Origin of the sequence: Aliidiomarina celeris, from assembly GCF_003316875.1 — a bacterium.
Taxonomy (GTDB): Bacteria; Pseudomonadota; Gammaproteobacteria; order Enterobacterales; family Alteromonadaceae; genus Aliidiomarina; species Aliidiomarina celeris.
The window spans coordinates 115,344-173,014 of record NZ_QMIL01000002.1 but is presented as its reverse complement, the minus strand read 5'-3'; the positions used below and the strand labels follow the sequence as shown (position 1 = coordinate 173,014).

At 50.1% G+C, this 57,671-nt stretch carries 52 protein-coding genes (2 of these 52 cut by a window edge); 16 read left to right on the top strand and 36 right to left on the bottom strand.

Annotation, left to right across the window (positions count from 1 at the left end):
• On the top strand, positions 1-259 hold the end of the coding sequence (locus DQW12_RS05025; RefSeq protein ID WP_113906767.1) for a DUF2058 domain-containing protein. The gene continues 299 nt to the left of window position 1, outside the view; only the last 259 of its 558 coding nucleotides appear in the window; its start codon lies beyond the left edge, outside the window; its stop codon occupies positions 257-259.
• A gap of 16 nt (positions 260-275) precedes the next feature.
• Here DQW12_RS05025 and DQW12_RS05020 read toward each other — a convergent pair whose 3' ends face one another.
• A complete protein-coding gene (locus DQW12_RS05020) occupies positions 276-1,241 on the bottom strand; it encodes a sensor domain-containing diguanylate cyclase (protein ID WP_113906766.1) in 966 nt (321 codons plus the stop codon).
• A complete protein-coding gene (locus DQW12_RS05015) occupies positions 1,242-2,096 on the bottom strand; it encodes an alpha/beta fold hydrolase (RefSeq protein ID WP_113906765.1) in 855 nt (284 codons plus the stop codon).
• 132 nt (positions 2,097-2,228) lie between these two features.
• Here DQW12_RS05015 and DQW12_RS05010 point away from each other — a divergent pair, with 132 nt between their 5' ends.
• A complete protein-coding gene (locus DQW12_RS05010) occupies positions 2,229-4,463 on the top strand; it encodes a patatin-like phospholipase family protein (RefSeq protein ID WP_113906764.1) in 2,235 nt (744 codons plus the stop codon).
• Here the strand turns inward: DQW12_RS05010 and DQW12_RS05005 are convergent.
• Positions 4,460-5,404 (bottom strand): YeiH family protein, encoded by a 945-nt coding sequence (locus DQW12_RS05005; RefSeq protein WP_113906763.1) that lies wholly within the window; start codon positions 5,402-5,404, stop codon positions 4,460-4,462. The genes DQW12_RS05010 and DQW12_RS05005 overlap by 4 nt on opposite strands.
• A gap of 136 nt (positions 5,405-5,540) precedes the next feature.
• Between DQW12_RS05005 and DQW12_RS05000 the strand changes: the two genes are divergently transcribed.
• Positions 5,541-6,332 (top strand): SDR family oxidoreductase, encoded by a 792-nt coding sequence (locus tag DQW12_RS05000; protein ID WP_113906762.1) that lies wholly within the window; start codon positions 5,541-5,543, stop codon positions 6,330-6,332.
• 26 nt (positions 6,333-6,358) lie between these two features.
• Here the strand turns inward: DQW12_RS05000 and DQW12_RS04995 are convergent, their stop codons facing one another.
• A complete protein-coding gene (locus DQW12_RS04995) occupies positions 6,359-6,730 on the bottom strand; it encodes a putative zinc-binding protein (protein ID WP_113906761.1) in 372 nt (123 codons plus the stop codon).
• Between the two features lie 193 nt (positions 6,731-6,923).
• Between DQW12_RS04995 and DQW12_RS04990 the strand changes: the two genes are divergently transcribed.
• Positions 6,924-7,547, top strand: coding sequence for a LuxR C-terminal-related transcriptional regulator (locus tag DQW12_RS04990; RefSeq protein WP_157957852.1), 624 nt, complete (start codon positions 6,924-6,926; stop codon positions 7,545-7,547).
• Here the strand turns inward: DQW12_RS04990 and DQW12_RS04985 are convergent.
• The 8 genes from DQW12_RS04985 to rlmJ all read right to left on the bottom strand — a co-directional run bounded on the left by DQW12_RS04985 (position 7,523) and on the right by rlmJ (position 17,994).
• A complete protein-coding gene (locus tag DQW12_RS04985) occupies positions 7,523-8,578 on the bottom strand; it encodes a malonyl CoA-ACP transacylase (protein WP_113906759.1) in 1,056 nt (351 codons plus the stop codon). The two genes, DQW12_RS04990 and DQW12_RS04985, sit on opposite strands and share 25 nt — an antisense overlap.
• Entirely contained in the window at positions 8,565-10,799 is a 2,235-nt protein-coding gene (locus tag DQW12_RS04980; RefSeq protein ID WP_113906758.1) for a dehydrogenase E1 component subunit alpha/beta, read from the bottom strand. Before DQW12_RS04980 ends, DQW12_RS04985 begins: the two co-directional genes overlap by 14 nt.
• A 5-nt stretch (positions 10,800-10,804) precedes the next feature.
• Entirely contained in the window at positions 10,805-11,986 is a 1,182-nt protein-coding gene (locus tag DQW12_RS04975) for an acyl-CoA dehydrogenase (protein WP_113906757.1), read from the bottom strand.
• A gap of 156 nt (positions 11,987-12,142) precedes the next feature.
• Positions 12,143-12,868: a hypothetical protein gene (locus DQW12_RS04970; RefSeq protein ID WP_113906756.1), complete on the bottom strand. Its 726-nt coding sequence runs from the start codon at positions 12,866-12,868 to the stop codon at positions 12,143-12,145.
• Positions 12,869-13,027: 159 nt separating this feature from the next.
• The gene (locus DQW12_RS04965; RefSeq protein ID WP_113906755.1) at positions 13,028-14,248 is read right to left on the bottom strand and encodes an OmpA family protein; all 1,221 of its coding nucleotides are present in this window, start codon (positions 14,246-14,248) and stop codon (positions 13,028-13,030) included.
• A gap of 312 nt (positions 14,249-14,560) precedes the next feature.
• Positions 14,561-15,091 carry an Mpo1 family 2-hydroxy fatty acid dioxygenase gene (locus DQW12_RS04960; protein WP_113906754.1) on the bottom strand — a complete coding sequence of 177 codons (531 nt, stop codon included), beginning with the start codon at positions 15,089-15,091 and terminating at the stop codon, positions 14,561-14,563.
• A gap of 60 nt (positions 15,092-15,151) precedes the next feature.
• On the bottom strand, positions 15,152-17,110 hold the full coding sequence (locus DQW12_RS04955) for a bifunctional 2',3'-cyclic-nucleotide 2'-phosphodiesterase/3'-nucleotidase (protein WP_113906753.1): 1,959 nt from the start codon (positions 17,108-17,110) through the stop codon (positions 15,152-15,154).
• A gap of 35 nt (positions 17,111-17,145) precedes the next feature.
• The gene (gene rlmJ, locus DQW12_RS04950) at positions 17,146-17,994 is read right to left on the bottom strand and encodes a 23S rRNA (adenine(2030)-N(6))-methyltransferase RlmJ (protein WP_113906752.1); all 849 of its coding nucleotides are present in this window, start codon (positions 17,992-17,994) and stop codon (positions 17,146-17,148) included.
• 128 nt (positions 17,995-18,122) lie between these two features.
• Between rlmJ and DQW12_RS04945 the strand changes: the two genes are divergently transcribed.
• The 3 genes from DQW12_RS04945 to DQW12_RS04935 all read left to right on the top strand — a co-directional run bounded on the left by DQW12_RS04945 (position 18,123) and on the right by DQW12_RS04935 (position 23,410).
• Positions 18,123-20,054, top strand: a complete 1,932-nt coding sequence (locus tag DQW12_RS04945; RefSeq protein ID WP_157957851.1) for a DUF389 domain-containing protein — start codon at positions 18,123-18,125, stop codon at positions 20,052-20,054.
• Between the two features lie 108 nt (positions 20,055-20,162).
• Positions 20,163-22,739 carry an acylase gene (locus DQW12_RS04940; protein ID WP_113907214.1) on the top strand — a complete coding sequence of 859 codons (2,577 nt, stop codon included), beginning with the start codon at positions 20,163-20,165 and terminating at the stop codon, positions 22,737-22,739.
• 122 nt (positions 22,740-22,861) lie between these two features.
• Positions 22,862-23,410 (top strand): hydrolase, encoded by a 549-nt coding sequence (locus DQW12_RS04935; RefSeq protein WP_113906750.1) that lies wholly within the window; start codon positions 22,862-22,864, stop codon positions 23,408-23,410.
• A gap of 17 nt (positions 23,411-23,427) precedes the next feature.
• Here DQW12_RS04935 and DQW12_RS04930 read toward each other — a convergent pair whose 3' ends face one another.
• From DQW12_RS04930 to cysE, 10 genes are all read right to left on the bottom strand, one after another.
• Positions 23,428-24,798, bottom strand: coding sequence for an amidohydrolase family protein (locus DQW12_RS04930; protein WP_113906749.1), 1,371 nt, complete (start codon positions 24,796-24,798; stop codon positions 23,428-23,430).
• 85 nt (positions 24,799-24,883) lie between these two features.
• Complete coding sequence (locus DQW12_RS04925) at positions 24,884-25,726, bottom strand: ion transporter (protein ID WP_113906748.1); 843 nt, start codon at positions 25,724-25,726, stop codon at positions 24,884-24,886.
• A 32-nt stretch (positions 25,727-25,758) separates the two neighbouring features.
• The gene (locus DQW12_RS04920) at positions 25,759-26,160 is read right to left on the bottom strand and encodes a Na+/H+ antiporter subunit G (RefSeq protein ID WP_113906747.1); all 402 of its coding nucleotides are present in this window, start codon (positions 26,158-26,160) and stop codon (positions 25,759-25,761) included.
• Positions 26,161-26,168: 8 nt separating this feature from the next.
• Positions 26,169-26,438, bottom strand: coding sequence for a K+/H+ antiporter subunit F (locus tag DQW12_RS04915; protein WP_113906746.1), 270 nt, complete (start codon positions 26,436-26,438; stop codon positions 26,169-26,171).
• Positions 26,423-26,926 (bottom strand): Na+/H+ antiporter subunit E, encoded by a 504-nt coding sequence (locus tag DQW12_RS04910; RefSeq protein WP_113906745.1) that lies wholly within the window; start codon positions 26,924-26,926, stop codon positions 26,423-26,425. Before DQW12_RS04910 ends, DQW12_RS04915 begins: the two co-directional genes overlap by 16 nt.
• The gene (locus DQW12_RS04905; protein ID WP_113906744.1) at positions 26,916-28,427 is read right to left on the bottom strand and encodes a monovalent cation/H+ antiporter subunit D; all 1,512 of its coding nucleotides are present in this window, start codon (positions 28,425-28,427) and stop codon (positions 26,916-26,918) included. The genes DQW12_RS04910 and DQW12_RS04905 overlap by 11 nt, the downstream gene beginning before the upstream one ends.
• On the bottom strand, positions 28,424-28,774 hold the full coding sequence (locus DQW12_RS04900; protein ID WP_113906743.1) for a Na+/H+ antiporter subunit C: 351 nt from the start codon (positions 28,772-28,774) through the stop codon (positions 28,424-28,426). Before DQW12_RS04900 ends, DQW12_RS04905 begins: the two co-directional genes overlap by 4 nt.
• Positions 28,775-28,783: 9 nt before the next feature.
• Positions 28,784-31,570, bottom strand: coding sequence for a monovalent cation/H+ antiporter subunit A (locus DQW12_RS04895; RefSeq protein WP_113906742.1), 2,787 nt, complete (start codon positions 31,568-31,570; stop codon positions 28,784-28,786).
• 107 nt (positions 31,571-31,677) lie between these two features.
• Positions 31,678-32,646 (bottom strand): cysteine synthase A, encoded by a 969-nt coding sequence (gene cysK / locus DQW12_RS04890; protein WP_113906741.1) that lies wholly within the window; start codon positions 32,644-32,646, stop codon positions 31,678-31,680.
• Between the two features lie 11 nt (positions 32,647-32,657).
• On the bottom strand, positions 32,658-33,470 hold the full coding sequence (gene cysE / locus DQW12_RS04885; protein WP_113906740.1) for a serine O-acetyltransferase: 813 nt from the start codon (positions 33,468-33,470) through the stop codon (positions 32,658-32,660).
• 168 nt (positions 33,471-33,638) lie between these two features.
• Here cysE and DQW12_RS04880 point away from each other — a divergent pair, with 168 nt between their 5' ends.
• On the top strand, positions 33,639-34,910 hold the full coding sequence (locus DQW12_RS04880; RefSeq protein WP_113907213.1) for a metal-dependent hydrolase family protein: 1,272 nt from the start codon (positions 33,639-33,641) through the stop codon (positions 34,908-34,910).
• A 33-nt stretch (positions 34,911-34,943) separates the two neighbouring features.
• On the opposite strand, the gene DQW12_RS04875 is transcribed toward DQW12_RS04880, so the two are convergent.
• Together DQW12_RS04875 and yihI are read right to left on the bottom strand one after the other, a co-directional pair.
• A complete protein-coding gene (locus tag DQW12_RS04875) occupies positions 34,944-35,396 on the bottom strand; it encodes a DUF2489 domain-containing protein (protein ID WP_113906739.1) in 453 nt (150 codons plus the stop codon).
• 5 nt (positions 35,397-35,401) lie between these two features.
• Positions 35,402-35,923, bottom strand: a complete 522-nt coding sequence (gene yihI, locus DQW12_RS04870; protein WP_113906738.1) for a Der GTPase-activating protein YihI — start codon at positions 35,921-35,923, stop codon at positions 35,402-35,404.
• Between the two features lie 793 nt (positions 35,924-36,716).
• Between yihI and DQW12_RS04860 the strand changes: the two genes are divergently transcribed.
• Entirely contained in the window at positions 36,717-38,501 is a 1,785-nt protein-coding gene (locus DQW12_RS04860; protein ID WP_113907212.1) for a DUF885 domain-containing protein, read from the top strand.
• A gap of 76 nt (positions 38,502-38,577) precedes the next feature.
• Here the strand turns inward: DQW12_RS04860 and DQW12_RS04855 are convergent, their stop codons facing one another.
• Positions 38,578-39,225: a c-type cytochrome gene (locus tag DQW12_RS04855; RefSeq protein ID WP_113906736.1), complete on the bottom strand. Its 648-nt coding sequence runs from the start codon at positions 39,223-39,225 to the stop codon at positions 38,578-38,580.
• Between the two features lie 184 nt (positions 39,226-39,409).
• Here DQW12_RS04855 and yihA point away from each other — a divergent pair, with 184 nt between their 5' ends.
• The gene (yihA, locus tag DQW12_RS04850) at positions 39,410-40,048 is read left to right on the top strand and encodes a ribosome biogenesis GTP-binding protein YihA/YsxC (RefSeq protein ID WP_113906735.1); all 639 of its coding nucleotides are present in this window, start codon (positions 39,410-39,412) and stop codon (positions 40,046-40,048) included.
• Positions 40,041-40,931 (top strand): DMT family transporter, encoded by an 891-nt coding sequence (locus tag DQW12_RS04845; RefSeq protein ID WP_113906734.1) that lies wholly within the window; start codon positions 40,041-40,043, stop codon positions 40,929-40,931. The genes yihA and DQW12_RS04845 overlap by 8 nt, the downstream gene beginning before the upstream one ends.
• A gap of 16 nt (positions 40,932-40,947) precedes the next feature.
• Here the strand turns inward: DQW12_RS04845 and polA are convergent, their stop codons facing one another.
• The 5 genes from polA to aroE all read right to left on the bottom strand — a co-directional run bounded on the left by polA (position 40,948) and on the right by aroE (position 49,099).
• Positions 40,948-43,731, bottom strand: coding sequence for a DNA polymerase I (gene polA, locus DQW12_RS04840; protein ID WP_113906733.1), 2,784 nt, complete (start codon positions 43,729-43,731; stop codon positions 40,948-40,950).
• 467 nt (positions 43,732-44,198) lie between these two features.
• Positions 44,199-45,437, bottom strand: a complete 1,239-nt coding sequence (locus DQW12_RS04835) for a DUF945 family protein (RefSeq protein ID WP_113906732.1) — start codon at positions 45,435-45,437, stop codon at positions 44,199-44,201.
• A gap of 47 nt (positions 45,438-45,484) precedes the next feature.
• Complete coding sequence (locus DQW12_RS04830) at positions 45,485-46,225, bottom strand: TetR/AcrR family transcriptional regulator (RefSeq protein WP_157957850.1); 741 nt, start codon at positions 46,223-46,225, stop codon at positions 45,485-45,487.
• A 31-nt stretch (positions 46,226-46,256) separates the two neighbouring features.
• On the bottom strand, positions 46,257-48,272 hold the full coding sequence (locus tag DQW12_RS04825; RefSeq protein WP_113906730.1) for an SLC13 family permease: 2,016 nt from the start codon (positions 48,270-48,272) through the stop codon (positions 46,257-46,259).
• Positions 48,269-49,099 carry a shikimate dehydrogenase gene (aroE, locus tag DQW12_RS04820; RefSeq protein WP_113906729.1) on the bottom strand — a complete coding sequence of 277 codons (831 nt, stop codon included), beginning with the start codon at positions 49,097-49,099 and terminating at the stop codon, positions 48,269-48,271. The genes DQW12_RS04825 and aroE overlap by 4 nt, the downstream gene beginning before the upstream one ends.
• Here aroE and DQW12_RS04815 point away from each other — a divergent pair.
• On the top strand, positions 49,098-49,508 hold the full coding sequence (locus tag DQW12_RS04815; protein WP_113906728.1) for a group II truncated hemoglobin: 411 nt from the start codon (positions 49,098-49,100) through the stop codon (positions 49,506-49,508). The two genes, aroE and DQW12_RS04815, sit on opposite strands and share 2 nt — an antisense overlap.
• Here DQW12_RS04815 and DQW12_RS04810 read toward each other — a convergent pair.
• The 6 genes from DQW12_RS04810 to dprA form a co-directional block, all read right to left on the bottom strand.
• On the bottom strand, positions 49,505-50,146 hold the full coding sequence (locus tag DQW12_RS04810; protein WP_113906727.1) for a hypothetical protein: 642 nt from the start codon (positions 50,144-50,146) through the stop codon (positions 49,505-49,507). The two genes, DQW12_RS04815 and DQW12_RS04810, sit on opposite strands and share 4 nt — an antisense overlap.
• Positions 50,147-50,220: 74 nt before the next feature.
• Positions 50,221-51,144 (bottom strand): oxygen-dependent coproporphyrinogen oxidase, encoded by a 924-nt coding sequence (gene hemF, locus DQW12_RS04805; protein ID WP_113906726.1) that lies wholly within the window; start codon positions 51,142-51,144, stop codon positions 50,221-50,223.
• Positions 51,141-51,734 (bottom strand): L-threonylcarbamoyladenylate synthase type 1 TsaC, encoded by a 594-nt coding sequence (tsaC, locus tag DQW12_RS04800; protein WP_370444349.1) that lies wholly within the window; start codon positions 51,732-51,734, stop codon positions 51,141-51,143. Before tsaC ends, hemF begins: the two co-directional genes overlap by 4 nt.
• 38 nt (positions 51,735-51,772) lie before the next feature.
• The gene (locus DQW12_RS04795; protein ID WP_113906725.1) at positions 51,773-52,294 is read right to left on the bottom strand and encodes a DNA topoisomerase family protein; all 522 of its coding nucleotides are present in this window, start codon (positions 52,292-52,294) and stop codon (positions 51,773-51,775) included.
• 19 nt (positions 52,295-52,313) lie between these two features.
• Entirely contained in the window at positions 52,314-52,790 is a 477-nt protein-coding gene (locus DQW12_RS04790; RefSeq protein WP_113906724.1) for a DUF494 family protein, read from the bottom strand.
• Between the two features lie 5 nt (positions 52,791-52,795).
• On the bottom strand, positions 52,796-53,923 hold the full coding sequence (dprA, locus tag DQW12_RS04785) for a DNA-processing protein DprA (RefSeq protein WP_113906723.1): 1,128 nt from the start codon (positions 53,921-53,923) through the stop codon (positions 52,796-52,798).
• 178 nt (positions 53,924-54,101) lie between these two features.
• Here dprA and def point away from each other — a divergent pair, with 178 nt between their 5' ends.
• The 4 genes in view from def to trkA are tightly spaced (at most 9 nt apart) and all read left to right on the top strand, a layout consistent with a single transcriptional unit that may run on beyond the window.
• Positions 54,102-54,623, top strand: a complete 522-nt coding sequence (gene def, locus DQW12_RS04780; RefSeq protein WP_113906722.1) for a peptide deformylase — start codon at positions 54,102-54,104, stop codon at positions 54,621-54,623.
• Positions 54,623-55,576, top strand: coding sequence for a methionyl-tRNA formyltransferase (gene fmt, locus DQW12_RS04775; protein ID WP_113906721.1), 954 nt, complete (start codon positions 54,623-54,625; stop codon positions 55,574-55,576). The genes def and fmt overlap by 1 nt, the downstream gene beginning before the upstream one ends.
• On the top strand, positions 55,569-56,876 hold the full coding sequence (gene rsmB, locus DQW12_RS04770; RefSeq protein WP_113906720.1) for a 16S rRNA (cytosine(967)-C(5))-methyltransferase RsmB: 1,308 nt from the start codon (positions 55,569-55,571) through the stop codon (positions 56,874-56,876). The genes fmt and rsmB overlap by 8 nt, the downstream gene beginning before the upstream one ends.
• Before the next feature lie 9 nt (positions 56,877-56,885).
• Positions 56,886-57,671 carry the 5' portion of a Trk system potassium transporter TrkA gene (gene trkA, locus DQW12_RS04765; RefSeq protein ID WP_113906719.1) on the top strand. The gene runs 591 nt beyond the window's last position, so only the first 786 of its 1,377 coding nucleotides appear in the window; the start codon lies at positions 56,886-56,888; its stop codon lies beyond the right edge, outside the window.

The window sequence follows — 57,671 nt, the reverse complement described above, 5'->3', positions numbered from 1 at the left end:
CTTTAACTTTGTTGATCCACGCAGCAATAAAGTAAAACAACTATGGGTCAACAAAAAAGGGCAAACTGCACTTGCTGCTGGCCAACTTGCTATTTGCGCCGACGCCGACAGCTACAAGGTTGTTCCCACTCACGTTGCCGAAAAAGTAATGGAGCGATATCCCGAAGCCCTTATGTTCTTGGCCCAGCCCGAAGCGCAAGAAGTAGCCGAAGACGACCCTTACAAAGACTATCAAATTCCAGACGATTTAATGTGGTAAACGGCCTGCCGTGCAGCTAAGCGGCAACAAATTCTATTCGGTTGCGCCCTAATTGCTTTGCGCGGTAAAGGGCGCGGTCTGCGCGCTCATAGAGCGAGGCTTTCGTGTCTTTTTCGGTGGCCTCCGCCACGCCAACACTTAAGGTTAAAGTGCCGGTTACAAACGCATGTTGTGCGACCCGTGCTCGAATACGCTCAGCAACATCAAGCGCGTGCGTTTGTGGGGTATTTGGCAGAACAACAACGAACTCTTCGCCTCCCATGCGAACCAGCACATCAATTTCTCTGAGCTCTTCGGTTAATAGCCGCGCCAGCTCCTGCAGCACAAGGTCACCTTTATCGTGACCAAATTTGTCGTTCACATTCTTAAAAAAGTCGAGGTCTAACACCAATACCGAAAAGGGCATTCTGTCGCGCTTAATAGCCAATAAGCGGGTTTCCAGCTCGCGCTCGTATACACGCCGGTTGTTCAAGCCGGTAAGCGGGTCTTTGGTGGATAAAGCCTCCAACCTGGCATTAATTTGGGTAAGTAACTGCTGTTTTTCCTCGAGCTCCTGTTTTGTTTCTTCGAGCGCTTCGTAGGCTTTTTCACGCTCGTTCATTGCTTCTTCTGCCCGCTGTTTGGCCAGTAGCAATTGCTCTTCCACAATATGCCGCCGCTGCATGGTCACCACCGCCATCACAAAAATATCCTGACCATTTTGGGTGGCTTTACAGGCATTCACTAACACCGGAATATCGCCCGTTTTAGCATGCTTGAAGCTTAAATAATTCTCTTCCGTATGGCCGGTTTGTTGCAGTAAGGGGAGAATATGGCCAAGGTAGAAAATGCGTGACGGCGTAGTGAGTAGGTTTACAAAAGGCTGACCTGCCATTTGGTCGTCACTCAGCCCCAACCAGCGGCTCAAGGTTGCGTTCATAAACATCACATTGCCGCTGGTGTTTAAACTCAGCAAACCGCAAGGCGCTAAATTACTGTCCATTTAGTGCTCCGCAACTAACTGTTGAACAATAGCAGCAACGGCAGCGGGAGCGCTCATATGCGGGTAATGCCCCGACGCACCTTCAACATGATGCACATGCGCATGAGGTAATTTCTCAGCAATGTAGTAAATGGCACTCGTGGGTACAATAATGTCATTGTCGCAATACAAAAGCTCTACGGGAGTGGCCACCTGGGGCAGCTTGTCACGGATGTCGATAAAAAAAGTCACCTCGGCAAAGCGCCTCGCATGTGTTGGATTCGTGGCTAAAAACTTGCTTCGGAGCGCCTCGGAATATTCTGGCCGGTCAGAATTCGCCATCACTTGCGGCGCTAAATATCCCGCCCAATCGAAGTAGTTTCGTTCCATCATATCCAGCAGTCCTTCTATATCTTGCCGTTCAAAACCACCAACATAACCGGTTTCAGGGTGGTTTAAATAACAGGCACTAGGGCCTATCGCTATTATTTTTCTAGCAAATGACGGGCTCTCTAGGCTCGCAAGAAATGCAATAGCACCGCTAATTGAGTGCGCAAGCACTATCGCCTCATTGGGTGCAAAGGCTTGGCAGACTTGCTGTAAATCGTGTGCGTAGTGTTGCAGGTCTCGATAAGACCGCTCGCCCAAAAGTTCCGGAGCCGCACGGCCACAGCCTGCGTAGTCAAAGGTTACCACTCGGTATTTAGCCATGAGGGGATCAGCCACCAAAAACGGCAGCAGTGCCTGCCAGATTTGTTGATCGCAGCCAAATCCATGGGCTAACACCAAAGTTTGGTTTGCCTCAGCAGCGGAAGCACCGTGACATTGAACGTGATAACGGGCACGCACCTTTTCTTGCAACGCTAAAGAACTCAATGGCCATCCTTCTTCGTTTTTAACTTAATCATCATAATACATTATGGCGGCTTTTTCCTAGGCGGGGCGAACTGATTACGCTAAGGTAAAACGTTACTCCTTTACAAATGCCTTCATATCACCGAGTTGTTTATGACCAAGTTGATGAAAAAACCGTTTCCTTCTATGCCCATTTTACTCGCAACAGTGTTACTCATCGGGTGTTTTCCATGGCCAACCCAGAGTAACGAATCCGCGCCTGAACGAAAAGTTGGCCTTGTGCTCGGTGGCGGCGGTGCAAAAGGTTTGGCTCATATTGGCGTATTACAGTTTTTGGAAGAAAACCGTATTCCGGTGGATTTTGTAGTGGGTACCAGTATGGGAGCAATTGCCGGAGGGCTCTATGCGCAAGGGCACAGCCCTGACTACTTAGAAAACTTAGTTCGCACAGTTGATTGGCAGGATATTTTTTCCGACGAAACCCCAAGACCGTCTTTGTCTATTCACCGAAAAGAGGATGATCGGCTCTTTCCGGTTCAAGCCACTTTGGGATTTTCTGAAGGAAAGTTCAAGTTGCCGCAGGGCGTAGTGCAAGGGCAAAAGCTAATGCCACTGCTGCGCAGGCACTCTATTTATCACGCCAACATTTCCCATTTTGATCACTACCCGCTACCCTTCCGTGCCACCGGAGCCGACATTGAAACCGGCGAGCTGGTCATTCTAGACCAAGGCGACATTGCCCTTGCCATGCGCGCTAGCATGGCTATTCCCGGTGTTTTTTCACCGGTGCAATGGGATGAGCAATTTTTAGTCGACGGCGGGATGGTGAATAACCTCCCCATTGATATTGCATTGAATATGGGCGCAACCCAATTGATTGTCGTCGACGTAAGCAATGACTACCCGGGAATAGAGGCTCTGAATGGCCCTTTGGCAATTTCCGAACAAGCAATCAACTTAATGATTCGAAACAACTCCTTGCAACAACTCGAAGCACTCCGTCAAAACGATATTCATATTGCGCCAAATTTGCTTGCGGTCGACGTAAGCACTGCAGGCTTTGGCAAGGCTCAAGAGGCTATTCAAGCGGGTTATAACGCAGCGCAAGCGAATGCGCAGGCGTTATTGCGTTTACAAGTGCCAGAAGCAGAATGGCAGCAGTATTTAGCCACACTTCGCGCGCCACAAGCAGAAGTGATCCCGCGTTGGTTTCGGCTCGAAAATGCTTCGAACCTACCCGACGACTTACTTTGGGCGAACATGGCCACGCAAGCCGGCGAGCCCTTTAACCCCGAGCTTCTCGAGCAGGACATTGAGCGCATTTATGGCTTAGGTTTTTTTGAACATGTGGACTACCAAGTATTATGGCAAGATCAAACCCCTGGCGTAGAAATACAGGCAGTGCCGCGCAGCTGGGGGCCTGACTATTTAAGTTTCGGTTTTACCCTTGAGGAGAACTTCAATACCGAGTCGAGTTATCGCGCTGCAATTAGCTATTTGCGCACGGAAATAAACACTTATGGTGCAGAACTGCAGTACGACTTGCAAGTAGGCAATGAGCCCTTGTTACGGGCTCGCTATTGGCAACCTCTTCGGCGCGACGCCAGAGCCTATTCAACAGCATTTGCGCAGTTTCACCGTGTGTCGGTAAACCAATATACCGCTGGTGAGTTTATTGGTACTGCAGCTGTGAGCACGCAACAACTCGGCTTTGCGCTTGGAACACAATGGCAACATCGAGCCGATATACGTTTAGCGTATACCGCCGGCAGGGGCAACATAAAAATGCCATTCGAGCAGGCCGCGACCAACTTTCGAGACTCCTTTGCCACAGGTGAACTCGCCCTGCATATTACCCTAGACACCCTCGATAGCGTTTTTCTGCCCAAACAAGGCTCTTTATTGCAGCTTCGCTATGGCTTAAACGACACTGCACTGGCGGCAGACCAAAATTACCAGCAGGCTGAATTTAATTATTTAGGCGCCACTACTTATGGCGACCATACCTTTATACAGGGCCTACGCGTGCACTCTACAGTAGCCGGTACCAGCCCCCTGTACGACAACTTCAGTTTAGGTGGGTTTATGAACCTTTCTGGCCATGAGCGCGGCGAATTTAGTGGCCAGCATGTGGCATTTGCCCAATTCGCCTACATGCACCGCTTACCGGCCTCACGCAAGTTTGGTACGCTGCCCACCTATTTGGGGTTGGCTTTAGAGGCCGGCAACGCTTGGGATAAACAACAAAGCGTGCGCGCCAGCGATTTAATTTATAGTGGCTCGCTGTTAGGAGTGGTAACGACTCCATTCGGAGCGATCTACCTCGGTTTAAGCCATAGTAGTAAAAATAGAACTGGCGCCTATCTTGCCATTGGCCGGCCGTTTTAAGCCCATGCCATTACATAGAGCAGACTCACGATGGAAATTACCGCCCATAACAAGCAAGCAAACAAAAATGGCTTCAACCCCATTTGTTTAAGATTACGCTTGTTGAGGGTGGCGCCAATAAGGAACACACAACCCACTAACAGCAATTTCGCCAGATCATAAATAACAGAATAAATATCGCGCCCTTGGGGTAATAAGGTGGCAATAGTCATAGCCACAAGATAAAGCAAAATAAACCCCGGAACGGCTGCTCTTTTCGCCGTTACTGCAGCGCGGTTGCGCCGCTGCCACCACCAAGACACCACCAGCACCAAAGGCACAATAGCGAGTGCGCGTGTTAACTTTAAAGGTGTTGCCACAGCCAACGCTTGGTCGCCAAATTGCCCGGCTGCGGCAACTACGGAAGCCGTGTCATGAATAGCTAAAGCGGCCCAAATACCAAACTGGTGTTCAGTTAATCCGAAATAGTGCCCGAGCCAAGGGAACAACCAAAGCGCCAGCGCATTAAGAATAAAAACGCACGCAAGAGCTATTCCCACGCGTTCTTGCTTTGCCTTTATTGCAGGCGCTAAGGCGGCAATAGCACTGCCACCGCAAATGGCGGTACCGGAACTCACCAACACTGCCGTTTCGGGGTGCAGTTTTAAGGCGCGCATAAAAACAATTCCACACACCATGGTTAGCAGAATGAGTACCAGCAATGCTGGCAAGTTGGCCTTGCTCGCGGCCAACGCAGAGTAGGCGTTCATACCAAAGCCTAAGCCTACCACCGAAATCGCCAACAACCGCTTAATAATAGCCTGCAGGTTAATGTGCTTAGGCACCCAATCGAGCAACGCGAACCCTAAGCCAAACAACAGGGCATAAGGCGCTGAAATAATGGGAGTTACGCACAGCAACCCTACAAAAACAAAAATAATATGTTTCAGTGAAACAACCATAGCCAGCCCTCGGTTTTAGTTCGGGCCAAGTGTACGCAGGTTAGTAAACTTCAACAACGTACATTTCAACGTCTATGCCGTTGCACCTTGCTGCATGCTGCCGTATAAAAGAACGACACATTAACGAGGTAAACGCATGAGCAAACGCATTTTTATTACCGGTGGTGCGCAAGGCCTAGGCTTTGCGCTGGCCCAATACTACAGCAACAGAGGTGATCAGGTTTGTATCGCCGATATCGACATTGCTGCCGCGGAGCAAGCCGTAACGCAGCTCAATGCAAGCGCCATTGCTTTGCAATGCGACGTGACCAAAGCTGCACAGCTAGACCAAGCCGCAGCAACCTTAACAGCCCAATGGGGCGGTGTTGATGTGGTGATTAATAATGCGGGTGTGGCCCAGGTAGGCGCAATAGAAGATGTCAGTGAAGACGACTGGCATTGGATTATTGACATCAACCTGATGGGTGTTGTGCGTGGCTGCCGTGCTTTCACTCCGGTATTCAAAGCGCAAGGCCACGGCCAGTTCATTAATGTCGCTTCTATGGCAGGCCTACTCGACGTTCCTCGCATGTCGGCGTACAACAGCACAAAAGCCGCCGTTGTGTCTTTGTCGGAAACCCTGCAGCACGAGTTACACCCCGACGGTATTAAGGTGTCTGTGGTGTGTCCTTCCTTTTTCCGTACAAATCTGGGCACCAGTATGCGTACCACAGTTCCTGGCATGCATAAAACACTCGACAAATTAATGAGCAAGAGTGAATTAAGTGCAACAGACGTTGCTCAGTTTGTAGTAAAAGAAGCGGAACGAGGCACTTTCTATATATTGCCCCATAAAAAAGCGCGGGGAATTTGGCGCCTTAAACGTTGGCTCCCTCGCAGTCGCTATGCAGCAATGATGGCGAAACAAACACGAGGACTACGCAAATAAGGTGAGCGACTTACTTTGTGTACGAACTACTGTGCTTGCTGAGCAATTAGCCGATTCAAATGTGCCATCACCGCATAAAGCTCGGTAAGCGAATAATCGACGCTCTCATGGTCGTGGCTGGGACACAGCTGGTTTAGGTCGACATGCCACTTTACGTTGAGCTGCAGCTGCTGAAAGGCAACCAAACCACACTTTTGCTCACAACCGTCGAGCACTAATACTGGGCAACGTGCGGCTCGCTCTTTTTCACTCTCAAAGCCAAGTGCCAAAGCCGGTAAGCAACCCACATTCGCCACGTTGTCGTTCATTAATCCCATGGCAACGTCGTGGCTTAAACGCCCTGCCCGCGTGCATCCACTGCAGGCATAAACCAAAGGTTTTGTTTTGCACGGTAACATACGGGGGCTCGCTTCTTCATTCAGGTTTTACCAGTGTAAGCTCTTGTGCGTGTCATACATTGACCTGAATCAAAGCAGTTTCGAAATAAACTCGTGGCAAATACGGAGCAACCGCAGCAAACATGATCCCTATCAATGTTTAACTACCGCTTTTGTGGTGAAATTTGCACCGTTGATTAGTAGTGAGTTTATTATGAACCAAGTTATCCCGCTTCACGTTTACGATCCCGACATGCTGCTACGGCACCATCAGCCCCTGCTGCATAAGTCGCCGCAAATTCGGTTTATTGAGCAGCTACCCGCGCGAATGGCAAAACAAAGCCCGCTTGTGCTGGTCAGCAATGAGCCGTCAGCGGCTAAAGTGCTAAGTTTACTTGAGCGTTTAGGGGCAAAACAGGACGTGCGCAACGTAACTTTACTGAGTAACTATCAGTACAGCACCCCTTTACCCGGCACTATTGAGCTAGGCGTAAAGAATTGCTTGTGCCTGAGTGAGCCTACACCCAATCTGCTTGAACAGCTCAAGCAAGTTCGAGCAGGTAACGTGGTAATGTGCCAGCCAGCATTGCAAGCGCTGGTAAATGGCATTCAAAAACAAGTCGATGATAAGTCTATTGTACTGCAAGCTTTAACCAAGCGAGAGCGACAAACACTGATTTTGATCGCGCAGGGCAATAGCAACAAACACATTGCAAAAGCCCTCGATATCGCTGAGGGCACAGTTAAAGTGCACGTGAAAAATCTACTGCGTAAACTTGGCTTACAAACGCGTTTAGCTGCAGCAAGTTGGCTTTACGGCACGCAAGAAATCGCTTGAGCGCGCTGTTCTGGGATTCCTAATGCCAGCAGGCTCGGTTCTGACGCCTGCTGTGCAATAAAGTCGGCCTTGTTTTGTAAACCGTGCCAGTTTTCTTCAATCATAACCTGCGCTACGGCGCCCCCCATCGTAGAGCCTGGCCCCGTAAGGAGTACCACATCGGGCGCAAACTCTCGTAACCCCACGCGGACAGCTTTGCTCAAATGGTAGGTTTCAGTAACCTGCGTGGTTAATGTGTAGTTTCGCAAGGCGTCTGCTTGTGTACCCGTGGCGTGCCAGATACGACCGTTGCCGTCGATCAAAGGTAATTCCGGTGCTTTAAAAAACGACGTTGAAAACTGCTCCAAGCCACGCTCACTGGCCTGCTGCATTAACGGCGTGTGGAACGCACTATGGCCGGGCAATTCAAATGGATATCGCTCTTCAACGGGTGGCAAGGCTGCTAAAGCACGCTTAATTGCAGCATGAGAGCCAGCAAGAACGGCATACCCGCCAAAGGCAATGGACCAATAAAGCGGGTCATTGTGCGCCGCCGCGTCTTGTATGGCTGCCTCCACTGCAGCCGCATGGCTGTTCGAAACCTGCCATGCGCTGTCAACCAAGGGGTAAATAAGCTGCCCGCCTAAATTTGCGCCCTGAGTGAGTTCAGCCATACCGGACACTAATTCGAAGCCTCGAATTGCACTCAGCGCGCCAGCGCACGCTAGCGCTATGTACCAGCCCATACTGTTGCCGGTCACCGCCACAATGTCATAACGCTCGCGATCGATACTCAAAAAATCAAAATAAGCACAGCTATAAATTAACGGTGCGGCATTCTGTGCATGCAAATGCTCTTTGCTTTTAAATACTGTGGCCGTGTCTAAACTGGCGAGTGTAGGTTTGCCTTCAGCGGCACGCTGGGCGTCGAATAGCGCGAGCGTGTCGGCATGTTCAGAATGGTAACGCTGCAAATATCCGAGCTCGGTACGGTTATAGGTACCACGCCCTGGGCAAATAACAATCGCTCTTTGCTTTTTATTGTTGCCCATGCTGAGTTCCTTCTTTCAGTAACTGCTTCGCCACCTCAACAATCTGCTCGCAGCTCGGTAATACATGGTAGGCCGCTTTGGCAAGTGGAATAAAACTGTCCTCTGCGGTAATTCGCGCTACCGGCATGGTTACTCCCGCCTCTTGCAGGCAGGTGCAAAGCTCTTCCGAAACACTGCCCGTGCGGCGGCACTCATCGACAATAAGCACACGTTCCACACCTTCAAGAGCCGCAAGCAAGCTTTCCATAGGTAAAGGGTGCAACCAATTGAGATCGATAACGCGAACGGTGTAGCCTTCTGCTATAAGTTGCTCTTGCGCTTGTCGACTTAAATAATAGCCGTTGCCATAGCTTACAATAGCGAGCGCAACAGACGAGGTTGAGGGCGCTGTATTATGTACGGTCACCTTGCCAAAGCCAATGCGCTCAGTCGGCTCTGGATATTCGCACGCCCACTCGTTGTCCCCCGCCGAATGAAGGTCTTTAGTGTTGTAAAGCGCAATCGGCTCTAAAAATATCACTACACGCTTTTGTTCATGGGCGAGCCGTACCGCTTCACGAAGCAATTTAGCACCACTAGCCCCATTCGACGGACAAACCAAGACCACACCGGGCAAGTCTCGGAAAACCGCGAAGCTGTTGTCGTTATGAAAATGACCACCAAAACCTTTTTGATAGGCTAAACCAGCAATACGAATAACCATAGGGTTGCTAAACTGGCCAGAGCTAAAAAACTGAAGCGTGGCAGCCTCACCACGAATTTGGTCTTCAGCGTTATGCACATAGGCGAGGAACTGAATTTCGGGGATCGGCAAAAAGCCGTTATGGGCGGCGCCAATCGCAACGCCCAAAATACTCTGTTCGTCGAGTAAGGTGTTGATCACACGGTTCGGACCAAAACTATTCACGAGCCGACTTGTCACCCCATAAACGCCACCTTTTTTGCCAATATCTTCACCCGCGAGAATAATTTCAGGGTATTGATACATAAGGTCGTGAAGTGCCCAATTTAGCAGCTTGTTTAAGGTTTGCGGCTTCCCTATATTGTGCTTTTCGTGACCGAACAAACGCTCCCTAACCTCACCCTTCGCAGGGTCTGGTATAGCAACTGCTGCGTGCTGAGGCGCTACGTCGGCCATTACTTCGCTGGCATTCTTTAATTTTGGCTTAGCAACCGCATGCGCTGCCACCGCTTGTATTTGTTGATAGAGCTGTTCGGTATGCAAACGCAGTTGTTGGCGCGTTGCAATGCCGAAATGCTCCAGCAGAGCCACACTAAAGCGCAGTGGATCTTGCGCCTCATTGTGTTCAATTTGCGCCTTGGTTAGGTAGGTCATTTCCGCATCTGACCCGGCGTGGCCGTACAAGCGCACACACTTCATGTGCAGAAACACCGGTTTTCTCAGTTTTCTTGCAACGCGCTCTGCTTCTTTCGAAGCTCGGAAAACGTCCAGCACATTGCGGCCGTCACAGCTGATATAACTTAGGCCGGGGCGGTGAGCAAAACTGGCTTCAATCCAACGATGGGGCGTAGCGGTACTTATGCCTATACCGTTGTCTTCGCAGAGCATCACAACGGGCAACGGAATGCTTTGGAACGACGCCCAGCACGCGGCGTTAATAGCCCCTTGAGTGGTACTGTGATTTGCCGAAGCGTCACCAAAACTGCAGAGCACCACACTGTCGTTTGGCACTTTACCCTGATGATGAATTCGTTTAGCCAAGCCAATACTAAACGCCATACCCATGGCTTTCGGTAAGTGTGAACCTATGGTACTGGTTTGCGGCGGTACGTTCAGTTCAGCAGATCCGAGTACCTTGTGGCGCCCAGACGATATTGGGTCGTAGGCACTGGCCACAAAGCTTAGCAGCATATCGTGAATTGGGGTGCTGCCTAAGGCTTGCCGTTGCCGCTCGATAAAGAACGCCGCGGAACGATAGTGCAAGAACGCCATATCGGTTTTACGAAATGCAGCGGCTACCGCCGCATTTCCTTCGTGGCCTGCCGAGCCTATGGTGTAAAAGCTCTCACCTTTGGCTTGCAGCTCACGGCTATGAATGTCAAGCAAACGACTGGTAAGCTGGCTATGCACCCAGTCGAAGAGTTGCTGGCGGGAAATACCGACTTGCTCTAACGTGGGCTGCTCGCCAATTTCAGGCGCAGGCTGATTAAACAGCCCGTCGAGAACACGTTGGTAAAGAGTGCTGGTAGTTTCGCTCATTATGCTTACCCGAAGGCAGCAATGTCGGTTTGCGCGCGGCCCAATATAAGCGCGTGAATGTCGTGAGTACCCTCGTATGTATTCACAGCTTCAAGGTTCATCACATGACGAATAACATGGTATTCGTCGGCAATACCGTTGCCGCCGTGCATGTCGCGCGCTACGCGGGCAATGTCTAGGGCTTTGCCGCAGCTATTGCGTTTGATTAAGCTTATGGTTTCCGGCGCCAATACACCTTGGTCAGCCATTCGCCCCGCCTGCAACGCACCGAGTAACCCCAAATGTATCTCGGTTTGCATGTCGGCCAACTTTTTCTGAATCAGTTGGTTCGCAGCCAAAGGCTTGCCAAATTGGGTGCGGTCGAGGGTATATTGGCGTGCCGCGTGCCAGCAAAATTCCGCAGCACCCAGCGAACCCCATGCAATTCCATAACGCGCCTTATTAAGGCAGCTAAATGGTCCTTTTAGGCCGGTCACTTCTGGAAACATGTTTTCTTCGGGCACAAACACGTTGTCCATTACAATTTCACCGGTAATCGACGCACGCAGGCTAAACTTGCCTTCTATTTTCGGAGCACTCAGACCTTGCATTCCTTTTTCCAATACAAATCCGCGGATTACACCGTCGAGCTTGGCCCACACCACAAAAACGTCGGCAATGGGGCTATTGGTAATCCACATTTTACTCCCGGTGAGTTGGTAGCCGCCGTCTACTTTCACAGCCCTTGTTTTCATACCCGCTGGATCAGAACCGGCGTCGGGCTCAGTTAAACCGAAGCAACCTACCCATTCACCGCTCGCAAGTTTTGGTAAATACTTTTGCCGCTGCGCGTCACTACCGAAGGTATAAATGGGGTACATAACCAAAGAGCTTTGCACACTCATGGCACTGCGGTAACCGCTGTCGACACGCTCCACTTCACGCGCAATTAGGCCATAGCACACATGATTCACGCCCGCCCCGCCAAACTCCTCCGGAATGGTTGCCCCGAGCAAACCCATTTCACCCATCTCCGACATGATTTCACGATCAAAGCGCTCTTCACGATTGGCCGTTAGCACGCGTGGCATCAGGTTCTCTTGGCAATAACTGTGCGCGCTATCACGGATCATGCGCTCTTCGTCCGACAGCATTGAGTCGAGTAGGAACGGGTCTTGCCAATTAAATGAAGGGCGGTGCTTACTCATGTGGCTACCTCTGTAATATCAAGTCAGTACAGGCGGCTCAGCTTAATGACATTCCGAATAAACAAGAAGGCAGGTACCGAGCCGTTTAAAAATTCAGCGGTTACTATATTCATATTTGCGGGAAAATGCATAGCAACAACGGCGTATTTCGTACAACTAATCTGAGGTATCTCGTTTTTCCAGAATTAGCCGCACCACGTCGCTACCCGATTCGTGCATGGTAAGGTACATGTAGTCCTGCAGATTGATAGCGTCTTGCTGGGAAAACTCGCGATGAAAGGTCATGGTATTGAAGTCATCACCTTCATTGATCATGCGCATTTCAAACTCACATACCTCGGTGCGACAATTTATATTTTCCACCTGAATGTTACTTAAAGCGTTTGAAGAAAGTAGAAAATCTCTAAACTTCATGTCCATTTCATACGCCCAATTGTAGTCGACGGGCTCTTCTTCAAGGCGCTTCCCGAGGCTCGTTACGTCAATAGCTTCTAAATTAAGGTTACGTGCATTTCGGGCAAGCACATCGGCTATGCTCTCGGGTTGCCTAGGTTCGCTGCTGTTGTTGCGGCTACCCGCCAGTACTGCGTCTGCTTCGTATTGCACTTCACTTAGTTGCGCTATAGCGGTTTCCAGTTGCTCTTTGAGCAGCGTATTCTCCGCTACTAAGCTCGCCATTTGGCGCTGTACAGCGGCGAGGTCGGCGGCGGAATGAGCCTCTGAATTTATGTTGTCTCTGGCTAGTAATTGGCGGTTCAAATCTAAGTTCGGCGTAGGCGTTAACACCGTATCGGTAGATGGGCTTGCATTTCGCGACACCCCCAACATAATCCCTAGCACCACTATTACAGCCCAATACGCAGCATGCATAAGTTTAGACATTGAATTTCCCTTTGTTGTTTTATTGTTATTTATATTTGTTACTGCAAGTCAGAGATTAGTTTCTTAAAAAGGTTCCTGTTTATCAAAGCATTTTCTTCATAACGAAAAAAGGAGCCCGAGGGCTCCTTTTTATACTTAACCTGTTTACCTGCACATTTATTAGTTACGTGCTGGAACGCGCTCAGTTACTGTAACAGTCGCTTCAATACGACGGTTGCGAGCGTTGGCGTCTAACGTAATGCGGTTTACAACAGGCTTGTTCATACCATGACCCACTGTAGTAATACGGCTCGACTCAATACCAAACTCGTTTACGAGAATGTCAGCAACTGCTTTTGCACGACGCTCAGACAAACGTTGGTTGTATTCAGCTGGACCGATTAAATCTGTGTGGCCTTCGATCAGAATATCAAGCTCTGGGTAAACACCTACTAGCACTGCAAGCTCACGAATATAGTCGTAATAGCGCTCTGGTACGCGTGCTGAGTCGAAGCCAAAGGTCACACGGAGGTGATGAACCTGTGACTGCTCTTCATATACACTACAACCGCGAGCGTCTACGGCGTGACCGCGCGCTGTGTTCGGACATAGGTCGCGGAAATCAGGAACACCGTCACCGTCAGCGTCGGCAGTACGGTCTACAGATACCATAGCCGCGCGAATTTGTGGTGCCAACTCTTCGTCTGAACGATAAGCACGAGTGCTGTCGCTACGGCCGGTGTCTACTTCACCCGCGTCCGTCGTTGAGTCAACTTGTGTGTCGCGGCGTGATGCGATTGCTTCGCGACGCGCTTCTTCCTCGGCTGAACTACGGATTTGCGCAAGCGCAGAGCCGCCATCACCGAAACTCATGTGCAAACCAGCCATTACCGCATGGTCTGTGTAAGAGTCGCCACCAATACCAGCATTCAGTGCGTACTCTACGCTCCACGACAAGTTGTCGCGCAATGCTTTACGATAACCCACAACACCCCGAAGTGCGCGGCCGGCGTTTTCACCAATGTTTGTGCCACCGAAACCCGGACCCGCATAAACACCGTTGCTAAAGTTGTAGAGCGCATCAACACCAATAGCGTAACCAGAGGCACTACCGGTTGTGCCTTCAATGTCAGCGCTCACAAAATCGAGGAAGCTGCGCATGCTCCAAGTAGGCGTAAGTGGAACGCGAAGTTCAATGCCGGGAGCGAGTGTGAAGCCGTCATCTACGTTAAAGCCAGGAAATGGCGGCTCTAAACGATCGCCATCTAGCTTGTACGCGCCTAAACGCAAACCAACCGAAAGTTCTTCATTTTCCATCGTGGATTGGGCGAGCGCTTGTGGACTGACTGCCATGACACCTGCCAGCAGCGCAGGCAGCGTAAAACGGGCAGATTTCATCATATCGATATTCCTTTTATTTCAGTAATTCTTCAAATCCGGGCCAGGATCAAAATTAGTGTATGTGCTGTTTTAACTTAAACCGAGAGTTAATGCACCACCTTAACGCTAATTTAACTTGTTAAAGATAACAATTAACACGGTATTTGCCAATGTTTTAACTTACTTTTGCGACTAAATATTCTTATTTGCGCTGTTGCGCTTCGCTCCGCTCAAAGCGACCAATTAACAAACTGCTTTCATTTTAGACTGATCTTGCCAAGATCAACAGTAGATCCTGCAAAAAAATTAAAAACAACAAGTTCTTGCCGTCACTTAGGCTTTTGCTTTGGCGGGGGGCATTTTCGGTAACATTTCCGCCACACGGGTCTCCACTTGCTGGTACAAAGGCTTGCGCAAACCCATTAAAAAAAGCGCTTCCGCAACCACAAATAATGGTCCAATCGCAAGCCCAATAAGGTCGTCCACAAAAGCCGGTTTACGCCCTTCGAACGCATGGCCAATAAATTGAAAAACCCAACCCACTACGAACATTCCTATCCCAGCAGTTAACCATGCGGCCGTATTGAGGCTGGCTAGCCCGTAACCACCCCACAGGCAGAGCGCCAGCAACAAGGCCATAAGCACACCGAGAGCGCGGTCGAGAATAAAATAATAGAGCACCGCACATGCAGCCACGATCAACGCTGGTGTTACGGGAATCGTTCCATCAACCAAGGTTGGCCGCGACAGCAAGGTTAAAAGCGCAATAACGATCAGCGGAATGCCCACAAAATGCGTGATAATGTTGCGTTGGTCGCGATGATAACACGCATAAGTTGCTAATTGTTCAACCACACCTTTCATGAGTTGTTACCTTTTTTAGTTTTTCTACAGCATAGAGATCTTCACCCATTAGAGCAACTGTCATAGTGCTTGGTAAAAATACGTGCGGTACCCATTTACCACTTCGTCACTCGCTTGTAACTGCAAAAACAGTTCCGCCTCAGTTTCCGCTGCGTCGGAGTCGGCTGACTTTAACTGCAAGCGCACATTCGGCGGCAGTTCGAGCGACCAGTCGGCTACATTTGACACGGCAAGCGCGCCAGACTCTTGTACCCGCGCGCGGGCATACTGCGCAATAACTTGGCGCACTTCTTCACCACTTTGGTAAACCACCTTCGCTTGCTCAACGCCCGGAAAATTACCGCCGCCACCAGCGCGATAATTATTCACCATTATTAGAAACTCTTGGCTGTCTAAAACCGGTTCGCCGTTGTAACTCAAATGCGTAATACGCTGTGCATCGTCATTCAACAATTCGCCTGCGCTGTTATAACGAGGTGGCTGAGTCGGATCGATTCGATATTGAACGCCGGAAATAACGTCAAAATTAAACGACGGATAATTGCTCATAATTGGCTGCGGAGCATTTTGCTCTGGGTCAATGGTTAAAAACGCGAGCGCCGACATTTCTAGCCACGCGCGTAACGTAGATCCGTCAATTTTCATCACCTGTAAGGTATTGGGGTACACATAAAGCGACGCTAAATCACCCAGTGTTATTTCACCTGCTTGTATGTGCGTGTAATCGCTAGCGTTTTGAAATCCTTGCCGGAATGGTGCCGCAGCCGACAACAGCGGCAGCGAGCTTGGTATTAGTTCCTGTGCCTGCAATTGCTGCCCATACCAAGTTTGTGCGTTGTTAATAAAAGCGGTTGAACGGTCGGGTACAACCCGAGCAAAAAAGCTATTGATTGGATTGGTAAGGTTTGCGAGCGGCTCGTTTAGCATGGCTAAGGTTGCCGCCTGTTGGTCTGCAAGCAATTGTTCTAATGCAGAATCCGCCTGTTCTGTCACTTCACGAAGTTCCACTCGGCTGTTACGTACGTGCCACCCCGTTGGGTGTTGCTCAAGTTCCAAATCAATAATACCGAGCCGGTTGCCCCAGTAACCGGGCTGCACCGCTGGAACCCCATGCACTAAGCCGCGTTGGTTATCCACGTGCGGTAGATTATTGTAACTTTCATCGCCGGGGAAAATACGGTGCTGGTGACCAAACATAATGGCGTCAATGCCCGGTACGGTTGCGATACTGCGCGTGGCCTGTTCGCTAAATTCACTATACCGATCGTAACGACTCATGCCCGAATGCGGTATAGCAACCACAATATCCGCTCCCGCTTCGCGCATTTTGGGTACGTAATACTGCGCCGCTGCCACCATGTCGCGCACATACACCTTACCCGCTAAATGCGACGCGTCCCAGACCATAATTTGTGGGGGTAAGAAACCAATTACCCCAACCTTAATAAGGTGCCGTTGCCCCTCTTGGTCGAGCATTTCTCGCTCCAAAATAACGTATGGAGGAACAATAGGGTTGTGCCACCCTTCAGTTTGCATACCCGCTTGCTCAGGTTGGTCAGCATAATAGGCGTTCGCACTGACAAACGGGAAGTTTGCTCCCGCAAGGGTGTGTTCTAAGAAATCGAGGCCAAAGTTAAACTCATGATTGCCTAAGTTTGCCGCGTCGTATTGTAAATAGTTGAGTGCGGTAATAGCGGGGTGTAATTGAGTTTCAAATAAGCCAAGCCCTTCAGTTGCCGCCCAATCCCCCATAGCGCTGCCTTGTATTAAATCGCCATTGTCGAATAGCAAATTGTTTGGATTTTCACTTCGGGCTTGTTCAATTAATACTGCGGTATGTGCAAGGCCATATTCAGCGGTGGATTGCTGATTAAAATAGTCGTAACCCAATAAATAGGCATGTAAGTCTGTGGTTTCCATTAGCCGAACTTCAACCACAGCAGGTTCCGGCGAACGACCGCACGCGGTTACGATCAGCCCGGCGCATAATGCCGTGAACACCCATTTAAAACGTGCCATATCAACTGGTCCTTTTAATAAATTCTAATGTTTAACTACAGGCGCTTAAGCGTATGCCCAATCGCTGCGTTGTCGACATTTCGCAACTGTTCGGCAAAAGGCGCAAAGCTCTCTTGTAGCTGTTCTTCAAGCACCCAAGGTGGATTAATAATCAGCATACCCGAGCCGTACATTCCCCAGCCTTCGGGTTTCTCTTTGTATTGCCATTCACTTTGCAATACAGGCTGTTCGAGTAACGCCATGCGTTTCAGTAGTTCCGTATGTTTTGCCGCCGTTAATAACGGATACCATATCAATATTACGGCATGACGACATTTTGCAAGCGCGGCAACCACAGTGTCTGCCACGTCATCATATTCTTCGAGCCGCTCATAAGCGGGGTCAATTAACACGAACAACCGCGGTGTTTTCGGCGGCAGTGCACGCACTAAGCCGGCTAAGCCGTCGCCGTAGACGACTCGCCCTAAATCTGCGAAAGGTTGCTGCGCCTCGAGCCCTCCTTGCGACGCGAGCACCGAATGTTCGCCGGGATGCAATTCAAATACCGTATGGCGATCGGTCTTACGTTTTAAACTCGACACCCAAAGGGGCGAGCCTGGGTAATGGTTTGGCGGACACACCTCAAGCACGTGAAAGAAATGCTGCCAAGCGTCGCTCGTGAGGCAGGCTCGATGTGCTAGAGCACGCGCTAAACCCTCTTTAAACTCTTGCTTTTTTAATGCTTGCTCATGGCTTAAGTCGTAGAGCCCTTTCCCCGCATGAGTGTCGAAGAAATGAATCGGGGCTGGCTTTTTTAACATATACTGCGTCGTTAAAATAAGAGTAATGTGTTTGTGTATATCGGCAGCATTTCCAGCGTGATAGCCGTGTTGGTAACTCAACATGAACGCCTCTACTCAAAATAAAAATAAACCCATATAGAGTAACGTTTATTTGTACGCTTGTCGTGATTTCTAAAGCGCTATATGCTGCTCAACGTTAAGCCGCTGTTGCCAAAGGTTAAGGAATGCCCATGAGTTTTGTTGAAAAAGCGTTGGTCATTTATCCGCAGGACCAATTCGCCCTGCTCGAGCGTGTTCATAGCTTCGCAATAACGCATAATATTGAGTTAATCGACATTGAAGAAGCGGAGTTTCTTGAACGCCCTGGCCATTACTGCGACCAGGCCGAGCATATTGTGGTGATGGTAACCGACCAAAGCGCAACAAAATACATTGACCTCGCCAAAACTCTCAACTTCTCATTGGGCTTAATTCCTATTACTTTGGGCGGCCCACTCACCTCGTGGTTTAGGCTACCGAAAGACACAGAGGCCGCAATACGCTTAGCGCTTGAAGACGACCCTGAAGCCATTGATGTGTTGCGCTGCAACAATGAGGTGGTGCTCGGTATGCTTACTGTTGGCGCAACGCCGTTTCTTAATCAGCGTTCCTCTGCTTATATAAAGCGTGATCAGAACACATGGCATTTTTTGCTGTATTGGTTCAGCCTACTGTGGCATAGCATTCGAAGTTTAGTTTCAATAAAGGTGTTGCCGGTTACCTTAACCACCGAAAAGAAGGAACTAAAAACCGCTATTGCAGGCTTGGTGGCTATTGAGAACGACGTGAATTGCGCAGCAGCACGCCTACTCGACACCTCTATTTCGGTACAAGACAGCCGGGTTTCTGTGGTTGTTATTTCACCTAAATCTATTTTGCAATACCTAGCCTTTTTGCTCACCACATTGCGCCGTAAAGACGGGCAAAGTCGCCTTCCCGCGTCGATTAGTTACATTAAAACCAAACGCCTTACCCTTACTTCACGTGTGCCATTGAAATTTTATATCGACGGCAGACCACGCAAAGCCGAAACTATTGAGCTTGAGCTCTACCCGCGTGCGGTTCGAGTGAATATGAGCGACGCTTATCACGAAAGGCACGAAGCAAAAGACGACAATAAAGACACCATGCGCATTGAAAACCTCCCGCAAAGTGCAGAACGCATTGCCTACATTGCCAAGCAGTTGCCACTGTTCACCCATGCGCTTGAAGATGATTTCAGAGAACTTTTTCTGCAAATTCGTGACAGTGCGACCGCACACCCGCACTATCTCGCCCTGATGGTACTCAGCTCAATTGTGGCCACCCTGGGTCTCTTTTTGAACAGCGCCGCCGTGATTATTGGCGCTATGGTACTCGCACCACTGATGGCACCCATTATTGCCATTGCCATGGGGCTTTTACGCAGTGAACGCAGCATTACCTTACAAAGCGCGCGAACCATTGGCATTGGTATTGGGCTAAGTTTGCTTACCTCATCGATTCTCGCTCTGATTGTTCCCATGAAAGAAATTACTCCGGAAATTGCCGGCAGGCTTCAACCCACACTGCTTGATCTTGGCGTAGCCATTGCTTGTGGCGTGGCGGGCGGCTATGCCTACGCACGCGCGAGCGTAATGCGCAGCTTACCGGGCGTGGCAATCTCAGTTGCCTTGGTACCGCCGCTTTGTGTGGCTGGTATTGGTATTGGCTGGGGAAGCTTTACTATGGTGACGGGTGCAGGTTTGTTACTGCTTACTAACCTGGTAGGAATTGCCGGCGCCGCTGCACTTACCTTCTTAGCCTTGGGCTATGCGCCGGTAAAACGCGCGGGCAAAGGTTTAGCGGTAACCGGAGCATTAGTGGCAGTCGTGGCTATTCCGCTGGCGTTGGCTTTTGCTTCAATTTACGAAAACTACAAAATTGAACGCGACACCTCACAGCGCCAATTCGTACTGGCCAACGAGCCCGTAGTGTTCAGCAATATTCAAGTGCAAGTGCAGCAGCGTACGCTGTTTATCACGGCCGATAGTGTCGGCCGCAAGCCACTCACCGAAGCACAAATGCTAGAATTAAAACAACAACTTGAAGGCCGATGGCAACGAACCGTGGTACTCGACATTGGCTTCCGTCATCGCTTATAAGCCGCCGCCAGTCGCATTCGCCAAAAACAGGTTTGACCAGAAGCTTTTTATTGCCAATACTTGGAAGCGTTACAAAATTATAACTTTTACAACAACAAAGGTCATTTTATGCCGAAGTTAACTCCATTACGCCTCAGCTTACTCGCCTCGGCGTGTGCGCTTGTGCTCGCCGGTTGCAATAGTTCAAGCTCGTCGCCCGACTCCAATAACGGCGGCGGTAACACCACCCCTCCGCCACCGCCGCCGCGTGAGCCGGTGACCGTTACCACCTTTGCCCCAGGTGAAGTGGGCGCCACCATTCGTCGCACGGAATTTGGTGTACCTTATATTCAATCAGACAGCCTCGAAGGTATTGCCTACGGCACGGCCTACGCTTTTGCTGAAGACAACATTTGTGTTTTAGCGGACCAAATTGTTCGCTTTAACGGCCAACGCTCTATGTTTTTTGGCCCAGACGCGGTGCCGGGTTCCGGTGACACAGGTAACGTTATCAACGACTTTACCTACAAAGCTCTAGGTTTACGCGAACTGGCTGAAGCTAACATCGACAATATGAGCGAAAATTCGCGCGCCATGATGCAAGGATATGCCGCTGGTTATAACGCCTACTTAGAAGAAGTGGGTGTAGATAATATCGCTCTGCCATGTGCAGGCATGCCGCATGTTCGGCCCATTGAAGGGGTAGATATGCTCACCTACGCGTTAGGTGTTGCTTTATTGCCTGGTGCCGCAAACTTTTTACAACCTTTGTTTATTGCTGTGCCGCCCGGAGAAAGCTTTAACCCTACGCCGGTAATGCCGGGGGCTACCTCGTTTAACATGGGTATTGATCTTGCCCAAGTGGTTCCACCCGAACCGAACCCTGAAGAGTTAGGTTCGAACGGCTGGGCATTAGGCAAAGATATGACCGAAAATGGCCAGGGCATGTTGTTAGCCAACCCCCACTTCCCGCACGTTGGTAACCAACGTTTTTGGCGCTTCGGCGTTGAAATTCCAGGTGAAATGAAAGTTGTTGGCGGCTCGCTTTCGGGCATGCCAGGTCCTGTAAACATCGGCTTTAATGAGCATGTTGCGTGGACCCACACATTCTCAACTGCCGAACGCTTTATTGTTTATCAACTGGAACTGGATACCAGCGACCCGACGGGTAAAACCTATTTGGTTGACGGTGAACCACGGCAAATGGAAGAAGAAACGCACACCATTACCGTAGCAACGGGCCCAGGCTCGAGCATTCAGCTTGAGCGTACCTTCTACACCAGTGAATTCGGCCCCATTTTAAGTATTCCGGGGCAGTTCCAATGGGGGATGGACTTCCAAGGTACAGTGTCTGCGTTTGCATTACACGACGCCAACCTGCCAAACTTTGACATTGTTGATCACTGGCTTGCGTTAAACCTTGCCCGTGATGTGGAAGAAGTAAGCGACATTATGAGCCGCCACACCGGTATTATTTTCAATAATATTATGGCCAGTGACTCTAAAGGCGACACCTTCTTTATGGACGGATCGAGCGTACCTGACCTTAGCCCAGAAGCCTTAGCGGTGCTGCGTACCGACCCTACGCTTACAGCGGTTCGTATTCAAGCGCCATTCACCCTGGTGCCCGGCAATAGCGAAATGTTTAAGTCGCGGGGAACCGTTCCAGCAGAAAGAGCGCCGCGTTTAATGCGCAGCGACTTTGTGCAGAACTCGAACAATAGCTATTGGTTAACGAACCCAGCAGAGCCCTTAGTGACGTCCAACTTTACCGGTACCGTTCCGGGTAATGTGGGTGAAGAAGCGCCAGATTATTTGCTATACGGCCGTTTCAACAACGAGCAAACGCTGCGCTCACGCATGGGGCAAAAGAAGCTGACTGAACTCAGTGATGTAACCCTCGATATGCTTGAAGAAGCCTTGCTCAGTAACCGCGCCTATTTAGCGGAAGCCGTGCTTGACGACCTTGTAGCCCATTGTGCGGCTCGTGGCACTACACCGGTGAATACGGCAAGTGGCGCAGTGGATGTTTCTGCCGGTTGTACCGCACTAAGCATGTGGGATGCGCGGATGAACAAAGCCAGTGTAGGTGCGGCATTATTCCGTGAATTTGCCGAAGGCTTCTCGCGCAATCCGCAGTGGGTTGTTCCATTTGATCGCAACAACCCCACCACTACACCAAACACCTTAGACGCCAATGAAACCGTTTTGGTGCAGTTAGCGCAGGCCATTCAGCGGCTTCAAGGTGCTGGCTTTGCACTCGATGCGCCGCTTGGCGATGTGCAGTTTGTGGAGCGCAGTAATCCTGACGGAACACCAAGTGGTAACCGCTTACCATGGGCTGGAGCGAATAACGTTGAAGGTGGCTTTAACGTATTCCGCTCACAAGGCGCGGACGACGGTACCTTGTTACCTCGCCACCGCTATGCCTCGCTGCCAGGTTCGCAACTGACGAACCAGGGCTACCACATTACCAGTGGTTCAAGCTGGATGTTTGTCATGCGCTTTACCGAAAACGGTCCTGAGGGTCGTGGCTTGTTAACCTACTCGCAAAGTTCAGATGTGTTTTCACCGCATTATTTGGACCAAACCGAGTACTATTCGCAAGAGCCACGCTTAGCGCCTATTTGGTGGCATGAAGAAGACATTAGCGAAAACACTATTCGCACCATTGAGCTTGGCGCCCACGCCAAGGACATGGATTAACATGGCACGCTTAGCATAAAATACTGTATTTGAAACCGGCCCTCGCGGCCGGTTTTTTTGTCCGCAAATGCCAAAGTTTCATGCTATGGTTTTGCCTGAACGAACAAGAGGAACGCCGCAAAATGGCTCTTATTTCAGAACAAAACAGCATGATATTGGTGATCGATATACAAGGGAAATTGGCGCCCGCTATTGTACAAGCAGACACCATTATTACGGCGAACCAGTGGCTGCTCAAGGTTGCCACGGAACTCGCCATACCCATTTTCTTTACCGAGCAATATCCAAAAGGTTTAGGCCATACGGTCGCCGAATTAGCAGATTGGCAAACACCCACCAACACTCTAACCAAGAGCCATTTTAGTGCTTGGCAGGAAACGCACATTCGTAACACCATTGCGAAACTTGGGCGAGCACAAATAGTCGTTACCGGCGCCGAAAGCCATGTATGCGTATTGCAAACCGTGCTCGATTTGCTGCTAGCTGGGTATCAGGTTTTTGTCGTTGAAGAAGCAGTAGGGTCGCGACAAGTCAGCAGTAAAGCGCTTGCCCTTGCGCGTATGCAACAGGCAGGCGCCGTTATTGTAAACAACGAAATGGTAGCCTTCGAATGGCTGCACGACAGCGCCAGTGAACGCTTTAAACATATAAGCCGAAGCTACATTCGGTAACCTGTTAAGGCTATACCTCAGTTATAGGCAGCGGCTATATCCGCTAGGCGCTGCTGAATAATCTCACGGCTATACCAGTGGCCATTTGCCATAACAGCAGCCGGATTATAAAGAGTGTCGATCTGCTCAAGTGGGTTTTGCTCGAGGAGTAATAGATCGGCGCGCGCGCCGGGCTCAATCAAACCAAACGAGTCTTCTGCCGCAAAGTATCTCCCCACCGCAATGGTGCCGCTTTGTAAAATGGCTAAGTTACTCATTCCGGCTTGTTGCATAAAGGCAATTTCTCGGCGAATGGAAAAGCCCGGCACGCTAAAGAGCTGTGGCGCGTCGGTGCCCAGCAAGATTTCAACGCCTTCTTCGTGCAAAATACGCAGCAAGCGTCGCCGGTTCTCGGCGTGAATTTGCGCTGTAGCCACTGTTGCATAACTTGAGTTGGGGTTTTGTGCGTACCGTATCCAGCCCTCTCGAATCGGCTTCGGCACATACTTGAGCTCGTCGTAAGCTAATAAAACAGCGGGGTCTCCAGCGCCAATAATAGTGGCCCAAAGTGCTTGGGTGGGTACCACACCCACCCCATGTGCACGGGTAAAGCGGGCTAACTCCCGAAGCTCGCCTTCTGGCACAGGCTCGGTCATACCGCCTGTCGCGGCCATGTAGCCGTCGAGGTGGTCAATAGTGCGGCTGCCCTGAATAATAGCGTGGTGAATACCAACCTGTTCCGGCACATGCCCAGCAAAGGAAATGCCGTGCGCCTTCGCTTCATTGGCCATGGTTACGTACTGGTTTAATGAAAGGCCGGGGTGTACTTTTAACAGCGCCCAACCGGCTTGTGCTTGCTCGGCAACGCGCATTCGCGCTTGGCGTAAATTACTCACGGTATTGCCACTAAAGCTTGGCCCTGCCAAGTACAGGGTTGGGCCATCGCGTTCACCGTTAGCTACCTGCTGCGCTACAGTCAGTTGATGTGGATAACCCAGCATCCCGCGTACCGTGGTCACGCCGCCTGCAAGGTAGAGAAACAGCACATCGTTCATGTAGCGTTCCGGCATACCCTGAAACGGAGTGAGTGGCGGAATATGGCCATGCATTTCGCCAAGCCCAGGCATAATGTACTTGCCACGCCCGTTGATAATCCGCGTGCCGCTACTAGATTCCGCAGCGGTATTACTGCTCTTAGCATTACTTAAATTATCTGCAGCAACCTCGACAATACGCGTACCCTCTACCACTACGCTCATATTCGGGCGCACCTCGCCGGTGCGCATGTCAACCACGTTAACCGACTCAATAATGGTCACTGGCGCGTCATTGGCCGATATATCGCTACTCCAAAGGCTCATGAGTAGGCTTAAAAACACCACAGTTAAGACACTAAAACGCTTTTGCATATCATTTCCCTTGCTAACTAAAGTGGGCGCGGCCCCTTTATAAGAGCGCAAGCAAACAGGAGTGTGTTCAGCATTCCAGTTCGGGCTATACCTTGCGTTGTTGCTCCAGTAGTGCGCGGGTTTCCCGCATTTCTTGCTCTAGGTTTTGCATATGTTCACGAATGTACTTTAGATCACCCGCTTCGCCTTGATCGTGTTCTGCGTCGTATGCGGAGCTTTCTTTTTGCATTACTTCCAACACAATACCTATCATCATGTTTAAGAAAATAAAGCTACTTATAAAGATAAAGCTTACATAGTAAATCCAAGACAGCGGATAAACGGCCATGGTTTCGTACATAATTGAAGTCCAGCTTTCAAAGGTGGCAATACGAAACAGCGTTAGCATAGCAATGGAAATATTGTCCCAGTAGAAGGGATTAATGTCTTGGAAGATGAAGCTACCAACGGCACCGTAGATATAAAAAATAATGAACATGAACAAGGCTACGTAAGCCATACGCGGCAACGCCTTTAAGAAGGCGTTCATCAGCATGCGCAGCTCCGGCACCATACTTACCAAACGGAGTACTCGGAACACACGGAGCAAGCGCGCCAACAATACCGTTTGGCTTTGGTCGACAGGCACTAAGCTTGCAACCACAATAACAAAATCGAATATATTCCAACCCGACTTAAAAAAGTCACGAAAACGCCGTTCGGCAAGCATACGAATAACGATTTCTACTACGAAGAACAGGGTAACGGCCCAATCGAGGAGGTTGAGTGCTTGATCAAAGCGACTGGTTTCTTCGTACGTTTTAGCACCAACCATAAGTGCCGAGAGCACAATAATGGCAATAACCAAAGTTTCAAATGCTTTGTTCGCTCTTAACCGCAAGAAGCGCTGCTGCAAGCCTGCAGCAACGCGTTCAGTTTGTTCTGTCATTTCTATTGTCTCTATCGAACGAGGTTAGGTAATTATTCTGCCGACTCTGCGTTACTTTCCGGCTTTTCTATCGCTTTTGCTTTCGCTTTCTTTTTGCCTGCGTTTGCATCATCTTGGGTTTCGGTGTGCTTGGCTTTGTGTTGTATTTTCAAGTGTAGTGCAGCCTTTGCCACAATGTGCGCGCTTGCTGGAGCGGTAATAAATAAAAATAAGGTAATCAGTAGCTCCTGAAATTGGAGCTCATTATTTAAAAAGGTGAAGTACAGCATAGAGCCGAGAATCATGCCGCCCACACCTAAGGTAGTGGCTTTGGTGGGACCATGCAAACGGCGGAAAAAGTCGGGTAGCTTTGCCAAACCAATAGAGCCCACTAAGGCAAAAAACGCACCGAGCAACAAGAACAGAGAAACAATAACTTCAATCCAAAACGGCATAATGGCTCCTATTCAATTATATCGCCACGCAGCAAATATTTAGACAATGCTACGGTTCCCACAAATCCCATCATGGCGATTAACATTGCCGCTTCGAAAAATATTAACGACTGTTGTAAAATTCCGAGCAGTACAATAAGCGCTATAGTGTTGATATACATAGTGTCGAGCGCCAAAATACGGTCAGGAAGGGTTGGCCCTTTAATGAGCCTGTATAAATTCAAAAATAACGCGAGACTAAGCGCGGCGATACAAATAACAATTACGTTGGACAACATTCGAAAATCTCCTTCAACGGGGCTTCATAACGCTGCTTAATTTTGGCAATTTCGCCTTCAATGTCCGTTACATTCAAACCATGCACAATCAGGCGCTTGCGATCTTTACTCAAGTCTGCGGAAACCGTACCCGGCGTTAACGATATCGTTCCAGCCAACACAGATATGGTGAAGTCGTTTTTTACTTCCAGAGGAATTTCAAAAAACACCGCATTTAAACGGCTACTCGGCCCAAGAATTTGTTTTGCCACAATGAAGTTGGCAATCATAATGTCGCCGAGCACTTTTAAGATGTACCACACCAATTGCAAAGGCTTGTGTACTTTCACCGCATTCGGCCAGAAATCTTGAATAAGATAAGGTATGGCTAACGCCAAAAGCGAGCCCAGCACCAAATGGCCCATAGAAAAGCTATTGAGCAACAGCCACGCCAAGAGCATGAGCAAACTTAATACTGGGTGCGGAATCAAACGTTTTCTAGTTTTCATGGTTCACCGCCTCAAAACTAAACACAGCGTCTATATAAGCGGCAGGGTTTGCCACCTGTTCGCCTAAATGAGCGAAAAATACCAAACTTTGCTCCGCGAAAATAACCATTAAAAAAGTCATTAAAAAGAGAAACCCAATGCCAAGCCAAGCGCTTTTCGGCACTGCAACCGCAGAACCTTTGGGTTCGTTGACCCGCCAGAAAAATGTACTGCCGGCACGACCCAATGCAATGAGTGTAATAAGGCTGACCACTAAAATCGCCGCCCAATAGGCTGCTTGGCCGGGCACGCCGGAAGCCGCATTGAGCAACAGTACCTTGCCAAAAAATCCGCTTAACGGCGGCATACCAATTAAAGCGATAGCGCCTAAAAAGAAAAATACCCCAATGGAACGGTATTGTTTCAGTTGCGGCCCACGCACAATACTGTCGTGCATGCCCCCACGTTGCTTTGCAATAACGTCGGCCAGCAGGAACAGAGCGCCGGTTATCCAAGTAGAATGGGCCAAGTAGTAGAACAATGCCTGCATAGACTCAGCGCTATGAATGGCAAAGGCACCGAGCATGGTTCCCACAGAAACCACAACAGTGTAGGCAAGCTGCATGCGTAAACGGCGCGCGCCAATTACACCAATTGCACCGAGCACCATAGTGGCAATGGCTAACGGCCAAATCCATTGTTGTAGGGTTGCCATGGTTTCGCCTTGCCAAAAAATCATACCGTGTACGCGAACAATCGAGTAAATGCCCACTTTGGTCATAATGGCGAACAGCGCAGCCACCGGCGCACTTGCCGACCCATAAGCCTTCGGCAACCAAAAATAGAGCGGTAAGATAGCGGCTTTTATACCGAACACTAGCAGCAGAATTAAGGCTGAAGCCGTGACCAACGGCATGTCTTCTGCCGGAACCTGGGCTATTTTCTGTGTGAGATCGGCCATATTCAAAGAGCCAACCACACCATAAAGCATGCCTACACCGAGAATAAACAGGCTCGAACCCACCAGATTAATAAGCACATAATGCAGCCCCGCCTTCGCTCTCTCTTTGCCGCCGCCGTGCAGCATTAGCGCGTAAGACGCGATGAGCATGACCTCAAAGAACACGAAAAGGTTAAAAATATCGCCGGTTAGAAAGGCACCGTTCACGCCCATAACCAGAAAGTGAATAAGGGCTTGTAAGTTATCCGCACGCTCGTCGTTCCAGTGGAAGGTGAACAGAATGGCTCCGATCACCAACACGGCATTCACCAGCAGCATAAAGCTGCTCAAGGTGTCCACTACTAAAATAATACCAAACGGAACGTCCCAGTTCCCAAGGCTGTACACTTCTATAGAGCCCGTCGCGCTCTGCTGCAGTAGAGAAATTACAATATTGAGCAATGCCACAGCAGAAATAAGACTGACACCACGGGTAATTTTTAAACTACTGCGCGCCAGAAAAATAAGCACAATGGCTGTAAATCCCGGTAATAAAATAGGGGCTATCGCTAAATGACTCACCGATTGGCCTCCTTCACATCTTCAACGGAATCTTTGCCGTCCACATGGTCGTTACCAAGGTCGGCCCGCGCGCGGAGCGCCAACACCACTACAAACGCTGTCATAGCAAAGCCAATTACAATGGCCGTTAGTACCAAGGCTTGAGGTAGAGGGTCAGAGTACGTGTCTGACATGTTAATCACCGGCGGCGCATTATATTGAATGCGCCCCATAGCAAATAAAAACAAATTCACCGCATAGGTTAACAACGTTAAGCCCATAACCACAGGGAAGGTGCGCGACCGGAGCATTAAATACAACCCCGTGCCAGTGAGCACCGCAATTACAATGGCGATCAGTATTTCCATACAAACTCCTTAATCGTCAACGCGAGCGGTTGTGGTTAATTTGCCAATATAAGCAAGGATTAACAGCGTGGTAGCCACGACCGTTAAAAACACGCCTAAGTCGAACGGTAACGCGGAGGACACCTCAAAGGTTCCCACCACCGGCCAAGTTAAATACTCGAACGTGGAGGTGAGGAATGGGTGGTCGAAATACCAGCTCCCGATGCCCGTTAAACCCGCGATAAGTACACCGATAGCGAGCCAGTTCGGATAGTTAAACTGGAAGCGCTCACGCACATAAGACACACCGCTAGCTACATATTGCAGTATTAACGCGATACTGGTGATTAAGCCGGCAATAAAACCGCCACCTGGTGCATTGTGGCCGCGTAAGAAAATATACGCCGACACCATGAGTGCGAGAGGCAACAGCATGCGCGCCATCATTGAAAGCAGCGGCGGGTGCGGTACTTTATCCCACGCTCGGCCTTGGTTGTCGGTAAGTGGTAAAGGTAAGTACAGATTACGCAGCAAGGTAGCAATGCCTATGCCCGCAATAGCTAACACCACAATCTCGCCAAAGGTGTCGAAACCACGGAAGTCGACCAAAATAACGTTCACCACATTATAACCGCCGCCTTCTGGCTTGGAGTTCGCCAAAAAGTAGTCCGAAATAGGCTGAACTGGGCGCGTTAGAATCGCGTAAGCGACAGCGCCCACAGCAATGCCGGCGAAGCCTGCAATACTCACGTCGCGCCACACTCTACGCTTCGACGACTCGTTGGGTGTGTCTTGCGGCAAGAAGTACAACGCCAGCATTAACAGAACAATAGTGACAACTTCCACCGAAAGCTGGGTCATGGCGAGGTCGGGAGCCGAGAAGCGCGCAAACAAAATAGAAACCATTAAGCCAACAACACTCAAAATGAGCAGTGCACCAAAGCGATGATGATGGATAGCAACAGTACCGAATGCGGCCACAATGAGCACCACAATGGCAACCGCGGCGACTGTGTCTACCGGCGTTAATGACACACTGCCCGTTAACGACGACAATTGCATTAGCGCCTGTAGCAACATCAGTACCATAAGCGCGACAATAAAGGCGATATAGCGCTGTAACGAGCCGTTCTCTAAGCCATTGGTAAAGCGTGTTGTCCAGCCCATAAACTGCGTGACACCGCCTTCGAACATGTAGAGTTCATTGAAAGGCTTGCGCTTTTTGTACCAGTTCAATAGTTGCTCTTTGCGGGTATAAAGGGCCACGCCGCCAATCAGCGCGATAGCACTCATTAATAACGGCAAGTTAAACCCGTGCCAAATATAAATGCTATAAGGCTCTTGTGCGTAACCCAACACAGTGGTGCCTGCCGCGTTAATGTAAGCACCCACTAACGGCTGGGCAAATAAGCCCACCCCCACACAAAGCGTTACCATGAGCATAATGGGGGCGACCATTAATTTAGACGGTGCATGAGGCGGAAAGGTTGGGGTTTTCTTGGCTTCGCCTGCAAAGAAGGTGTTATGGGCAAAACGGGTTGAATAATATACCGAGAACAGCGCTGCGATACTCGCGACTACGGGAACGATCCACGCAAAAGCGCCGAAAGCGGGAATGTCGAGTACCGCGGTGAGCATCATTTCTTTACTCAAGAAACCATTAAAGAATGGCACACCTGCCATAGCCGCGGCCGCTAAGACCGACAGTACCGCGGTAAGCGGCATATATTTATACATGCCCCGCAGCACACGCAAGTCGCGGGTTCCCGTTTCATGATCAACGATACCCGCTGCCATAAACAATGACGCCTTGAACGCAGCGTGATTCAAGATGTGGAATATGCCGGCAAGCACAGCGAGCTCTGTGCTAATACCAAAGAGCATGGTAATTAAGCCAAGATGGCTCACCGTTGAGTAGGCGAGCAGGCCTTTCAAGTCATGTTTGAACATGGCCATTACGGCAGCAAAGGTCATGGTAATAAGGCCAATAGACGTAACCACTAGCACCCACATGTCGGTACCCGCTATTGCCGGGTGAAGGCGCGCGAGCAGGAATATACCGGCTTTCACCATGGTTGCGCTGTGCAAATAAGCCGACACGGGCGTTGGTGCAGCCATGGCATGCGGCAACCAGAAATGGAACGGGAATTGTGCAGATTTCGTGAAAGCGCCAATCAGCACCAAAATAAGCATAACGGGGTAAAGCGAATGGGCAATAATGGCTTCGTGAGCGGCAAAAATGTCGGTGAGCGTATAACTACCCGCCATGTGCGCCAGCATAATTAACCCTGCTAACAGCGCTAGGCCACCGCCACCGGTAACGGCCAAGGCCATGCGGGCACCTTTGCGCGCGTCGGAGTTATGCTGCCAGTAGCCGATCAGCAAGAACGACGTAATACTGGTGAGTTCCCAGAACACAAAGAGCAGCAAAACGTTGTTTGACAGCACAATGCCGAGCATTGCAGTCATAAACATCAAAAGTAAGCTGTAGAGCTTGCCAATACTGTCTTTTTTCGACAAATAAAAGCGCCCGTACCAAACCACGAGTATGCCAATGCACAAAATAAGCAAGGCAAACATAAGGCTTAACGGGTCGACTCGGAATTCAAAGTTAAGCCCAAGGCTAGGCACCCAAGGGAAGGAAACCTCATGAATTTCCCCACGCAACACCGCGGGCAAATAACTCAAAGCAATAGCCACTGCAATAAGCGGGGCAAGCAGGGTAATAACAAGGCTGAAATTACGACCAAGTCGTTCAGTTGTGCGCGGCAGCCACGCCATAAGAATCGGCAAAAACACTATCAATAAAAGGGCCATACGTACGAGGGTCCTCTACTGTAACTATCGATGAAATGAGCCGCTACTGTTGCTCAAAAAAGTACGTTAGCATACCAACAAGAGCGACTTTTCTGCAAAAAAACTCGTTACGGTTTTAACTCTTGTTCTGAAAATACATTCTCAAACAATGGTGTACTTAGATAGCGCTCGGCCGAGCTCGGCATAATCACCACAATCGATTTTTCTTTGTATTCAGGCTCTCGTTCAAGAAGGTCCGCAACGGCAGCCACCGCCGCACCGGCGGAAATGCCAGCCAGAATGCCTTCTTCGCGCATGAGCCGATGTGCCATGGCCATGGCCGCCTCATTACTTGAAGTGAGGGCACGCGACACCAAGCTTACATCGAGGTTCTTAGGTACAAAGCCGGCACCAATACCCTGAATTTTGTGCGGTGCGGGAGCTAAAGGTTCGCCCGCTAAGGTTTGCGAGATCACTGGTGAGTCTTTCGGCTCTACCGCAATAATTTCTACATTCCCTTGTTTTTCTTGGTTAAAGTACTTGGCCACACCGGTTAAGGTACCGCCAGTTCCCACACCCGCAACGAAAACATCGGGAGCTCCCTGCAAAGACGCTTCAATTTCTGGCCCAGTGGTTTTCACATGAATTTCCACATTAGCCGGGTTCTCAAACTGGCGCAGCAAGACATATTTTTCGGGCGCTTCGGCGGCCAAAGCTTCAGCGCGTTCAATGGCTCCTTTCATCCCCTGCTCGGCGGGAGTCAGTTCCAAGTTTGCCCCGAGCGCCTTGAGGAGTTTGCGCCGCTCTAAACTCATCGACCGCGGCATAGTTAGCGTTAACGGATACCCACGAGCAGCAGCAACATAAGCCAATGCAATACCGGTATTGCCAGAAGTCGCTTCAATAATGGTTTTGCCCGCGGTTAATTCGCCACGTTTCTCGGCGTCCCAGATGAGGTTGGCTCCCAACCGGCATTTCACGCTTCCCGACGGATTGCGACTCTCCATTTTTAAATACACATTCCCTTCTAGCACTCGGTTTAAGCGCACTAAAGGCGTATTTCCCATGCTAAGTGAATTGTCGTTAAATACTGTCATGTTATTTTTCCTTAAATTTCTGGGTCAAAGCTCGCGAGGGCTTTGTGTCTCGACTTTGCGGCATCTTTTTCTGCTTGCACAAAGTCCTCATCTTCTAATTCAATGGGTGGAATTTCCGAGCACACATTGCCGCCAAGTTGATTCACAGCGCGACAGAGTTCAGCAACGCGCTCGTCCATTAGGTGCACATGGTCAAGCATTCTCCCAATAGCGGTTGCCACTGGGTCTGGGTTATCGGCGGCCACCGCATAAGCGTCGAAGCCGTATTTTTCTGCTATTTCAGCACGCTTCGAGCGTGCCGCTTGGTCGCCAGCCGGCGTTACAATACGGCCGGGAATACCCACCATGGTCGCGCCTGCGGGAACGTCTTTCACCACGACCGCATTGGAACCTATACGGCCGTTTTCGTTCACCGTAATTGGGCCCAATACTTTTGCTCCCGCTCCAATCACCACATTATTTTTTAATGTGGGGTGCCGTTTCCCTGCATTCCAGCTTGTTCCGCCAAGGGTAACGCCATGATAGAGCGTGCAGTCGTCGCCTATTTCAGCGGTTTCACCAATAACCACACCCATACCATGGTCAATAAAAAATCGCCGTCCAATTTTGGCGCCGGGGTGAATTTCTACGCCAGTAAGCCAACGTGCCAGCGTTGAAATAAAGCGCGCAAGCCACTTCAACCGCCAACCCCAAAGCCGGTGGCTCAGCCGATGAATCCAAATGGCATGTAAACCCGGGTAATTTGTAAGCACTTCAAAAAAGTGCCGGGCGGCAGGATCCCGTCTATAAATACTGGCAATGTCTTCTCGTATTCCACGAAACATAAATTAGCGTTACCTTTAGAACCTGTTATGGTGTTCTTTATGGGTTACTTTTTGGTCAAGGTAAAGTACACCCACAAATAGAAACTAGATAGAACAGTACGCAAAAAAACAGAATAACGCTCAACTAAGGAGAATTTCGTGAAACCGATCACGCTGTTTCTTGCTTTAATGCTTTGCATTTTAACACATCCACTTTCGGCTGCGGCAGCAGACCAACCTATTATTATTCACGCTGGGCTATTGATCGACGGTACCGACAGAGCACCTCGAGAGCGCGTTACTGTGCGGGTAGAGCAAAACCGAATCGTATCCATACAGTCTGGTTTTCAGCGCCCCGCTCGTAATGAAACGCTAGTAGACCTGAAAAACGGTACGCTCATGCCGGGCTTTATCGACATGCATACACACCTTACGAGTCAACTCGAGCAGGGCTCTTATATTTATCGCTTCACCCATAACCCTGCCGACGTGGCGTTACGCTCTGCTCACTTTGCTGAGCTGACGTTACAGGCCGGCTTTACCACTGTACGTGATCTCGGTGACAGTTTTGCTGCCAGCGTGTCACTGCGCAATGCCATAAACCAAGGCTTGGTGGACGGCCCACGGGTTTATACCGCCGCAAAATCCTTAGCCACAACCGGCGGTCATGCAGACCCTACCAACGGCTACCGACAGGGCCTATTAGACTCGCCTACTCCTGCAGACGGCGTTGTGAATGGCCCTATACAAGCCCGACAAGCAGTACGAGCGCGTTATCAAGAAGGTGCGAATTTGATTAAGCTCACAGCCACCGGCGGTGTGTTAAGCCTCGCAGCCAGTGGCGACAACCCACAGTTTATGATGGATGAATTAGAAGCGATTGTGTCTGCTGCCCGCGACTACGGCATGAAAGTAGCCGTTCACGCCCACGGTAAAGAAGGCATGATACGAGCAATTCGAGCGGGCGTAGACTCTATTGAACATGGCACGTATATGGACGAAGAGGTGATGGCGCTGATGATCGAGCACGGTACTTGGTATGTCCCCACTATTACTGCCGGTCGTTCCGTTGCTGAGCGCGCCGAAATTGACGGCTATTTCCCGGAGCAAGTGCGCCCTAAAGCAGCAGCCATTGGCCCGCTCATTCAAAGCACCTTTGGCCGCGCCTATGCCGCCGGCGTAAAAATAGCATTTGGCACCGACTCAGGTGTTTACGACCACGGTGAAAATGCACGAGAGTTTGTTTACATGGTAGAAGCCGGCATGCCGCCACTTGAAGCCATTCGCGCCGCCACGGGAAAAGCAGCGGACTTATTGGGGGTAACGGAAGATCTCGGTACTATTGAGCCGGGTAAATACGCTGATTTAGTCGGCGTGCAAGGCAATCCGCTCGAGCGTATTGAAATACTGGGATCGCTCAATTTCGTAATGAAAGACGGTGATATCTACAAACACCAGTAACAGCAATAGCATGTGCGGCACTGCTGCACATGCTTACCTTGCGGCTTTTACCCACGCTATTATTTCAACCACATCTGCTTGAATTGGCGCCGCGAGCTCTTCTTCAAGTGCTTCCCGCTCTTTATCCATCTTTCTAATTTCCTGCTTAGGAAATTGCTTACGGGCGTCGTGGGTGGGCATATGCTTTATACGATTATACATTTCATGCAGGTTGGGGAAGCGCTTGGCAAACCCATGCTGTTCAGCGTTCGGTATATTGTCGAGCAGCACTGCTATACGAATGCAGCCTTCCGACAATGGGCACTGGCCCTGCTGCATAGCTAAGGCAATGGTGGCAATGCTGTCGTGTAAATAGGCTAACCGCTTTGCTTGCCCTTCGCGTTCATTCTTGCGCTGTTTGTGCAGTTGCGACAGCAACATGCCAGCGTACACACTCAGGCCTAATACAATTGCAGCCGCACCTATAACCAAAATCCAAAATACCACGCTACTTACCCCTCTTCGCCCTCTTCGCCCTCTTCGTTGTCGTCTTCTTCGTCTACGTTAATACCGAGAATTTCGACCAACTGATTAAACCGCGCGAGTTTTTCGTCCACCCAAGCTTGGTCTTCTTCATGTAAGGTTTCGCCATCATCAAGGGCGTCAAGAAAATCTTGCAGGCGCTCGTCGTTTTCGATCATCGCCAATTCTTCTTCCGGCGAATAGGTAACCGGCACTGCAGCTGTCGATTGGTCTGCTGCATGCTTTTCATCAACAATTGGATGTTGGTCTTTGGGCGTTACAGGAACAACCAAAGGAATGGGCTTCTTACTCCCAAAGCGAGAATCCAATGGCTGGCCGCCTGTCGCCTTTTGCTGGGCTTGCGCGCCTGCACTGTGCCGGCTGCCGGCTGGTTTACCCTTGTGCTTTTGCGGCTTCTTACCCGCATGCGCCTGATCGCGCTGCCTCTCCTCTTTTGGAACTGAACGGGGCGCTAACGGGCCTGTTTTGCGAGTTTTCTTAATGCGAGTCATAAAGGGTGCACGAGCCTGTAAATAGTGGAATCACCGTATAGGATAACCGATTTACCCACTACGCGTCAGCAATCATCGATAAGTGCCAATGCGGATATATCGTAAAAAGGGTGGGCGGAAGAAAATGACAATAAAAAAGGCGATGCACGCATCGCCCCCGAAGGTTTTTTCAGTTGTCGCTTTATTATTATTGTTGTTCTTATGCTAGCCAATTGTCACCGTAGTGTAGCTAGAAATGGCACGCCCCTTATTCTCAGTTGTCTGAACGATCTTCGACCTTCAGCAACTTCTTTTTTTCGGCGGAACCTGTTTCTTTTTATTGTTATTATTGTTTTTTGATGCCTCCTGGCATTATTTTTGTTCCTTTATTCTTACTCTACTCTTTCTTTAAGGCGCTCTTTTTGCTTGCGGTACGCTCGGCGAACGAGAATTTGCGATTAACGGTATTTTTATTATTTTTTAACGTTCTTTTCACGTTGTTTACACGTTATCTTTACAATCGTATTCTGTTTTACCGGCTGTTTTTTTTCTTCGCTACTCGGCCAAATGTGCAAAGCCAAAGGCCGTTACGGAAGGAAAACAAACCTCTCTCGCAGTAGAATTGCGCCATAGAGTACTAAATCATCAGCAGATGGCAAGTGTTTTTTCGGCAAAAGCGTAATTTTTATGACAAACCCGTTAATTTACCTTTACGTTTTGCTATACCAAACGCGATAGTTTGGTGTATTCGCAACGCTACGACATTCAGCATACAATGAAGCTTCGTTATTTTGAATTTTTACAGAGGTATACCATGCGTCAATTTCTTTTCGCCAGCTTTCTCACCGTAAGCGTTTCGCTAGCGGTGAGTGGTTGCGCCACGAGCCCAGCCGAACCTGAGGCGCTAGCCGCGAACCCCAACCAGCAATTTGAAACCCTTGCCAATGAGGCTTGGAACTATAATCGTATGCAGTATCCAAGTGTACTTGCACGCCAAGGCGACGCGTCTGCTGCCGGAAAGCTCATGGACAATTCACCAGAGGCACTGGCTGCCCGTTACCGCGCCAGAAAAGCATTTTACGAGCAACTCGAAGCGATAGACCCGAATACCTTGTCGGAAAATAACCAGATTAACCGCGACATGATTATGTACGCGCTACGCAACCAACTTTCTAATTACGAATACGACATGTATTTAACACCACTTACCAACGAAACCGGACCGCATAATGCCGTGGCTCGTTCTGTTGCGAACGAACGTATTCGTAACGTAACTGACGCACAAAATTACATTGCTAAATTAAATGCTATTCCGGCGGCCTTGCAGCAGCAAGCGGACTACATGCGCGAGGGCATTCAACGCGGTATTACTCAGCCTGCAGTAGTGTTATACGGTATGCCCGACAGTATTCAGGCCTATATTAAAGCAAATCCAACCGCCAGCGTATTCTATGGCCCTATCGCCGCTGCACAAACCCGTTTGAGCGAAGCGGACTTTAGAGCCATAGACATTGAGGCGCAAACCGTCATTAGCACACAAGTAAATTTGGCCTACAGCGACTTTCATGACTTCATGGTGAATGAATATATCCCCAATGCTCGCCAAGACATTGCCGCCATAAACTTGCCCAATGGTGAAGCCTTTTACGCTAACCGCGTAAAGCACTACACCACTACAGATTTAACACCGGAAGAAATTCATAATATTGGTTTGCAAGAAGTTCGCCGTATTCGCAACGAAATGCAGCAGGTTATCGACGAATTGGGGTTTGAAGGCTCATTTGCCGACTTTATTGACTTTTTACGCTCCGACCCGCAGTTTTACGCAACCAGCGCTGAGGAATTACTTAAAGAAGCAGCCTACATTGCGAAGAAAGCCGACGCCGTACTTCCTCGTTTCTTTAAACATTTGCCACGCACGCCCTACGGTGTAGTCGCGGTACCTGCCGAAATTGCCCCCACCTACACAACCGGCCGTTATGCCGGTTCAAATAGTGAATACGACGCCGGCTATTACTGGGTAAATACCTATGCGCTTGATCGCCGCCCCTTGTATGAACTCGAAGCCTTAACTTTGCATGAAGCCGTGCCCGGTCACCACCTGCAAATAGCGTTAGCACAAGAAATGGAAAATGTTCCAGACTATCGCAAATCTACCTACATTAGTGCGTTCGGTGAGGGCTGGGGGCTCTATGCGGAGTACTTAGGGTTAGAAGCCGGCTTTTACCAAGACCCCTACAGTAACTTTGGTCGCCTAACCTACGAAATGTGGCGCGCTGCTCGGCTTGTGGTAGACACCGGCATGCATACCATGGGTTGGAGCCGCGACCAAGCAGTGGAGTTTATGGCGAGCAATACAGCCTTGTCGATGCACAACGTGAATACCGAAATTGACCGTTACATTAGCTGGCCAGCGCAAGCGCTGTCGTACAAGCTTGGTGAGCTCCTTATACGCCAACTTCGTGCCGAAGCAGAAACAGCACTCGGCGACGACTTCGATATTCGTGAGTTCCATTACCAAGTGCTGCGTAATGGCAGTATTCCGCTGGCAACGCTAGAAGCGCAAGTTCGCGCTTACATTGAAAGCAGCAAAAACTAGTACAACTGCAAGGCAACAGCTACAAAAAAGCCCACTTCGAAGTGGGCTTTTTCTTAAATCACAGTAAGGTTATTGCTTAATACAAACCACGGATATACTGCGAAAGAACTTCAATGTCGCGGTCCGTTAATCGAGTAGCAATATCACGCATCATTGCATTCGGGTCGTTAGCACGCTCACCTGAGCGGAAATGCTCGAGCTGTAACTTGGTGTATTCTGGGTGCTGCCCACTTAATAATGGGAACATGGCTTGCCCCATACCGGCACCGCTTGGCCCATGACACGCCGCACAGGCTGTGATACCGCGCTCTATGTCACCGCCCATAAACAACGCCTGCCCTTCGGCAATCAGCTCTTCTGGCGTTCCGCCTACCTGATTTTCTTGGCCACTAAAATAAGCGGCAAGATCATACATATCTTGTTCCGACAAGTTCGCAACCTGATCAGCCATTAAAATATTATAACGACCACGCTCTCCATTGCTTTCAACACCGGTTTTGTAGTCGCGCAGCTGCTTTACAATGTAACGCACATGCTGGCCGGCGATATTCGGGAAATCACCCACCGCGCTGTTGCCGTCTGGTCCGTGACACGCCGCACAGGTTTGTGCTTTCTGTTGGCCCGCTTCCGCGTCGCCAATCATGCGCTCTACTCTTTGTTCTTCGGCCGCCGACACATGGCCAGCTAAAAATAACATTCCACATAGAATTGCGAGTTTTTTCATGATCTCTCTTCTCTGCATTCGGTCGGGTAAAGCACCCGGAAATCAAATCGCTCTGCATTTAACCGTCGTTATTTTACACGAAACTACGCGCGATGAAACGTCTGATTCGCGTTCAATGATTGGACTCATGCACTTTATCGTTCATAATACGGCTCATTTCGCAGTATGGTACAGGAACTTAAGTATGTCCGAGCCCGTAAAATTTCAGCAAGCGCGGTTTCTGACCAGTGCGCCTACCATTAAACACTTATCTGCCGATCAAGGCTTGGAAATTGCGTTCGCAGGCCGATCAAATGCCGGAAAGTCTAGCGCACTCAATACCTTAACGCGCCAGCGTGCATTGGCACGAACCAGTAAAACACCCGGCCGCACACAACAAATCAATATTTTTGAGCTCGACGAACAACGGCGGCTTGTGGATTTGCCCGGCTATGGTTTTGCTAAAGTGCCCATCGCCATGAAAGAAGCCTGGCAAAAATCGCTCTCAGAATATTTGCAGCAACGTAAATGTTTACGCGGTTTGGTGGTGCTGATGGACATTCGCCATCCATTTCGCGATGCCGATCAAGAACTGATTCATTGGGCGGTCGACAGCAACATTCCAGTGCTGGCTGTATTAACCAAAGCCGACAAATTAAAAAGCGGTGCGCGTAAAGCTGCGTTATTGCAGGCACAAGAAGCCGTTCCTGGTTTTGGCGGCGATGTCGAGGTCATTACCTTTTCGTCATTAAAAAAGACCGGTTTAGAACAACTCGAAGTCGTGCTTCAGCGCTGGTTCGCCGCTACCCCTATTGGAGCTCCCGCAGACCAAAGCAATGAATGAACAGTATCCAGCCTCCGCGTGGGCGAAATTAGGCGTACTTGCGCTTGTCTGGGGAAGTAGTTTCTTTCTCATCAAAAAGGGCCTACAGAGCTTTACTCCGCTAGAAGTGGCGGCAGTACGGTTAGCCGCTGCCGCTGCGGTATTAGCGCCCTTTTCGATACTCCGCATGAAGCGTATCAAGCGGCATCAATGGCCGGTTATTTTGTCGGTCGGACTCACCGGTAGCATGCTCCCCGCCTTTTTGTTTGCGTTTGCGCAAACCCAAGTCGACAGCGGTGTTACCGGAGCACTTAATGCCATGACGCCGTTGTTTACGTTAATTATTGGCGCCATTATTTTTAAACAATGGGTAGGATTACGCACCGTTGTAGGCCTTATGGTTGGGTTTTGCGGAACGCTCACCTTGGTATTGTTAAATGCAACGGGAGCTTTGGTGCTAAACGGTTACGCGCTCTTTATTGTGTTAGCCACCTGCTGCTACGGCATGAATTTAAACCTGATCAAAACCTATTTGCCCGATCAAAGTCCGCTCACCATTACCGGCGTAAGCCTGCTCATGGTGTTGCCTGTCGCTATTTTGTATCTGGTCGGGCCAGGTGAAGTGGGCAGTAAATTGGTTTCGCCGGAGGCGTGGCTGTCGCTCTCTGCCGTGCTCGCTCTTGGCGTTTTTGGGACTGCACTTGCGCTTATTTTGTTTAATCACTTAGTGCAAATCGGCACCACTGTGTTTGCCAGTTCTGTTACTTATCTTATTCCCATTGTGGCCATGATTCTCGGCGCTCTCGATGGCGAACGTATTGGCATTTGGCAAGTTGGCGGCATGGGCCTTATTTTGCTCGGCGTGTGGCTTGCCAACCGCAAGCCACGCGTTTCACCACCCTAACGAAGAACAAGCGCACTTAGTGCGCTTCCTCCCAGTTCTCACCAACGCCCGCCTCTGCAATTAATGGTACGTCTATTTTTACCGCGTTTTCCATAATCTTGCTCAGTGTCGCCACATGGGTGTCGATACAGTCTTCACGAATTTCAAACACCAGCTCATCGTGTACTTGCATGGTTAAGTAAACTTCGCCAGAAGCGGGCTCTGTGTGCAACCATTCATTCACGTCGAGCATGGCCTTCTTCATAATGTCGGCAGCAGACCCTTGCATTGGCGCATTGATAGCGGCACGCTCAGCAGCCTTGCGGCGCATACCATTTTGGGCATTAATCTCCGGCAAATAGAGCCGACGACCAAAGAGCGTTTCCACGTATCCGTGCGCTTTGGCTTGCTCGCGCGTTCGCTCCATATAGCCAAGCACGCCCGGGAAGCGCTCAAAATAAATATCCATATACGACTTCGCTTCCGCTTGAGTAATGCCGAGTTGATTAGAAAGACCAAACGCCGACATGCCATAAATCAAGCCAAAGTTAACCGCCTTTGCCCGGCGGCGTTGCTCACTGCTTACCTCTTCAAGGGCTACGCCAAAAACTTCTGCCGCGGTTGAGCGGTGAATATCGCGGCCACGTGCAAAAGCTTCAAGCAAGCCCTCAGACTGTGACAAGTGGGCCATAATACGAAGCTCAATTTGACTGTAGTCAATCGCAACTATTTTGTAGCCTTGCGGCGCCACAAAGGCCTTGCGAACACGGCGCCCAGCTTCATTTCGAATTGGAATGTTTTGTAAGTTGGGTTCCGTTGAAGACAACCGCCCAGTCGCCGTAACGGCCTGATGATAAGACGTGTGGATGCGCTTCGTTTGCGGGTTTATCATGCGTGGAAGCTTGTCCGTGTAAGTTGACTTCAGCTTCGCTAAGCCGCGGTGGCGAAGAATTAGATCCGGTAATGGATAGTCCAATGCTAAGTCCTGCAGCACATCTTCAGCCGTAGACGGCGCCCCTTTCGGCGTTTTCTTTTTAATCGGCAAGCCTAACTGATCAAAGAGAATGGTTTGCAGCTGTTTGGTGGAGTTGAGGTTAAAGGGCTCCCCGGCAATGGCAAACGCCTCTTGCTCTATTTCTTTCAGCTCTTTTTCAATTTCCTGGCTTTGCTTACCCAACCGCTCTGGGTCGACCAATACGCCACGTCGCTCCATCATCGCTAACACCGGCAATAGCGGGAGCTCAAGCTCCGCAAGCACCCGTTTAAGCCCTTCGTGTTCTGCTACCTTCGGCCACAATACCTCGTGCAGGCGCAAGGTTACATCGGCGTCTTCTGCTGCGTATGGCGCCGCGGCCGAAATAGGAACCTGATCAAAACGCTTCTGTTTTGCGCCCTTGCCCGCTACATCTGCGTAAGCGATAGTTTTATGCCCTAAATACTGTAGGCTCAGCGTGTCCATGTCGTGCCGCGAGCTCACGCTATTGAGCACATAAGACGCCAACATGGTGTCGTTTAAAATACCCGCTAGCCGAATGTCGTAGTTACGCAGCACATGCAAATCGTATTTTAAGTTTTGGCCTACCTTTTTGGGTGTTTTGTCTTCCAAAATAGGCTTAAGTGCGGCAAGAACATCATCCCGCGAAAGCTGTTGCGGGCCGTCGATGTCTTGGTGAGCAACTGGAATATAGCAGGCCTCGCCGGGTGCGGTTGCGAACGACAAGCCCACAATTTCTGCTTCCATGTAATTTAAACTGGTGGTTTCGGTGTCTACTGCAAAGTAGTCAGCCGCTTTAAGTTTATCAATCCAAGCTTCGAGTGCCGCTTTATCGGTTACAACATCGTATGCGTCGGTCGCAATACTTCCGCCGCTGTTGGCGTCCGAACTGTCGGTGTTTGTGGAGTCGTTAGTGTCACCTTGTAACTCGGGTGCGCGTTCACCAGCCTCAAGCAGCTCGCCAAGCCAGCGACGAAACTCACATTGCTTGTACAGCGCCATTAACGCGTTCTGATCAGGCTCTGTCAGCGTTAGCTTTTCAGGCCGCAGCTCCATCTCAACGTCGAGCTTTATGGTTGCCAATTCGCGCGACAAGAGCAACAGCTCTTGATGCTCTCGAATTTTCGCAGGCATGGTTTTTGCGCCGCGAAATGACAACTCTGCTACCGCATCGGGGTTTGCTAACATGGCGTCGATGCTGCCAATACCTTGCAAAAGCTTCTGCGCTGTTTTTTCGCCCACACCAGGTAAGCCCGGAATATTGTCTGAGCTGTCGCCCATTAATGCTAAATAATCAATAATTTGTTCAGGGCGAACACCAAACTTTTCTTCCACTTGCTCGCCTTGTAGCACGGTATTAGTCATGGTGTTAATCAAGGTAACCTGGTCGTTTACCAGTTGCGCCATGTCTTTGTCGCCAGTGCTAATAAGCGTATGCCGGCCTTCCTCTGCGGCTTGCACCGCGAGGGTACCAATCACGTCGTCGGCTTCCACCCCGTCAACCACCACTAAAGGCAGCCCCATTGCTTTGATAATAGCGTGCAGGGGTTCTATCTGGCTGCGAAGGTCGTCGGGCATAGGTGGACGATTCGCCTTATAGGCCTCATACATGTCATTTCTGAATGTTTTCCCCTTTGCATCGAACACCACCGCCATATGGCTTGGCTGATATTGCTTGAGCAAACTACGCAACATATTCACCACGCCATAAATTGCGCCCGTGGGTTCACCCGCCGAGTTGGTTAAATGCGGTGGCGCATGATAAGCGCGGAATAAATAAGAAGAGCCGTCGACCAGAATAAAAGGGTGTTTCGGAATGCTTGCCATGAACGTGTCCAACTCAATAAGCCATGCGAATAAGCGCTAAGCATGCCACAAGTTGGGCACTGATTGCGACAAGAGGAGTGCAGGATCCACAATCATGAGCTGTGACGAAGCTGTGGATAACTCTGTGTGCAAATAGTTTTAGCTGCCGTGTGTTGAAACAGGTTCAACAGCAGCATCATATACGCAAGTGCTTGTTTATTAACGGGATGGTACGACTTTTTACCCGGGATAAGCGTTTGTTTTTATATTTTTAGCCGATTGTGGAAACTCGTTGCGAGCTTACTCTGTAAACCCTAATGAAGGTTTCAACCGGTCGAACAGAGTACCACAAACTCTGATCTGATCCAGCGCTATTTGATCTTTTTTTAACAACCTTTTGATCCTTCGAGAAAGCTTTTAAGAATCAATTTGCATGAAAATAAAAGGAGCGCCGCGACGCTCCTTTCCTCTACTTTCATTGCTAGCGCTTATTCGCTTACTTTTACACCGTTAACGGTAACGCCTGTAGCTTCGCTGTATTCTAAAACCCAAGGGAATTCGCGATTTGGCACACCTAAGCTTTGCAGGCTTACCTTCATGAGCTCGGGCAATTCCGCTATGTTCAGTTTTACATTTACAGAAGCCAGCCACGCTTGGAGTTCTTGCTCAAACTCTTCATGGTTACCGCTAAATGAACCCGGCGGTAAGCTCAGGTCACCTGTCGCGGCCACTGTACCAAGGCTGTCATAACGCACGTTGAGGCGCTCTAATTGACCTTCTGCGCCAGCTTCCATAATGGTATTGATATAGCTCGCCATTTGCTCAAGCTCTGCTTCGCTGGGCTCCTCAAACTCGTCGTTGGGAGCCACCTGCAGCACCTCTTGAACATAGTCATTGACCGCCATCACCGACTCATAATGAAAGCCTTGCACTGCGAACGCCATATCTGCAGCAAAAGCATTGCTCATATAGTCTCCGTTCGGAGCCGTTACCGATAGCGTCAAGTCGATACCTTCACCACTTCGTTGCCAACCAAGCAAGGCCGCAAAGTCGGAGAAATTCAGCTGCAAGTATTCGCTGGAAAATTGGCCAATACTGTAGCGTATTTGTTGCCGCTCCAACCAATCCTTGTCGTTTATTTCCGCTTGCGACACTACGTTTACATTTTGAATCTTTATTCCGTCTATCCACTCGCCATTCACTTCTTCCCGCACTAACAACTCAGGCAATACAAGTTCAACGTGTTGTGCTGTGTCCGTCACCACTGCGCGCATTACCGCCGCTTCGTGGGTGATAGTGGCTTCGCCTTCCTGGTAGTTTAACGGCGCTAACACATATTCAATGGTGCCGCCCTCAGCGCTTAAGGTGCCTGACGAAGTCAGCGCATTTTCACCATAAAGATCTGCCAACGACTTGCCGCTTAAAGCTAAGCTGGTTTCGCCGACAAAGCGAGAACGTAAAAACCCATGAGTAATCTGAAAGTTTTCTACCCACTCAAATTCTTCCTGCAGTGACTCAATAGTAGGCTTTATGGTGACTTTGAGTTCCGCACTCCGCCAACCTTTACGCTGCCATTCGTAGTCAATCACCGCAATGCTTTGTTGCGTAAGTTGCGCCTTCGCTAACTCTTGGTCAAGGAACTGGGTTACTTGTTTGCCGGTTACCGTAACGGCTACCAACCAAGCTATTACCACTGCGCCCACAACCACTCCAATTAACTTTTTCATCGTGCATCCTTATTGTATTTATTGAGGTCCAAAAACATAACGGTCCATTAATTTCGCTGAAACCAGCGCTGCAAAACACCGCTTTTTTCTGGTGCATTAGTATGGAGCTCGAAGAATCCGGCCCATAACTGCACCAATCCGGTTTGCGCCATTGGCATAAAATCCGGCTGCAACGCACTAAGCCCCGGCCCTTTCAGCAACGACTTAATCGACACCGCAGGATGGCAAATTTGCCAACACCCTAGCATAAATGCGTAACTTTGAATGAGTACCCGCTGCGCTTCATCTACCGACTGCTCGGGTAGTTTCGCAGCCTCAACAATTTTACGTGCAGTTGCGCGATAGTCTTGCGCAAGCTTGGTTTTATGATTCAGTAAGTCTTTTTTCTCAATGGCAGGCTCTAGCTGGAATTGCCCAAGGCAAGCCAATGCCCATAAATGCGGCTGCTTGGTGTGAAAACTCATGAGCGCTTGTACCACACCGTCTTGTATATCGTGCCGAATAAAGCGCAACTGATGACGAACCTCCGCCAACCAGCCATGTAAGTTCTGCTCGAGCAGCGACATGTAAATGGCTTCTTTACTGTCAAAGTAAATGTAAGCTGTGCCTTTTGCCACGCCCGCTTTTTGCGCAATGGCGTTAATCGTTGGCAACTGCCCTTGTTGGGCTAAGAAAAGCGTTAACGCTGCCTGCACCAAACTGTCCCGCCGTATGTCTTTTTCTTTTGCTGTGCGAGCACGTTTTTTACCCTGCAAGCGATCGGTTGTTGCACTCACCTCGTCGTTCACTATCCGTTCCTCTTTTATTATCGGCAACAGGTTAAAGCGGCCACACTATGGGTAACATTACCATAGCAACTAAAATCACTAAAATTTCCATCGGCAGCCCCAGTTTCCAGTAGTCACCGAAGCGGAACCCGCCGGGCCCGAGTATTAACGTGTTGTTTTGATGCCCTATTGGCGTTAAAAATGCGCAACTTGCACCCACCGCCACTGCCATTAAAAAGGCGTCACCATTCACACCCAGTTGATTCGCAATACTCAACGCTATCGGGCACATTACCGCCGCCGTCGCGGCATTATTCATAAAGTCGGACAGGGTCATGGAAAGTACCAAGATAAGCCCCAATGCTACCAACGGGTATTGGTCCGCGCCAAACCTTAAGAGTTGATTGGCCAACCAGTCTGCCGCACCCGTCGACGACATCGCGCCAGCGACCGGTATGAGCGCTGCGAGCAATACCACAACCGACCAGTCTATACTCTCATAAACTTGGCGCAGGGGCAGTAGGCGGAATGCCATAATAGCGACAACGCCACCGGCAAAAGAAAGTGCTGCAGGCATAAGCCCAAGTGCCGCTCCAAGCACAGCAAAGAGCATAATAGCCGAGGCCATAATTGCACGCCGTCGGCTCGGCACTCTAATGGTGCGCTCAGCTAAAGGCACGCAACCAAAGTTTGCCGCAAAGTTTGCCAGCCGCTCCGGTTCACCTTGCATCAAAATAACGTCGCCCGGTGCAATGCGTGTTTTCCGTAGCCTCTGCACCGTTTGCTTGCCCTGACGCGAAATCGCTAACATGTTCAAATTATAACGAGAGCGTAACTGCAACTCCTGTGCAGTTTGATTCGCTATTTTCGCGTCGGGCAACACCACCATTTCAACCAACACAATTTCACTACTGTCAGAACCGCGCGGGGCGTCTGCTGCAGCGGGTTGGTTTGGGTCACGCAAGCCCACCTGCACACCTCGTAAGGTTCGCTCACTGCTCACGGTAACGCGACGATCGAACCAACGGCTCCTGCCCTTGGTAGGAATGTCGGGTGTCGCATTTTGCGCTGAAACCTGCTCTTTAACATGAGAATAGTCGGCCGTAGGTCCATCTTGGTCAAGCCGTTCAACGTTTTCTATTTCGCCAAGGTCTTCGCTGCCTGCCTTCGGCTCTGGGCGCACGTTTTCCAATAAACGTAAGCCAATATTCGACAGCATTTGGCTGAGCTTTTCCGGCTCTGCTTCAATCATCAGCAAGTCGCCTTCTTTCAGCTTTTTGTTCCAGTGCGGTGTTATCACCTTTTCGCCGTCTCGAACCATACCTAACAACTGTGCGTCAGAGTCTTCGAGTAGCCGCTCTAAATCCCAAATGGTTTGCCCCTCTGCTTTGCCGCCGCCAACCACTTTCACTTCCGTTAAATAACGGCCCGTGTCAAAACTATCAGCGTCTGTCCGTTGCCGCGCAGGCACCAAGCGCCAGCCAAAAGCCGCTAAAAAGATCACGCCAATAACCGCAACGGCGCCACCCACAGGCGTAAAGGCGAACATACCAAACCCTTGGTCTGAATATTCAGCGCGAAAGCCAGCCACAATAAGATTCGGTGGTGTTCCAACGAGTGTCGTCATACCGCCTAAAATAGCACCAAAGGAAATGGGCATGAGTACCTGGCCCGGCGCTATTCCTAATCGTGAGGCGAGTTGAATAGCAACCGGCATCAGTAACGCCATGGCCCCTACATTATTCATAAAAGCCGACATACAAGCCGCGAGAGCTGTGAGCGCTGCGATGGTTTTGGTCGGGCTCGACGAACGAGGGCTTAATTTGTATGCCACCACGTCTATCGCGCCGGTTGCCTGCAAGCTATAACTCAACACCAGCACACAAGCTACGGTAATCACTGCAGGGTGGCTAAAGCCCAAAAATACCAGCTCACTTGGAATGAGCCCCACCACCACACAGGCCGTTAACGCCAACACCGCAACCACGTCGTGGCGGTATTTGCCCCAAATGAAAAGCACTACGGTTGCCGTTAGTATGGCCAGAATCAATAACTGCTCAATATTCATGGTGCGCTCCAGAGCCCGTTTTGCCGGCGAAGTAACGCCATCACTGAGCTGGTATCGGGTGTCACCCCTGTCCACAGCCGAAAGCTTTCCGCTGCTTGCCCGATCAACATGCCAAGGCCGTCCTGTACTTTACAACCATGGCCCGTTGCCCATTGCATAAACGCTGTAGCTTTGTCGCCATACACCATGTCGTAGCACAAGGGTTTGCCGCGCAGCACACGTTCAGAAATCGGTGGTCGCTCTTGCTGCAAACCGCTCGCGGTCGCATTAATAACAATGTCAAAATGAGGGTTTGGCATACTGGTGAGAGCACCCGCGGAGACCGGCTCCGACGCTTGAAAAATACTACGCACTAATTGTTCTGCGCGCTCTGGCGTTCGATTCACCACATGGAGGTGTTCAATCCCCGCAGCCACAAGGGGTGGCGCAACGCCTCGTGCCGCACCGCCGGCTCCAATTAATAGCACACGCATGCCGGTTAACGGGCCGCAGAAACGCTGCAAGTCCTTCACCAACCCTACACCATCCGTATTACTGCCAAGCCATTTGTTGCCTACTTGCCTTAAAGTATTCAAAGCCCCTGTTTGCTGAACCAAGGGGTCTAACTCATCGGCCAACGTAAGCGCCAACTCTTTAAGCGGGAGTGTTATGTTGGCACCAACGCCTCCTTCTTTAACAAACCGCTGGAAGTTTTTCGTTAACTGCTCCGGCGGTGTTAGAATGCGGCGATAGTCAATTCGTAAGCCGGCTTGCTCCGCAAATTGTTGATGTATTTGCGGCGACAAACTATGGCGTATCGGCTCACCAAAAACAGCTAACTGAATCATGTTTAAAAAATTCCTTACAGGCCAGTCGAGATTACCAGCAACACCTTATGAACGGCTCGGTGGCGAAGCTCAAGTGCGGGCAATTGCCGAACGCTTTTACGATATTATGAGCACAGATCCGGTCGCAGGTGAACTATTAGCGTTACATCCGCAACCATTAGACACCATTCGGCAGAAATTTTTCGAATTTTTAAGTGGTTGGCTAGGCGGGCCAGGGCTATTTGAAGAAAAATATGGCCACCCACGTTTGCGCGCGCGGCATTTACCTTTTCAAATCGACATTAACATGCGTGATCAGTGGCTACACTGCATGTATCAAACATTAAACGAGCAGGTCGCCGATAACGATTTACGCCATGAACTGCGCCAGCGCTTCACCGCGCTAGCGCACCACATGATCAATACTTAAGCGCCTGAATTGGCTTTCTGCTGTTTTGCACGTATGCGCTCAATACGACCGTTAAAGCCCGTTTGTGTTTTGTCGTCGAGACCGAATTCAAGGGCCTTTTCGCACACGCTCACGGCCTCGTCAAACTGCTGGTCTTCGAGCAATAAGTTGGCGTAGTTCTGGAAGGTCATCACTTGCGGTAGCTTGCCGCCATTGCTGTCTTTCAAGGGCTCAACAATGTCTGCAAACGCTTCTATATGCTGTGCTGACAAGGTTTTACAGGCGTCGCGCATAAGCGGCTGCTTACGATTCTTATAGGTCAGTTCCGTAAGCTGAGTAAAAATACGATGGCGAGTCAGCGCGTCTTGCTCGGCGGCGAGCGACTGTACGCGTTCGGCTATTTCCTCCGGCCACTCCGTGAGTGACGCAACCTGCGGAGCCTTTTCTTGTTCCGGTTCTTGCTTCGGCTCTGGTTTTGGCTCTGGTTCAGGCTCCGACTCAGAGTTCGATTTCTGTTCCAGTTCCGGCGCTGGCTCTTGTTCCGGTTTTTCTAGTGGCTCCGCTGTTGCGTCGCTTGCTTTGGTGCCCGAGCCCTTTTTAAGGGTCCAAACAACGATTACAACTACAATTACAACAATTAAAAAGAATCCCGCACTCATTGCTTCTCATCCTGTTTAAAATTCAAACAGATGCAGCTTATAACGGATTCTTCAAACTGGCAAATTTGCGTGCTTTATAACCAATCTCGCGCCTTTAAATACGCTTGTAATTTGGCTTCTTCGCTGTCAGCTTCTGGTTCATACGCGTACTCCCAGCGTGCCAATGGTGGCATAGACATTAAAATAGACTCCGTACGGCCACCGGTTTGCAGACCAAACAGCGTGCCTCGGTCGTACACCAAATTAAATTCTACGTAACGGCCTCGGCGATAAAGTTGAAACTCACGTTCACGTTCACCATAAGGTGTATTTTTGCGCCGCTCGGCAATAGGAGCCCATGCTTTTAAATAGTGCTCACCCACAGAACGCATCAGCGCAAATGCATGCTCGAAGTCGAGTTCCCCAGCTGGGTTCGTATTGAGATCGTCAAAAAATAAACCACCGACGCCGCGGGTTTCGTTGCGGTGTTTCAAGAAAAAGTAGTCGTCACACCATTGTTTGTAGTGCTCGTAATAGTCTTTCCCAAAAGGCGCTACCGCTGCCTTCGACATTTCGTGCCAATGCACTACGTCTTCTTCAAAGGGGTAAAATGGCGTTAAATCAAAGCCGCCCCCAAACCACCACACCGGGGCTTCGCCTTCCTTTTCGGCAATAAAAAATCGCACATTCGCATGCGAAGTTGGTAAATACGGGTTGTGCGGATGTAAAACCAACGACACGCCACATGCATGAAAGCTACGGCCAGCAAGTTCCGGCCGATGCGCCGTTGCCGAGGCGGGCATTTGCGCGCCATACACATGCGAAAAATTGACACCGCCTTGCTCAATCACGTTACCGTGGCGCATCACGCGGGAGCGCCCGCCACCGCCTTCTGCTCGTTCCCAAGCGTCTTCATGAAACCGTCCTTGGCCGTCTACCTGTTCAACTCCGGCACAAATTTTATCTTGCAGCTCTACTAAAAACGCTTTTACCTGCGCAAGGTACTCATGTTCTTTCATGCCCGAAAGGTTTCTCCCGTTAATGGATTCAAAATACGCGACGGCTGTGCGTTACTACCGACCGGCTCATGCATAACCCAGTCCACCTCATCGCCGAACTCACTCACTACAGCGTCCGCAGTAATCAATGGCGGTTGCCCAGAGCGGTTTGCACTGGTGGAAACGAGAGCGGTTCCAAGCGCTTTACAAAGCTTCCGCGCGGGCTCAAAAGCGGTAACGCGCACCGCAATAGTGTTATGGTCGCCGCGCAAGTAACGCGGAACAGAAGCCTTCGCCGGCAATACCAGCGTAACCGCGCCTGGCCAATGCGAAAATACCGAAAAGCGTTTGTCTTGGCCAATCGCGCGGTCATCTACATAGTCGAGCAGCTGGCTGTAATCGGCAGCAATTAGAATAACGCCTTTTTCAATGGGGCGTTGCTTCAGTGCCAGTATCTTTCTTACTGCAATTTCATCATAAGGCGCACAGCCAAGGCCAAATACAGCTTCGGTAGGGTAAGCAAGAACACCGTGTGCCGCCATGGCTTCGCGCGCAGCCGTATAGTTGTCGTTCGTGTTTGAAGGCGTATTTGAAGGCGTAGCTGGATTCATAGTGGCTTGTTCTCGAACTTAAGGAATAAAGATATGGATTATATCGGCTCTCGCTTATAGCCGCATTCCTTTTGCGGACAACGCAGCGACTCGCGACCATGAAGTTTATGCTTGGTTAATACACCCCAACCACACTCCGGGCACTTTTCTGCCACCGGCTCATCATGCAGTGAATACTTGCATTTAGGATAAGCGTCGCACGCATAAAATGATTTGCCGTACTTGCTGGTTCTAAGCACCAAGTGGCCTTTCTTACACACCGGGCAACGGGGTGCATTTTGTTCGGCGGGTGCGTTCGGGTCGAGCATGTAGTGGCAATCGGGGAACGCTGAACAGCCCACAAAAAACCCATATTTGCCTTTTTTTAATAGCAGTTCAGCACCACAGTCGGGGCACACTTGGCCGGGTAAAGGTTGCGGCTCAAAATCGGTTTTTTCGTGTAAGGAACGGGTATAAGTGCAGCCTGGATACGCGCTGCACCCCCAAAAAGAATGTTTTCCGGAATGCAGAATCTTAAGTGCCTCACCGCATTTCGGGCACTGCTGATTGGGGTCGCTCATTTGCCTTCACCCCAAACACTCAATGCATAAAGCCTTCGGGTTCCTCGAACAGTAGCTCTTCCATTCGAGAGTAGGCGTCTTCGTGCCCTGGCACGTTGAACAGCACCATAAGCACCACCCACTTTAAGTCGTCGAGTGAAAATTGAGCAGTATCAAGCTCCATCACCCGGTCGAGCACCATTTCACGAGTGGTGAAGTCGAGCACTCCAATTTGTTCCAAGTACATTAAGAACCCGCGACTAGGACTGTCTAGGCGTGCCACTTCTTCTGGGGTATACGCCCGAAATGAGCTTGCCGGCGCCGACTGTATGAGATACGGCTTTTCTTGGCTGTCTTGCAAATCAGCAAGCCGTTCAAGCCATGCCAAGGCCTTCGAGATCTCCTGCGAATGGAAACCTGCTCGGGTTAACTCGTCGGTTAATTCCTCGTGGTCGACAACAACTTCCATTTCCGAATGGATATAGTTCTCAAACAAATACATGAGGATATCGAACATCTTTTTTACCTCCTCACTCTAGCGTAGCCGCCAGCGACTGCTTTAATCCATCCATCAAGCTCTAACTCAATGAGCTCATTTGTTGCTTGTGAAACCGACAATCCGCTGCGTTGCACAAAGGTTTCGAACGGTGTGGTTTCAAATCCTACGTTAGCTAACATTTCCGGCTTTGCCAAGCCCGTAGCGAATATTTCCTGCTGCATTTCTTGCTGTGTTTCTTGCTGTAAGAGTTCGCTTGCTGTCACATTCGTGGGCTCGCATGCAAACCAACTCTCGCACTCTACTAATATATCGGCGGCGCTCATCACTAACTTAGCGCCTTGCTGTATGAGTTGATTACAACCCTGCCCTTCGGGCTCTCGAACATTGTGCGGCACAGCGAAAATGTCGCGCCCCTGCTCTGCAGCTAAACGGGCGGTAATCAATGTACCACTTCTGCGGCGTGCGCAAATTATAATTACAGCGTAACTTAAGCCACTTATTATACGGTTTCGTGCGGGGAAATGTTCAGTTTTCACCGGCATTCCGGGTAAATATTCGCTCAGCACCACACCATAACGAATAATGTCTTGCTTTAATTCCCGTGCACGTGGCGGGTAACACTGATCGATGCCACAGCCGAGCACCGCCACTGTGGGCAATGCTTTTTGTAAACAACCTCGGTGGCTCGCACTGTCAATGCCAAGCGCCATACCGCTGACCACACTCACCCCCTGCGCTGCGAGCTCAGTTGCAAACTCACGCGCCAGCTGTAACGACAATTCAGTTGCATTGCGGCTGCCGACCATAGCCAATTGAGGAAGCCGTAAGCATTCAATTGAACCTTCATAGCAGAGCAACAAAGGAGGGTCGTCAATTTGCTGCAATAACGGCGGGTATAAGGGCCCCCCGAAAAGCAATAATCCACGCTTTTCTGAATGCTCTTCGTCGCGCAACCAACGCGCGAGTTTGGTCACTGTATTGGGGCAAACCTCCGGAAGCTGCTTTTGCCAAAAGATGTTAATTTCTGTAAGTGGCCTGCGCCAGTCCGCCGGCACACCCGCCTGCCACTGCTGCCGTATTAGCCGCTGCAACTTCCGCGGAGCAAAATAGAGCTTTAACCATTGCTCAAGTAAACCTTCGTTCCAATCCATGAACGCCTCCGGTCGATAACCTAGGTCGATAGCCACAATCGGTTTTTACCGATAACGGCGAAGCTTTTGTTTACGGTAGAAAAGTTAGCGCGGTTCAGTGCTTTCAACAAGGCAAGCACTGTCTTTTCAGCGCTTGACCCGTTAAAATAAAGGTTGATCAAATAAACGAGGTGAGCTTATGGCGACCATGGCAATTCTACGCTACCCAGACGAACGTTTACGCACAGTTGCACAACCTGTGGCCGAAGTAGACGACGCCCTGCGTGCAACCATCGACAACATGTTTGAAACCATGTACGGCGCTTCCGGTGTCGGGCTTGCAGCTACCCAAGTGAATGTTCACAAGCGGCTTTTCATTGCCGACTGCAGCGAAAACCAAGACGAGCCCTTGGTGTTTATTAATCCTGAGATTGTGGAACAAGACGGTCATTTTGAAAACGAAGAAGGCTGCCTAAGTTTCCCCGGTGTTTACGCCAAAGTAGAGCGTGCGGGCACCATTAAGGTAAAAGCCCTCGACCGTAATGGGGATGAGTTTATTCGTGAAGCCGACGGCCTCTTGGCTATTTGCATTCAGCATGAAATTGACCATTTAAACGGCAAGCTTTTTGTCGACTATTTATCACCGCTAAAACGTGACCGTATTCGCAAGAAGCTGGAAAAAGAAGCGAAATTAGCTGAACGTGCGGGGCAACCCATTTAATGCGGGTTATTTTTGCCGGAACACCCGACTTTGCCGCGCGCCATTTAAGCGCGTTACTGGCACATAAAAACATTGAAGTGGTTGCCGCTTATACCCAGCCCGACCGCCCCGCCGGGCGAGGCAAAAAGCTGCAACCCTCCGCGGTAAAAAGTTTAGCGTTAAGCCATAACATTCCTGTTGAACAGCCGCCCAGCCTAAAGTCAGAGTCCGCTCTGCAGCAGTTGGCCAATTATAGAGCCGACGTAATGGTGGTTGTGGCTTATGGTTTATTGCTCCCACAAGCCGTGCTCGACACGCCAAAGTTTGGCTGTGTGAACGTACACGGCTCGCTGTTGCCTCGTTGGCGGGGCGCTGCACCTATACAGCGTGCAATTTGGGCCGGCGACAAGGTCACTGGCATTACCATTATGCAAATGGACGCGGGCCTCGATACCGGCCCCATGCTGCATAAAGTAGAGTTACCGATAACCACAACCGACACCAGCGCGAGTTTATACGAAAAACTTGCCGAGCTTGGCCCACCGGCACTTTTACACACCTTACTGGCATTAGAAAATGGCAGTGTGCAAAGCGAAATCCAAGATAATGCATTGGCAACCTATGCCGCAAAGCTCAGCAAAGACGAAGCACTCATCGATTGGCAGCAGCCGGCAGATTTTATAGAGCGCTGTATTCGGGCCTTTAATCCATGGCCGGGCACAGAATTTTTTGTCGACGACCAACGCGTTAAGGTTTTGGATGCACGCGTGGACGCACAGCAGCAAAGCAAACCAGCGGGTACCATTCTCGAAGCCAGTAAGCAGGGTATTTTAATTCAGTGCGGTGAAGGCTCGGTGTTGCGTTTACTCAGCCTACAACCGGCCGGTAAAAAGCCCATGCAATGCCAAGATCTACTCAACGCCAGAAGCCACTGGTTTAAGGTGGGTTCGCTCATTGGAACCACTCATGAGTGAGGCCAAGCCACGTCGCGGCGCAACCCGTGCGGCAGCAGCGCAAGCCTTACAGCAGGTTTTACAGCAAGGGCGCTCGCTCTCCTCTGTGCTGCCCAGCGTGCAACAAAAGCTAAGCCCCGCCGACAAAGGCTGGGTGCAGGCCGTATGTTTTGAAGTGCTGCGCGAACTTCCACGCTATGAATGGCTGATACAGCAGCTGCTAGAAAAACCTTTAAAAGCAAAAGTTAGAAGCATTCATTATCTGCTCATGGTGGGTCTTTGCCAGTTGCGCGCGTTACGCACACCAGAGCATGCCGCCTTAGCGGAAACGGTAGAAGCCGCACTACAACTACGCCAGCGAGCCTTAAAGGGGCTTGTTAACGGCACCCTTCGCACCTATTTGCGCCAGCAAGATGCACTCGAACAACAGGTTCTACAACAGGTTTCCTTACCGCAATGTTTTCCACGCTGGCTGCGCGACCGTATAACGAACGCGTGGCCGGAGCAAGCACCGGACATTTTTCAACAGAGCCAACAAAAACCGCCTTTGTGGCTACGTATCAACAGTCAGCATTGCTCTGGTAGTCAGTACGTAGCGCTCTTGGAAGCTGCAGGCATAAGTTCCGAGTGTCATGCGCAGCTACCTTTTGCGGTTCGGTTAAACACCGGTACCGACATTACCCAACTTCCTCGCTTCCACGACGGCTGGGTGTCGGTGCAAGACCTGAGTGCACAATGGGCGAGCGTTTATGTGCAGGCTCAGCCCGGTGAATTGGTACTCGACGCCTGTGCCGCCCCGGGCGGTAAAACCGCAGCGCTGTTAGAACAAACCCCAAACTTACGGGTGCACGCCCTCGACTTCGACGCCGGTCGACTTACGCGGGTACATGAAAACTTAACACGGCTTCAACTCAACGCTGAGGTTATGCAAGGTGACGCGGCATGCCCACAAGACTGGTTTCGCGGTGAACTTTATGACCGAATTTTACTCGACGCGCCCTGTTCCGCTACTGGCGTAATCCGCAGGCACCCAGATATTCGGTGGCTACGGCGCAACGAAGACATTGCTGCGTTAGTGGCGTTGCAAGCGCGTATTTTAGACGCTCAGTGGTCGCTGCTCAAAGAAGGTGGTCGGTTGGTTTACGCAACCTGCTCCATTTTACCGGACGAAAACCACGCGCAAATACACGCATTCTTAGCTCGCACTCCGAATGCTCGCTTAATGACAAACTTACCGCAGATTACGGGCGGCGAGCGCCAAATTTTTCCAGGAGAAGACGGCGGCGACGGATTCTATTATGCTGTATTGCAAAAAGCTTAAGGCGCAACTATGAAAATTATCATTGTCGGTGCAGGACAGGTTGGTGCAACACTGGCTGAGAACCTCGTGTCGGGTAAAAATGAAATTACCATTATCGACCAAGACCGAAAGCAGCTCGAAGAGCTACAAGATAAATTCGACTTAAATGTAGTTCAGGGTAATGGCGCACACCCTAATGTACTGCGTCGCGCTGGCGCTGAAGACGCCGAGCTGCTGGTGGCAGTGAGTAGCAGCGACGAAGTAAATATGGTTGCCTGCCAAGTCGCTCATAGTGTGTTTAAAATCTTTCGCAAAATTGCCCGCATTCGAGCGCCAGAATATATTCTTCACTCGGATCAGCTTTTTCATAAAGACCAAATGCCGGTCGACCACATTATTGCGCCCGAGCAGTTGGTTACCGCTTACATTAAGCGTCTGATTGACTACCCTGGGGCGCTGCAAGTCATTGAGTTTGCCGAAGGCAAAGTGAGCCTAGTGGGTTTGAAGGCTTACTACGGCGGTAAATTGGTTGGCCATGCTATTTCCGCCTTGCGTGACCACATTCCAAACATCGACGCCCGAGTAGCGGCGATATTCCGCCAAGGCCACGCCATAAGACCGCGTGGAACCACCATTATAGAAGCCGACGACGAAGTGTTTTTTGTTGCCGACACGCGCCATATTCGTGCCGTTATGGAAGAGCTACAGCCCCTAGAAGAGCGTTACAAGCGGGTTATGATTGTGGGTGGTGGTCATGTCGGCTCTGGCTTAGCACGGGCACTAGAAGCAAATCATCGGGTGAAGCTGGTTGAGTTG

Bases quoted from the DNA above. Each gene is read 5' to 3' on its own strand.
- DQW12_RS05020 (WP_113906766.1), bottom strand. From the start codon at position 1,241: ATGGACAGTAATTTAGCGCCTTGCGGTTTGCTGAGTTTAAACACCAGC.
- DQW12_RS05010 (WP_113906764.1), top strand. From the start codon at position 2,229: ATGACCAAGTTGATGAAAAAACCGTTTCCTTCTATGCCCATTTTACTC.
- DQW12_RS05005 (WP_113906763.1), bottom strand. From the start codon at position 5,404: ATGGTTGTTTCACTGAAACATATTATTTTTGTTTTTGTAGGGTTGCTG.
- DQW12_RS05000 (WP_113906762.1), top strand. From the start codon at position 5,541: ATGAGCAAACGCATTTTTATTACCGGTGGTGCGCAAGGCCTAGGCTTT.
- DQW12_RS04995 (WP_113906761.1), bottom strand. From the start codon at position 6,730: ATGTTACCGTGCAAAACAAAACCTTTGGTTTATGCCTGCAGTGGATGC.
- DQW12_RS04990 (WP_157957852.1), top strand. From the start codon at position 6,924: ATGAACCAAGTTATCCCGCTTCACGTTTACGATCCCGACATGCTGCTA.
- DQW12_RS04985 (WP_113906759.1), bottom strand. From the start codon at position 8,578: ATGGGCAACAATAAAAAGCAAAGAGCGATTGTTATTTGCCCAGGGCGT.
- DQW12_RS04980 (WP_113906758.1), bottom strand. From the start codon at position 10,799: ATGAGCGAAACTACCAGCACTCTTTACCAACGTGTTCTCGACGGGCTG.
- DQW12_RS04975 (WP_113906757.1), bottom strand. From the start codon at position 11,986: ATGAGTAAGCACCGCCCTTCATTTAATTGGCAAGACCCGTTCCTACTC.
- DQW12_RS04970 (WP_113906756.1), bottom strand. From the start codon at position 12,868: ATGTCTAAACTTATGCATGCTGCGTATTGGGCTGTAATAGTGGTGCTA.
- DQW12_RS04965 (WP_113906755.1), bottom strand. From the start codon at position 14,248: ATGATGAAATCTGCCCGTTTTACGCTGCCTGCGCTGCTGGCAGGTGTC.
- DQW12_RS04960 (WP_113906754.1), bottom strand. From the start codon at position 15,091: ATGAAAGGTGTGGTTGAACAATTAGCAACTTATGCGTGTTATCATCGC.
- DQW12_RS04955 (WP_113906753.1), bottom strand. From the start codon at position 17,110: ATGGCACGTTTTAAATGGGTGTTCACGGCATTATGCGCCGGGCTGATC.
- rlmJ (WP_113906752.1), bottom strand. From the start codon at position 17,994: ATGTTGAGTTACCAACACGGCTATCACGCTGGAAATGCTGCCGATATA.
- DQW12_RS04945 (WP_157957851.1), top strand. From the start codon at position 18,123: ATGAGTTTTGTTGAAAAAGCGTTGGTCATTTATCCGCAGGACCAATTC.
- DQW12_RS04940 (WP_113907214.1), top strand. From the start codon at position 20,163: ATGCCGAAGTTAACTCCATTACGCCTCAGCTTACTCGCCTCGGCGTGT.
- DQW12_RS04935 (WP_113906750.1), top strand. From the start codon at position 22,862: ATGGCTCTTATTTCAGAACAAAACAGCATGATATTGGTGATCGATATA.
- DQW12_RS04930 (WP_113906749.1), bottom strand. From the start codon at position 24,798: ATGCAAAAGCGTTTTAGTGTCTTAACTGTGGTGTTTTTAAGCCTACTC.
- DQW12_RS04925 (WP_113906748.1), bottom strand. From the start codon at position 25,726: ATGACAGAACAAACTGAACGCGTTGCTGCAGGCTTGCAGCAGCGCTTC.
- DQW12_RS04920 (WP_113906747.1), bottom strand. From the start codon at position 26,160: ATGCCGTTTTGGATTGAAGTTATTGTTTCTCTGTTCTTGTTGCTCGGT.
- DQW12_RS04915 (WP_113906746.1), bottom strand. From the start codon at position 26,438: ATGTTGTCCAACGTAATTGTTATTTGTATCGCCGCGCTTAGTCTCGCG.
- DQW12_RS04910 (WP_113906745.1), bottom strand. From the start codon at position 26,926: ATGAAAACTAGAAAACGTTTGATTCCGCACCCAGTATTAAGTTTGCTC.
- DQW12_RS04900 (WP_113906743.1), bottom strand. From the start codon at position 28,774: ATGGAAATACTGATCGCCATTGTAATTGCGGTGCTCACTGGCACGGGG.
- DQW12_RS04895 (WP_113906742.1), bottom strand. From the start codon at position 31,570: ATGGCCCTTTTATTGATAGTGTTTTTGCCGATTCTTATGGCGTGGCTG.
- cysK (WP_113906741.1), bottom strand. From the start codon at position 32,646: ATGACAGTATTTAACGACAATTCACTTAGCATGGGAAATACGCCTTTA.
- cysE (WP_113906740.1), bottom strand. From the start codon at position 33,470: ATGTTTCGTGGAATACGAGAAGACATTGCCAGTATTTATAGACGGGAT.
- DQW12_RS04880 (WP_113907213.1), top strand. From the start codon at position 33,639: ATGCTTTGCATTTTAACACATCCACTTTCGGCTGCGGCAGCAGACCAA.
- yihI (WP_113906738.1), bottom strand. From the start codon at position 35,923: ATGACTCGCATTAAGAAAACTCGCAAAACAGGCCCGTTAGCGCCCCGT.
- DQW12_RS04860 (WP_113907212.1), top strand. From the start codon at position 36,717: ATGCGTCAATTTCTTTTCGCCAGCTTTCTCACCGTAAGCGTTTCGCTA.
- DQW12_RS04855 (WP_113906736.1), bottom strand. From the start codon at position 39,225: ATGAAAAAACTCGCAATTCTATGTGGAATGTTATTTTTAGCTGGCCAT.
- yihA (WP_113906735.1), top strand. From the start codon at position 39,410: ATGTCCGAGCCCGTAAAATTTCAGCAAGCGCGGTTTCTGACCAGTGCG.
- DQW12_RS04845 (WP_113906734.1), top strand. From the start codon at position 40,041: ATGAATGAACAGTATCCAGCCTCCGCGTGGGCGAAATTAGGCGTACTT.
- polA (WP_113906733.1), bottom strand. From the start codon at position 43,731: ATGGCAAGCATTCCGAAACACCCTTTTATTCTGGTCGACGGCTCTTCT.
- DQW12_RS04835 (WP_113906732.1), bottom strand. From the start codon at position 45,437: ATGAAAAAGTTAATTGGAGTGGTTGTGGGCGCAGTGGTAATAGCTTGG.
- DQW12_RS04825 (WP_113906730.1), bottom strand. From the start codon at position 48,272: ATGAATATTGAGCAGTTATTGATTCTGGCCATACTAACGGCAACCGTA.
- DQW12_RS04815 (WP_113906728.1), top strand. From the start codon at position 49,098: ATGTTTAAAAAATTCCTTACAGGCCAGTCGAGATTACCAGCAACACCT.
- aroE (WP_113906729.1), bottom strand. From the start codon at position 49,099: ATGATTCAGTTAGCTGTTTTTGGTGAGCCGATACGCCATAGTTTGTCG.
- DQW12_RS04810 (WP_113906727.1), bottom strand. From the start codon at position 50,146: ATGAGTGCGGGATTCTTTTTAATTGTTGTAATTGTAGTTGTAATCGTT.
- hemF (WP_113906726.1), bottom strand. From the start codon at position 51,144: ATGAAAGAACATGAGTACCTTGCGCAGGTAAAAGCGTTTTTAGTAGAG.
- tsaC (WP_370444349.1), bottom strand. From the start codon at position 51,734: ATGAATCCAGCTACGCCTTCAAATACGCCTTCAAACACGAACGACAAC.
- DQW12_RS04795 (WP_113906725.1), bottom strand. From the start codon at position 52,294: ATGAGCGACCCCAATCAGCAGTGCCCGAAATGCGGTGAGGCACTTAAG.
- DQW12_RS04790 (WP_113906724.1), bottom strand. From the start codon at position 52,790: ATGTTCGATATCCTCATGTATTTGTTTGAGAACTATATCCATTCGGAA.
- dprA (WP_113906723.1), bottom strand. From the start codon at position 53,923: ATGGATTGGAACGAAGGTTTACTTGAGCAATGGTTAAAGCTCTATTTT.
- def (WP_113906722.1), top strand. From the start codon at position 54,102: ATGGCGACCATGGCAATTCTACGCTACCCAGACGAACGTTTACGCACA.
- fmt (WP_113906721.1), top strand. From the start codon at position 54,623: ATGCGGGTTATTTTTGCCGGAACACCCGACTTTGCCGCGCGCCATTTA.
- rsmB (WP_113906720.1), top strand. From the start codon at position 55,569: ATGAGTGAGGCCAAGCCACGTCGCGGCGCAACCCGTGCGGCAGCAGCG.